Origin of the sequence: Microbacterium sp. LWH13-1.2 (assembly GCF_038397735.1) — a bacterium.
Classification (GTDB): Bacteria; Actinomycetota; Actinomycetes; order Actinomycetales; family Microbacteriaceae; genus Microbacterium.
Map to the genome: position 1 here is coordinate 2,365,541 of NZ_CP151635.1, position 56,557 is coordinate 2,422,097.

The following is a 56,557-nucleotide window of genomic DNA, read 5'->3' on the forward strand; positions in this document are numbered from 1 at the left end:
CGCACACGGACGGTGCGCTTGACGCCGTCCTTGGTCTGCTCCTCGACCCGGTGGCCGACCTTGGTCGGCTTCTTGGTCGAGGGGTCGACGACTGCGACGTTCGAGATGTGGATGGAGGCCTCGACAGTCTCGAGGCCGCCCGTCTTGGTGCCACGCTGCGTCTGACCGACGCGCGTGTGCTTGGTGACGTAGTTCACGCCTTCGACGATGATGCGGTTCTTGTCGGCCAGGATCTCGAGGACCTTGCCCTGCTTGCCGCGATCTCCGCCACGCTCCTGCGTCGCTCCGGTGATGACCTGAACCAGGTCACCCTTCTTGATCTTCGCCATGACTTAAATAACCTCCGGCGCCAGCGAGACGATCTTCATGAACTTCTTGTCACGAAGCTCGCGACCGACCGGCCCGAAGATACGGGTGCCGCGGGGCTCCCCGTCGTTCTTCAGGATCACGGCGGCGTTCTCGTCGAACTTGATGTACGAGCCGTCGGGACGGCGCGTGGACTTGACCGTGCGGACGATGACGGCCTTGACCACATCGCCCTTCTTGACGTTTCCGCCCGGGATCGCGTCCTTGACGGTCGCGACGATCGTGTCACCGAGACCGGCGTAACGACGACGCGAGCCGCCGAGAACACGGATGGTGAGCAGTTCCTTCGCGCCGGTGTTGTCGGCGACCTTGAGGCGGGATTCCTGCTGGATCACTTGGCCTTCTCCAGAATCTCCACCAGACGCCAGCGCTTCGTGGCGCTGAGCGGGCGGGTCTCGTTGATCAGGACGAGGTCGCCGATGCCGGCGGAGTTCGCCTCATCGTGCGCCTTGACCTTCGAGGTGCGGCGGATGACCTTGCCGTAAAGCGGGTGCTTCACGCGGTCCTCGACCTCGACCACGATGGTCTTGTCCATCTTGTCGCTGATGACGTAGCCACGACGCGACTTGCGGTACCCACGGGCATCCGCATCGCGGACATCGTGTGCGGCGTGCTCAGCCTCGACGGCGGCTTCCTTCTTGGTGGCCATCACTCAGCCTCTTCCTTCACGGCGTCGTCGGCGGAATCCGCCTTCTTCGCCTTCGACTTGGTCGCCTTCTTGGCCGGAGCCTCGACGGGAGCGGGCGTCGCACGGATGCCCAGCTCACGCTCGCGGATCACGGTGTACAGGCGCGCGATGTCGCGCTTGACGGCGCGGATGCGGCCGTGGCTCTCCAGCTGGCCGGTGGCCGACTGGAAACGGAGGTTGAACAGCTCCTCCTTGGCCTTACGCAGCTCCTCAACGAGGCGCTGGTCTTCGAACGTGTCGAGCTCTGCCGGAGCGAGCTCCTTGGTGCCGATCGCCATTACGCGTCGCCCTCCTCGCGCTTGATGATGCGTGCCTTGAGAGGCAGCTTGTGAATTGCTCTGGTCAGTGCCTCGCGAGCGAGCTCCTCGCTCACGCCGGAGACCTCGAAGAGGACGCGACCCGGCTTGACGTTGGCGACCCACCACTCGGGCGAACCCTTACCGGAACCCATGCGGGTCTCAGCAGGCTTCTTCGTCAGCGGACGGTCGGGGTAGATGTTGATCCACACCTTTCCGCCACGCTTGATGTGACGCGTGACCGCGATACGAGCGGACTCGATCTGGCGGTTGGTGACATATGCAGGCGTGAGTGCCTGGATGCCGTACTCGCCGAAGGAGACCTTCGTGCCACCGGTCGCCTGGCCGCTACGACCGGGGTGGTGCTGCTTGCGGAACTTGACTTTGCGGGGAATAAGCATCAGGCAGACGCTCCTTCTGCGACGGGTGCCTCGTTGCGCGGTGCACGACGACGGTCGCCACCACGGTCATCACGACGAGCCTTGGGGGCGTTGGCCTGCTCGCGAGCGAGCTCCTTCGCCGTCAGGTCGCCCTTGTAGATCCAGACCTTCACACCGATGCGGCCGAAGGTGGTCTTCGCCTCGTAGAAGCCGTAGTCGATGTTCGCGCGCAGCGTGTGCAGCGGCACACGACCCTCACGGTAGAACTCCGAACGGCTCATCTCGGCGCCGCCGAGGCGGCCGGAGACCTGGATGCGGATGCCCTTGGCGCCAGCGCGCTGCGCGCCCTGGAGACCCTTGCGCATCGCACGACGGAACGCCACACGAGCAGAGAGCTGCTCGGCGATGCCCTGTGCGACGAGCTGAGCGTCGGCCTCGGGGTTCTTGACCTCGAGGATGTTCAGCTGGATCTGCTTGCCCGAGAGCTTCTCGAGGTCGCCGCGGATGCGCTCGGCCTCGGCTCCACGACGACCGATCACGATGCCCGGACGGGCGGTGTGGATGTCGACGCGGACGCGGTCACGGGTGCGCTCGATCTCGATGTTCGAGACACCGGCGCGGTCGAGCTGCGTCTTCAGCAGGTTGCGGATCTTGATGTCCTCGGCGACGTAGTCGGCGTAACGCTGACCCGGCTTCGTCGAGTCCGAGAACCAACGCGACACATGGTCAGTCGTGATGCCGAGGCGGAAGCCGTACGGGTTTACTTTCTGTCCCATTACTTGCTCGCCTTCTTGTTGCTGTCGCTTGCCGCAGCCGGAGCTGCCTCAGGCGTCGAGAGCACGACCGTGATGTGGCTCGTGCGCTTCTTGATCTGGAAAGCGCGACCCTGTGCACGGGGCTGGAAACGCTTGAGCGTCGTGCCCTCGTCTACGTAGGCGTTAGCCACGTACAGGTCCTGCTCGTCGAGGTACTCGCCGTCACGATCCGCCTTGACCTGCGCGTTGGCCATGGCCGACGCGACAAGCTTGTAGATCGGCTCACTGGCGCTCTGCTGTGCGAACTTCAGGATCGCCAGAGCCTCCTGGGCCTGCTTGCCCTTGATGAGCGCGACGACACGACGAGCCTTCTGAGGGGTCACGCGGATGTGTCGCACGCGTGCGATGGACTCCACCATTTCTCTCTCCTCTATCGCCACCGCGTCAGCGGCGGCGGCCCTTCTTGTCGTCCTTCTCGTGGCCGCGGAAGGTGCGGGTGGGCGCGAACTCGCCCAGTTTGTGGCCGACCATGGTCTCGGACACAAACACGGGGATGTGCTTGCGACCGTCGTGGACCGCGATCGTGTGACCCAGCATGGCCGGGATGATCATGGACCGGCGAGACCAGGTCTTGATGACGTTCTTGGTGCCGGCTTCGTTCTGCACGACCACCTTGCGAAGCAGGTGATCGTCGACGAAGGGGCCCTTCTTAAGACTGCGAGGCATCTTCTCTTACTCCTACTTACGCTTCTTGCCGGCGTTACGACGACGCACGATGTACTTGTCGCTTTCCTTGTTGGCGTGACGGGTGCGACCCTCAGCCTGGCCCCACGGGGAGACGGGGTGACGTCCACCGGACGTCTTGCCCTCACCACCACCGTGCGGGTGGTCGACCGGGTTCATCGCGACACCACGGACGGTCGGGCGGACGCCCTTCCAGCGCATGCGGCCGGCCTTACCCCAGTTGATGTTCGACTGCTCGGCGTTTCCGACCTCGCCGATGGTCGCGCGGCAGCGCGCATCGACGTTGCGGATCTCGCCCGAGGGCAGACGCAGCTGAGCGAAGTTGCCATCCTTGGCGACGAGACGGACGGATGCACCGGCCGAACGTGCCATCTTCGCGCCGCCACCGGGACGGAGCTCGATCGCGTGGATGACGGTACCCGTCGGGATGTTCTTCAGCGGGAGGTTGTTGCCCGGCTTGATGTCGGCACCTGCACCCGACTCGATGACGTCGCCCTGCTTGAGCTTCGCCGGCGCGAGGATGTAGCGCTTCTCGCCGTCGAAGTAGTGCAGCAGCGCGATGCGTGCCGTGCGGTTGGGGTCGTACTCGATGTGAGCGACCTTGGCGTCCACGCCGTCCTTGTCATTGCGACGGAAGTCGATGACGCGGTACTGGCGCTTGTGGCCACCACCGATGTGACGGGTCGTGATACGGCCCTGGTTGTTGCGACCACCGGTCTTCGAGAGCGGGCGCAGCAGCGACTTCTCCGGCGTCGATCGGGTGATCTCGGCGAAGTCAGCCACCGACGAGCCGCGACGGCCCGGGGTCGTGGGCTTGTACTTGCGAATAGCCATGATTGTCCTTATCCCCCGGATCAGCCGATTGCCGTGAAGATGTCGATGGTGCCCGACTTCAGGGTCACGATGGCGCGCTTGGTGTCCTTGCGCTTGCCCGTGCCGAAGCGGGTGCGACGAGCCTTGCCGACGCGGTTGAGGGTGTTGACCCCAGCGACCTTGACGCCGAAGATCTTCTCGATGGCGAGCTTGATCTCGGTCTTCGAAGCGCGCGGGTCCACGAGGAAGGTGTACTTACCCTCGTCGATGAGACCGTAGCTCTTCTCGGACACGACCGGCTTCAGGATGATGTCGCGCGGGTCCTTGTTCAGGGCCGTCTGGAGAACAGATGCCTGCTCGCTCATGCGGGGACCTCCTGGTTGGCGCCGGACTTGGAGGCGATGAAGCCCTCGAGCGCGGCCTGGGTGAAGACGATGTCGTCGGAGACGAGCACGTCGTATGCGTTGAGCTGGTCGAACGTCAGCACGTGCAGGTTCGACAGGTTGCGGATGCTCTTCAGCGTCACGTCGTCGTTGCGCTCGATGACGACGAGCACGTTCTTCGACGAGACGACGTTGGTGAGGAAGTTCACCGCGGTCTTGGTCGAAGGCGTGCCGTCAATGCCGAACGACTCGATGGCGTGGATGCGGTCACCGCGGAAGCGGTCGCTCAGTGCACCACGGAGGGCAGCGGCGATCATCTTCTTGGGGGTGCGCTGCGAGTAGTCGCGCGGCTTGGGGCCGTGCACGATTCCACCACCGGTCATGTGCGGCGCGCGGATCGAGCCCTGACGGGCGTTACCCGTGCCCTTCTGCTTGAAGGGCTTGCGGCCGGCACCCGAGACCTCACCGCGACGCTTGGTCGAGTGGGTTCCCTGGCGAGCCGCCGCGAGCTGCGCGACGACGACCTGGTGGATGAGCGGGATGTTCGTCTTGGCGTCGAACAGTTCGGCGGGAAGCTCGATCGAGCCAGCCTTCTTGCCGTCTGCCTTGAGGACGTCAAGCGCGAGAGTGGAGTCAGCCATGATCAGGCACCCTTCACTGCGTTGCGGACGTAGACGATGCGGCCACGAGCACCGGGGACGGCGCCCTTGACGAGCAGCAGGCCCTTCTCGATGTCGACGGCGTGCACCGTGAGGTTGAGGACGGTCACGCGCTCGCCACCCATACGGCCGGCCATGCGCATGCCCTTGAAGACGCGGCTCGGGGTCGACGATGCGCCGATCGAGCCGGGCTTGCGGTGGTTGCGGTGCGAACCGTGCGAAGCCGAGACGCCCTTGAAGTTGTGACGCTTCATGACACCGGCGAAGCCCTTGCCCTTGCTCGTGCCGACGACGTCGACGAGCTGGCCTGCTTCGAAGGTGCCGTCGACCGTGAGCTCCTGGCCCAGCGAGTAGTCGCCGGCATCCGCGGTGCGGATCTCGGTGACGTGACGACGCGGCGTGACGCCTGCAGCCTCGAAGTGAGCGGTCAGCGGCTTGTTCACCTTGCGCGGGTCGATCTGGCCGTACGCGATCTGCACGGCGTTGTAGCCGTCCTTCTCGGGGGTACGGATCTGCGTGACCACGTTCGAGGCGAGCTCGATGACGGTGACGGGAACGAGCTTGCCGCTCTCGTTCCAGACCTGGGTCATACCGAGCTTCGTGCCCAGCATGCCCTTGGAAATCTTGGAGTTGATGTCAACCATGTCCGACCTCAGAGCTTGATCTCGATGTTGACATCGGCAGGAAGGTCGAGACGCATCAGCGAGTCGACAGCCTTGGGCGTCGGGTCGACGATGTCGATCAGACGCTTGTGGGTGCGCATCTCGAAGTGCTCGCGGCTGTCCTTGTACTTGTGCGGCGACCGGATGACGCACACGACGTTCTTCTCGGTCGGAAGGGGCACGGGGCCGACGACCGTGGCGCCCGCGCGGGTCACCGTGTCGACGATCTTGCGTGCGGACGTGTCGATGACCTCGTGGTCATACGACTTCAGGCGAATGCGGATCTTCTGTCCCGCCATTGTCTGCTCTCTCTCTTTAAGCGTCTTACCGACCTGGGCCGGGTGACCCAGGGGCATTGGACGCACGTCGGCGCTGTTCGCGCCTCGGCACTCGAACGGCTCTCGCGAGTCGATCTGCTGCACCACTGTTCTGCTGTCATCCCGCACGCCTCACGACGAGCGGATGTCCGACCTCCGCCGCGCACGGCGGAGCCCTCGTGATGAAGATGTCGGGATCGTTCTGCCACCCGCGGCCTAGGTCCCTGCGCGCCTGCGCCGCCTATGCACTGCCGTGATGGTGATCCGGTCGCGCTGAGCACGCCGGAATGTCGAACCTGTCTATTCTGCCACGGGCGATTTCACTTGCGCAAACCCGGGCGTGTCGCGCCGGCTGTGCATCTCCTGAGGGCGCGCCCCAGCCGTCGGATCGGCGCCTCTGATCGACGCCGCCGACGACCCCTCAGCGCGCTGAGGAGAGCGGGGCGAGGCATCCCCATGCCTCGCCCCGCTTGGGGAGGGCGTTCAGTGCGAGGGGGCACACCGAACGCGAGGAGACCGGCGTGAAGGGACGCCGGGATCCTCGACCGAGGGCGCGGCGAAGCGACCGCCGCGCGGGCGGGAAGACGTCAGAGCGCACAGAGTGCGCGCGTCGCACGATGATCCCCAAAATCGTATTCCCCAGTTTGACGCGGCGAACCGCGTGAATTCGGGAGGTCGAACCCCTTCGACATCCCTGATCGCAAGTTCCCCAGGCGATCGAGATCCATCCTACGGGAACAGGCCACTGAAACGCGATACCGCCACCCGGAATACTTGGTTCCGGACGCAGAAGAGCGGCGACTCCCGTGAAGGAGCCGCCGCTCTCGGTCTCAGTGGCGAGCTGTCACTCGTTGCCGACGGCCTTGTCGGCGCTGTCGCGGATCTCGTCGATCTTGTCCGCGGCACCCGGAGCGAGCTTCTTCGCGAAGTCTGCGACGCCGTCGAGGACCTTGTCGCTGATGTCCTCGGCCTGCTCGCTCTTGACGGCCTCGGCGATCTTGTCCTTGTTCTGCTCGTACAGGTCCTTGCCCTTGTTGACGGTGTCCTCGATACCCATGCGGGCCCCCTTGTATGCGATCGGATGCGGCGGATCCCCGACGCACGTTCATTCTGCCCGGATCGACGCCTGGGCGGAAGAGACGCGAGAGGGGCGGTCATACAGACCGCCCCTCCCTGCCGCGACTACTCGGCGGCGACGGCAACCCGTCGACGGCGGTACGCGAGGAACAGCCCTCCGGAGACGAGCATCAGCAGTGCCATCGCGATCAGGCTCCAGGCCGTCTCCGCTCCGGTCGTCGCGAGAGGGTCGGCCGCCTTCACGTCGGCTGTCGCGTCGTCGACGAGCTGCGCCTCATCGGTCTGCTCGGTCGGCGAATCCACCACGACGGCATTGGTCACCGACGGGTACGCCTGCTCGCCGATGCGCACGCGCAGCGTGAGAGTGATCTCCTCGTCGAGGGCGAGACCGTCCTCGAGCGTCCACGTCACGACACGGCCGTCCACCCGCACACCCTGATCGGGCGAGCTGTCGAACTCGAGCCCCGCGGGCAGGGCATCAGTGATCGTGACGGGCCCGAGGTCGGCGGTCGGGCCGTCGTTGCGCACGACGATCTCGTAGACGCCGACCTTGCCGACCTGGAAGCCGCCGACGGCCGTCTTGGTGACCACGAGCGCGGCGAGGCCGGGCACTGTCACCACGTCGGACGCGCGGTTGTCGTCGGGAGTGCGGTCGGGGTGCTCGTCGGTGATCTCCGTCGCTGTGACATCCGCGACGTTGACGACCTCGGAGTACGCCGAGACCAGCACCCGCGTGGTCACGACGAGCGGTGCCGCGGTCTCGCCCGGCGCGAGCGGCAGCGCGTAGCGCGCGGTCACCAGGGTTCCGGCGAGGGGGTCCTCGGCGTCGACCGGCGCGATCGCGTCGATCGTCCAGTCGCCTCCCACCTCGTCGCCCACGACAGTGGTGACCTCGAGACCCGCGGGCACGAGATCCGTCACCACGACACCGGTCGCCTCGGACGGACCGCTGTTGCGCACCTCGAGGGTGAACGGCAGCAGGTCGCCGATGCGCACGGCATCCGCATCATGCGTCTTGGCGATGGCGAGGTCGACCTCCCGATCCACCGTCACGGCGGCGGTGTCGATGTCGTTGCCGGGGTTCGAGTCCGGCGTGCCGGACGATACCGTGGCCGTGTTCGTGAGCGTCGACCCGTGCACCACGGTCGGGTCGATCAGCGCATCGAACTCTATCGCAGGCGTCGCAGCACCCTCGACGAGCCCCGCGTCACCGGGCGCAAGCGTGAACGTCACGCTCTGCGGGTCCGCCTCGTCGACTGCGGCCGTCCACGCCGCCGCAGCGTCGCCGGCGAGTGCCGTGAAGCTCATGCCTGCGGGAAGACGGTCGACGACCGTGACGGGACCGACCGCGTCGCTGGCACCGAGGTTGGCGACCTCCACCCGGTAGCGGATGCTCTCGCCCGCCACCGCGGAGGAGACCTGCGCGCCCTCGCTGTCGATCGCCGTCTTGATCAGCTGCAGATCGGCGTCGGTCGTGACGTCGATCACGGCCGTGTCGGTGTCCTCGTGCGGCGAGTCCGACCTGCTGTCCGACCACGACAGGGTCGCCGTGTTCGTCAGGGCCGTGCCCGTCGGGACGTTCGACGCGACGAGAGCGACCACGGTGATGGTGCTGTCGCCCAGCGGGTGGCCCGCCTGGAAGCAGCTCTCGCTCACGTCGTCGCACGTCCAGCCCTCACCGGCGATCGAGATCGCGCTGAGACCCTCCGGGAGCACGTCGGTGACGAACGCGTCGGCGACCGAAGGACCGTCGTTGCGGACCGTCAGCGTGTATTCGACCTCGGTACCCGCGATCCACGGGCCGTCTGCGACGGTCTTCGTGATCGAGAGCTCGGCGAGCGTGACGATCTCGACCGCCGCCTCGCTGTGGTTGTTCGTCGGATCGAAGTCCTCCGGGCCCGTCACGTCGGCGGCGTTCACGAGTCGCTGCGGACGCACGTCCGCGGCGACCGCTGCGGTGACCTCGATCACCACGGTCGCCCCCGATGCCAGGGTCTCCCCCTCGGCCAGCGCCGACCAGGCGATCGAGCGGCCGTCGTCGGTCACGGTCGCATCGGCCGCGACCGGGCCGGACCCGGCGACGTCGATGGTCGACGAGACGTACGTCATCCCGGCAGGGAGCCGGTCGGCGATGTCGATCGGCGCGCTCGAGATGCTCGGGCCGTCGTTCGTGACGGTCAGCAGGAAGCGCGTCTGCGTCCCCGCGGTCACCTCGGGAGCATCCGCTCCGACAGGAGCGCCGTCCGCGTCGAGCGCCGCCTTCACGATCGAGAGGTCGGCCACCCGGTCGGATGCGGTGGTGTCGCCGTCGCGCGGGGTGTTCGTCGAGTTGGTCGCCTCGGCCTGCACCCAGTTCTCCACCTCGGAGCCCGGAGCGAGTGCCGAGTCCACCGCGTACGTCACGATGAACGACCGCGTGTTCGTCCCCGACGCTGCAGGCACCGTACCCGCCACCGCGAACGTGTCGTTCGCGGCCGGCCCCGCCGTGCGGGTCCAGGTGCCGTTCTCGTCCTGCACCTGGGAGTAGGAGAGCATCGACGGGACCTCGTCGACGATGCGCACGTCGCGAGCATCCGCCGGTCCGTTGTTCGTCACGACGACCCGGTAGCTGACGGTCTCGCCGGCGACGACGTCCGGCAGGGCGGCCCCGAGCTGGGAGGCGTCCTTCCATGTGCCGTCGTCGAGTATGACGCGCGTCTTGGTGACCGCGAGCGTCGTGTCATCGCCAGGGGTGACCGTGACCTCACCGGTGTTGTTGCCGGGGACCGGGTCGGTCGTCGCTCCGGGGGCGACGGATGCCGCGTTGCGGATCGCTCCCCCGGTCCACGACGAGTCGACGGTTCCGGTGAGCGACAGGTCCTGCGCGGGACCCACCGGCATCTGCTCTCCGACGAAGGTCCAGGTGATCGTGTCGCCCGCGGCGGCCGGCCACCCGTCCGATGCCGTGACCGTCCAGGCCGTCAGGCCTGCGGACGGATCCCGCACATCGCCGATCCCCGCGGGGATCGTGTCGGTCACCGTGATCGGATCGGCGTCGGTGGAGACCGCGACCGACGGACCGTTGTTGCGGACCTTGATGCTCCAGGTGAGCGAGCGACCCGCGGTGACCTCGGCGGTGTTCACCGACTTCGTGACGGCGAGGTCCGCCGCGCTCGAGATCGGCTGGGAGGCCGTTGCGGTGTTGTCCTTCGTGATGTCCGCCGGGCGCTCGAACGTGCGGCCGGTGACGCCGGCCGTGTTCGTCGCGGTGCCCGTGGCCGGCGCCTGGATCGACACGTCCGCCACGAGGACGATGCGGTCGGTGCCTGCCGCGGCGAGGGTGCGCGTGCGGTCTCCCACCACGAACGGGTCGGATGCGGTTCCGGCACCGGTCAGCGCGAGGGCTGTGCCGGTGGTGTCGGATGCCGTGGAGTAGTACCGCGCGGTGAATGCCCCGGTCGTGACGCCTGCCGGGAGAACGGTCTCATCCGTGACGACGAACGGTCCGCTCGCCGCATCCGGTCCCTGGTTCGTGACCGTGATGCGCCACTGCGGCTGCGTGTATCCGGAGCGCGCGGCGTCGCCGGCGGTCCACGCGCCTTCGGCGTCTCCGCCGATCGCCGCCTTGACGACCTTCAGGTCGGCGCGCGCGATGTGCGCGTCAGCCGTGGCATCCGCTCCGACGTATGCGCCGCCCGCGTTGCGCGTGGCTCCGGTCGCGTCGGTCGCGACACCGGTCACGGTGTTGCGGTGGTCGATTGAGAGCCCTGCGCCCGGATCGGTCACGGCACCGGGGTGCGGTGTGGCCGAGAAGGTCACGAGCAGGGTGCGCTGAGCATCCGTCGCTCCCGACGCCGTGCCGGACAGGAGCGCCTGGCCGGTCGCGGATCCGATCGTCCAGGTCACGGTCTCGCGACCGTCCTTGGCACCGATGACGGGAGCCGCGAGGTCGACCGCTGCCTGCGTGCCGACGGTCAGGCGCGGCACGACGGTCGCGTCGTACTGCCAGTTCGCCGGGAGCGTGTCGGTGAGCGTCAGCGTCTGAGCCGATCCCGTGCCCGTGTTCCGAGCCTGCAGCGTCCACGAGAAGGTCTCGCCGACGAATGCCTCGGAGCCTGCGGTGACGCGCTTGCTCAGCGCGACCTGCGGGAAGCGCGGTGTGATGGCAGCGGCACCCGTGGTGTTGGTGGTGACGTTCGCGCCTCCACCGGGACGCGTTCCGGTGCCCGGGGTGTAGACCCAGCCGTCCGACGTGGCCGACTCGAATCGGGTGACGGCGACCTGGTTGCCCAGCGCGCCCGCGCCGAGGGCCGCGGCCTCCACGAACGTTCCCCGGTAGACGAGGTCGAGCGTGTTCGAACCGGCGATGTTGCTCAGCGGACCGACGAGGGTCCAGGTGATCGTTCCGCCCTTGCCGGCGCGCAGCGCGTCCGCGTCCGAGAACGTCGCGCCGTCGAACACCGTCTGAGTGGTGTCGATGCGGATGCCTGCTCCCACCGTGTCGGTCACCACGACGCCGTACGCGGGCGACGTGCCCGCGCCCGTCGCGTTGGAGACGCGCACGCGGTACGTGAACGACTGGTCCGGCCCGCCCGCAGAGGCCGCACCGTAGGTGCCGTCCGCCGCGCCGGTCGTCTTGACCGCCTTGGCGATCGTGACGTTCGGGTTCAGGATGCTGACGGTCGCGGTGTCGCTCTGCGAGGTGCGATCCGTGGTGGAGCCGTTGACCCGGCTCCATGTGAACGTGGCGTTGTTGACGAGCGAGGCAGCGGTCACCGCCTTCGTGATGCGCGCCTGATAGGTGACCGTGATGGTGCGGGTCTGGTCCCAGGCGATGATGTCGTCCTGAGTGACCTTCCACGACAGCACGCGACCGTTCAGCGTCGGCTGTCCGATCTCGGGAGCATCCGGTGCTCCGGCCCACTGAGCGGTCTCGGTGTGCGTGCCCGTCGCCACGAAGTCGACGCCTGCGGGAAGCGTGTCGGTCAGGGTCACGTCGTAGAAGTTGGTGCTCGTCGGAAGCGTGGTCTTCACGGTGTAGGTGACGATGTCGCCGACCGGGGCCGACGCCGTGCTGACCGACTTGTCGACCGAGGCATCCGGCATCCGCACGGTGGCGTTCGCCGTGGCGGTGTAGGTGCCACTGCGGTCGGACGTGTCGCTGTCGGCGCCCACCGCGAGCGGCAGGGTGCGCCCCGACAGCTCGGCGCGGTTGGTGAACTGCGATCCGCCGCCGGCCAGCGCCTCGACGGTGCCGAGGTACGTGAGGGTAGGGGCTGTACCCTCACCGCGGAGGGCGGGGATGGTCCACTCGATGAGCGTGCCGGTGCCCGATCCGCGCTGGATGGCGTCACCCGTGCCGATCGCGCACGTGTCGGCGAGGACGCGGGCGGTGCCGACCGAAGGCGCCAGGGCGCTCGGTGTGATCTCGGCCGGCACGCAGTCGAGGATCACGACGTCGTAGAGGGCCGGGCTGTTCGCCGCGTTGCTCGCCGTGAGTGTGTACGTCACCGTGCCGCTGGCGGAGACGGTCGTTGACGATGCCTTCTTCGTCAGCGTCGGAACGGGCTCGACGAACTGCACCTCCGCGGTGGCCGTGCGCGTGAGGCGCGACGCGCCCTGCGTGTTCGGGTCGAGGAAGCTCAGGCTCGCGGTGTTCTTCATCGCTCCTGGGAGCACGTTCACGACGCCGCTGTTCGCGGCGGAGGCATCCCGGTCCTTCACCCACAGCGTGATCTGCACGCGGAACGTCTGCGCCGTTGCGGTGCCGTTCGTGTAGGTGTCGGGGAAGGTCAGCACGCCGTGTGCCGCACCCGCGGTCTCGGTCGCGCGGAAGTCCCCCGCACCGGTGCCGATCACGAGCTGAGAGCCCGTGGGTCCGAGGTACTTCGCGCTGCCGTCGACGTACTGGTAGGTCACGCTGCCGTTCTGCAGGGCGAGTGCGCCGCCGTCGGACAGCACGGCACCCTTGACGGTGGTGTGCGCCGGGATCGTCGCCGAGTACTCGAAGGTCGCGTACTCGCCCTGGACGATCTGCGAGGCCGAGTTGCGTGTGCCGTCGCCGAGGTCGGTGACCCCGGCCGCCGCGTCTGCGACGGGTGCGACCTCGGTCGAGACGAGCCTCTTCGCGATCGCGACGTCGGGCAGGTGCACCTCGGCGGTGCCGACGGTGTCGACATCGGATGCCGAGACCTCCCCCTCGCCCGGGGCGCGCGTGGTCAGCTGCTGACCTCCCGCGTCGCTCTGCGGCACCACGGTCGTGATCTTCGACCCGGTGTTCTCGATGCCGTAGCTGACGATCCCGGCCGAGTTGGTGTAGCTCTGGGTCGGCTGCGCGGCATCGCCGCCACCGGGGACGCCTGCGGGAACCGTGAGCGTGTATCCGAGCGTGAGGCCGCGGACGACCTCGGGCGCGGCATCCGTCGCGGCGGTGGAGCCGGCGATCGAGGCCCCGACCTTCCAGACCACCACGGAGCGCCCGGTGAAGGCGCTGCTGAGCGAGATGCCGTCGGGCAGAGTCTCACCGGCGTCGTAGACGGACACATCGAGGTCGGTCGGGGTGATCGCCGTCTCGGTGCCGCCGTCGTAGAGCGCGGAGGTGAACGATGCCACATCGGCCTTCTTCACCCCTGCGGGAAGGACGTCCCACACGGCGTAGTCGGTGGTGCCGTTCTGCGGTGCCTGCACGTCGATGCGGTACTCGACCTCGTCGTTCTGCACGACCTGACGGGTGGGCACGCGAGAGCCGAAGTCCGCGCCGATCACCTCGTCGTTCACCGAGCGGATGCCCTTGGTCAGCGTCGAGCCCCAGTCGAGGTCGATGGTCGCCTCCCTGCGGAGGAAGGAGAGCACGCCGTCGACGTTGACCTGCTGGTACTTCGCCTGGTTCGCGGGACTGTCGACCTCGTCGCGCGATGCGGACTGGGACTGCACCTCGCCGCGCACGTAGACGGTCATGGTGCTGCCGGCGGGCACGAACCGGTCGCTGCTGGTGCCGCGGTTCCGCGCTCCGAACTCCCAGGTGAGGGACGTGCCGGTCGGCGCCGTGTTCGGGATGTACGCCGTCGGGAAGGAGCCGGTGCCGTAGGCGACCGGGTCGGTCACGTCGGTGAAGCCGGTGATGCCCTGGTAGCCGTAGAGGATCTCCCGCACCGCGACACCCTCGGGCAGGTAGTCGGTGAGAATCGGGTTGCGCGTGTCGATGCCGTCGGCGAAGGGCACGATCAGGCGGTACCAGACGTCGTCGCCGGGAGAGAAGGGCTGGGTCGCCGCCGTCACCCAGTCTGCGTCGGTCGCGTCGTCGAACGACTGACCGCGCTCGAGCACGGTCTTGCTGAGGTCGGTGAAGTTCGACGTGATGAGAGCGGACGAGTCGTCCTTCACATAGCGGGTGCCGCCGACGCGGTCGCTGAGCGCGGGGTCGTTCGCGATCGCCGCGATCGGCTCGGTCTGAGCGGTCACCGTCACGTGGTTGAGGAAGCTGTCGCCCGAGCTCGTGCCACCGGCCGCGCCGGTGTAGTTCGGACGCTGCATCACGGAGTACTGAGCCGTGAACGATTCGCCCGCGGCGAGGTCGTCGACCGCGAAGACGACGGTGAAGGTACCGTCGGTCGGCGTGTAGCGGATGGATGCGAGGTGCAGCTCAGGCGAGAGCACCGCGCCGCTCGCCTCGGTCGGGAAGTTGCAGGCGTCGCCGGGGACCTCGGAGTTCCACGTCTGCTGTGAGACCTCGAGGTCGCCGATCATGAGCGAGACGCCGTCCGGCGAGCCGGGGAACGCGGGGCAGAGACCGTTCGCGATGACGTCCGTGAGCACGATCCCGCGCGCGTCGACGTACTCGCTGACGTCGACCTGCACCGAGTAGGTGGCGAGGGATCCGGTGGTGAAGGCCTTGCCGTCGTCCACGCCCTTCAGGACGCGGACGTCGACCGCCTCGATGATCTCGTCATCGTCGTCGTGCGCGGCGCGAAGCGTGTCATCGTCGTTCAGCACCGGCCCCTGGTAGGTGCCTGCGACCGTGGCGACGTTGCGGAACGTCTGCGCGTCGGTGGGTTCGGCGGTCCCGCCGTGGCGCGTGGAGGCGCCGGTGTTGTTGTCGAGGTTCGCGGCCTGCGCACCACCGGCAGGAGACGGCGCCGTGCCCTCGGGCCACAGCGCGTTCGCGAACAGCGGGACGGCGGCGTGATACCGGATCTGCGTCCTCGCGCCCGCGGAGAGATCGCCGAGAGACCAGGTGATCTTCGTGTAGACGCCCGCACTGGGAAGACCGCGGGCTGCGGCTTCGGATGCGGAGAACGACACGGTGTCGACGATCTCGCCGGCCGTCACGCCGCCGGTGAGAAGACCGGAACCGTCATACTCGACGTCGGCGGAGTTGTCTCCGGTCGCGAGGCCCAGGTACTCGAGCCCTGCGGGCAGGTAGTCGGTGACGGTGACACCCGTCGTCGCACCTCTGGTCGTGTTCTCGACGTCGAGCGTGTAGGTCGTGATGTTGCTGTGCGCGCCGCGCAGAAGCTCGGTCTCGGCACTCGGCTCGGTCTTGACGATGCGCAGCGCGCGCACCGGAACGTCATCGGTCGCAAGGGCGGCTCCCGACGTGTGCGCGGTGGTGCGCGAGACACTGGTCGACCCGTCGAAGGTGGGGATACGCGCCGGATCGTTGCTCGTATAGGCGCGGATCGAGAAGCCGACCTCACCGCCGACGGGGTACTCGTCGCCGTTCGGGGCGATCGTGACCCGCGAAGAGACCGTGCCACCCTGCGGGAGGTCGTTGACGTTGGACCACACCCAGACCTGCTGGCCGGCGGGGACAGCGCACAGAAGCGACTGGCCCGGCGCGCTCACGAGGCCGAGCGACTCGCACGAGGCGTCGGTTGCGGTGCGCGAGCGGTTCGGCAGGACGTCCCCTTCCGCGTACACCGTCGGCGCTCCGAAGCTGCCGCCCGAGACCAGGGTGACCGACGCGGGAACCGCTGCGACGAGGCTCAGGTTGAACTGCGCTCCCCCGCCGCTGTTGGTGACGTCGACGTCGAATCCGACGTTCTCCCCGGCGAGGACGAAGTCCTTTCCGGCAGAGGCCGGATCGACGTTCTGCGCCGAGATCGTGGGCGCCCACAGAGCGGCGGATGCCGTCTGCGCCGTGACCCCGAGGGCGAGCGCCCCGGCGATCAGAGAGACGACGGCGGTGATCGCCGTCAGTCTCCGGGCGCGCTGAATGTTCTTTCGACGCAGGGTCGAACGCATGCTGAAACTCCCCTTAACCCTGCACGCCACTCCCCGGTGTGCAGGCACTCCCCTATCCGCATGCGCCGCTGGACGCGCTCAGGAGGGCGTGGGGCCTCTCCGAGCTTCAGCGGTGTCGTGACCGACCTTGACCTCGGGCACGGGCGTGCGTACTGCGCGGAACGCAGCACTCACAACGATATATGACACTTCGCGTTATATTCAAGGACATAAACACCGGAGAGTCGTGGGGGACGACAAAAGGGGCCGGACCCGAAGGTCCGACCCCTGTTGTCAGGAAGCAGATGCTTACTTGATGATCTTCGTGACCGTACCGGCGCCGACGGTGCGTCCACCCTCACGGATGGCGAAGCCGAGGCCCTCCTCCATGGCGATCGGCTGGATCAGCTCGACCGTCACGTCGGTGGTGTCGCCGGGCATGACCATCTCGGTGCCCTCGGGCAGCGTGATGACGCCGGTGACGTCGGTGGTGCGGAAGTAGAACTGCGGGCGGTAGTTCGTGTAGAAGGGGTTGTGACGCCCACCCTCATCCTTGGACAGGATGTACGCGGTGCCCGCGAAGTCGGTGTGCGGCGTGACCGAACCCGGCTTGACGATGACCTGACCGCGCTCGACGTCCTCACGCTTCGTGCCACGGAGCAGGAGACCGCAGTTCTCGCCGGCCCATGCCTCGTCGAGCTGCTTGTGGAACATCTCGATACCCGTGACCGTGGTCTTGACGGTCGGACGCAGTCCGACGATCTCGACCTCGGAGTTGATGGCCAGCGTGCCACGCTCGGCGCGGCCGGTGACGACGGTTCCACGACCGGTGATCGTGAAGACGTCCTCGACGGGCATCAGGAACGGCTTGTCCTTGTCGCGCACGGGGTCGGGGACGTTGTTGTCGACGGCCTCCATGAGGTCGAGGATGGACTGGGTCCACTTCTCGTCGCCCTCGAGTGCCTTCAGAGCGGAGACGCGGACGACAGGAGCGTCCTCGGCGAAGCCCTGCGAGGCGAGCAGCTCGGAGACCTCGAGCTCGACGAGCTCCAGGATCTCCTCGTCGTCGACCATGTCGCTCTTGTTCAGCGCGACCAGCAGGTACGGCACGCCGACCTGCTTGGCGAGCAGCACGTGCTCACGCGTCTGAGCCATCGGGCCGTCGGTGGCGGCGACCACGAGGATCGCGCCGTCCATCTGAGCAGCACCGGTGATCATGTTCTTGACGTAGTCGGCGTGGCCGGGTGCGTCGACGTGCGCGTAGTGGCGCTTCGGGGTCTCGTACTCGATGTGCGAGATGTTGATGGTGATTCCACGCTGGCGCTCTTCCGGCGCCGAGTCGATGGAAGCGAAGTCGCGCTGCACGTTCGTGTCGGAGGGGTACTTGTCAGCAAGCACCTTCGAGATCGCTGCGGAGAGCGTGGTCTTGCCGTGGTCGACGTGACCGATCGTTCCGATGTTGACGTGCGGCTTGGTCCGCTCGAACTTGGCCTTAGCCACTTGGTCCTCCTCAGGACGTCGTGTAGAGGTCACCGGGCACTGGATTGCGACCGGATCTCTACGGGTTAGGTTCTCAGTTTAGTAGAGAGGGAATGTGAAGTTGTAGGAGACCTGGGAGCCGGGCCGGAACCCGGCTCCCAGGAAGTTGTTACTCGCCGCCCTGGTGCTTCTGGACGATCTCGTCCGCCACAGCGCGGGGAACCTCAGCGTAGCTGTTGAACTCCATCGAGTAGACGGCGCGACCCGAGGTCTTCGAGCGCAGGTCGCCGATGTATCCGAACATCTCGGACAGCGGGACGTGTGCACGGACGACCTTGACGCCTGCGGCGTCCTCCATCGACTGGATCTGGCCGCGACGCGAGTTCAGGTCACCGATGACGTCGCCCATGTACTCCTCGGGAGTACGCACCTCGACCGCCATGAGCGGCTCGAGGAGTGCCGGGCTCGCCCGACGAAGGGCTTCCTTCATACCCATCGATCCTGCGATCTTGAACGCCATCTCCGAGGAGTCGACGTCGTGGGCCGCACCATCGACGATCGTCGCCTTGACGCCGACGATCGGGTAGCCGGCGAGCACGCCGACGTTCATCGCGTCCTGGAAGCCGGCATCGATCGAGCCGATGTACTCACGCGGGATGCGACCACCGGTGACCGCGTTGACGAACTCGTACGTCTTCTCGTCGTCGAGGTCGAGCGGCTCGATGTTGAACTGGATCTTCGCGAACTGACCCGATCCACCCGTCTGCTTCTTGTGCGTGTAGTCGTACTTCTCGACGCCCTTGCGGATCGTCTCGCGGTACGCCACCTGGGGCTTGCCGACGTTCGCCTCGACGTTGAACTCGCGCTTCATGCGGTCCACGAGGATGTCGAGGTGCAGCTCGCCCATGCCCTTGATGGTCGTCTGACCGGTCTCGGGGTTGAGCTCCGTGCGGAAGGTCGGGTCCTCCTCGGCGAGCTTCTGGATGGCGACACCCAGCTTCTCCTGGTCGGCCTTGGTCTTTGGCTCGATCGCGACCTCGATGACGGGCTCGGGGAACGTCATCGACTCGAGGACGACCGGCGAGGCCGGGTCGGTCAGGGTGTCACCGGTGGTGGTGTCCTTCAGACCGATGACCGCGTAGATGTTGCCCGCGGTGACCGAGGGAACAGGGATCTCCTTGTTTGCGTGCATCTGGAAGATCTTCCCGATGCGCTCCTTCTTGCCCTTGGTCGAGTTGACGACCGCGGCGCCGGAGTCGAGCTGACCCGAGTAGACGCGCACGTAGGTGAGGCGACCGAAGAACGGGTGCACTGCGACCTTGAAGGCGAGAGCCGCGAACGGGTCCTTGGCGTCGGGGTGACGCTCGATGATCGTGTCGTAGTCCTTGGGGTCGTGCGCCTCGATCGAGCCCACGTCGAGCGGGTTCGGGAGGTAGTCGACGACTGCGTCGAGCATCGGCTGGACGCCACGGTTCTTGAACGCGGAACCGCAGAGGACCGGGTAGATCTCGGAAGCCACGGTGAGCTTGCGGATCGCGCCCTTGATCTCGGCGACGGTCAGCTCTTCGCCACCGAAGAACTTCTCGAGCAGAGCGTCGTCGGTCTCGGCGACGGTCTCGAGGAGCTGCTGACGGTACTCGTCCGCCTTCTCCTTGAGGTCGGCCGGGATCTCCTGGATCTCGTAGGAGGCGCCCATGGTGACGTCACCCTTGGAGTCACCCGCCCAGACGAGCGCACGCATCTCGACGAGGTCGATGACGCCGATGAAGTCGTTCTCCGCACCGATGGGCAGCTGGATGACCAGCGGCTTGGCGCCGAGGCGGTTGATGATGGTGTCGACGGTGAAGTAGAAGTCCGCGCCGAGCTTGTCCATCTTGTTGACGAAGCAGATGCGGGGGACGTTGTACTTGTCGGCCTGACGCCACACGGTCTCGGACTGGGGCTCGACGCCCTCCTTGCCGTCGAACACGGCGACGGCACCGTCGAGGACGCGGAGCGAACGCTCCACCTCGACCGTGAAGTCCACGTGACCGGGGGTGTCGATGATGTTGATCTGGTTCTTGTTCCAGTAGCAGGTCACGGCGGCAGACGTGATCGTGATGCCGCGCTCCTTCTCCTGCTCCATCCAGTCGGTGGTCGATGCACCGTCGTGGGTCTCGCCGAGCTTGTGGTTGACGCCCGTGTAGAACAGGATGCGCTCGGTCGTGGTGGTCTTGCCAGCATCGATGTGAGCCATGATGCCGATGTTCCGAACCTTGCTCAGGTCGGTGAGCACGTCTTGTGCCACAGGAGTGTCCTTATCTTTCGTGCAGTCGTACTGCGAAGAGGGGGGTGCCCGCCCCCGACGTGTGGTCGGGGGCGGGCGAAGCTGTTTACCAGCGGTAGTGAGCGAACGCGCGGTTCGACTCGGCCATCTTGTGCGTGTCCTCGCGGCGCTTGACCGCTGCGCCGAGACCGTTCGACGCGTCGAGGATCTCGTTCTGGAGACGCTCGGTCATCGTCTTCTCACGACGACCCTTGGCGTAGCTGACGAGCCAGCGCAGCGCGAGGGTGTTCGCGCGGTGCGGCTTGACCTCGACCGGAACCTGGTAGGTCGAGCCACCGACGCGGCGGCTCTTGACCTCGAGAGTCGGGCGCACGTTGTCGAGCGCCTTCTTCAGAGTGGCGACGGCGTCCTGGCCGTTCTTCGCCTCGACGCCCTTGAGGGCGTTGTAGACGATCGACTCGGCGAGCGACTTCTTGCCGTCGACCAGGATCTTGTTGACCAGCTGGCTGACGATCGGAGCGCCGTATACCGGGTCGTTGACGACGGGACGCTTGGGGGCGGGACCCTTACGAGGCATTGGACTCAGCCCTTCTTCGCGCCGTAGCGGCTGCGAGCCTGCTTACGGTTCTTGACGGCCTGGGTGTCCAGGGCGCCACGGACGATCTTGTAACGAACACCGGGGAGGTCCTTGACACGACCACCACGGACGAGCACGAGCGAGTGCTCCTGAAGGTTGTGACCCTCGCCCGGGATGTACGCGGTGACCTCGGTGCCGTTGCGGAGCTTCACACGAGCGACCTTGCGCATCGCCGAGTTCGGCTTCTTCGGGGTGGTGGTGTAGACGCGGGTGCAGACCCCGGCCTGCTGCGGGTTCGACTTGAGTGCGGGCGCCTTGGTCTTCGAGACCTTGGGCGAGCGACCCTTGCGAACCAACTGCTGAATGGTTGGCACGTTCTCTCCTCATAATGCTGCACGGTGACAGCGTGATGGGTTTCACATCATGACCCACCGGCACGCCGGAACCGGCGAACTTTTGTGGTGGTGGGTATGCCGTGGGGGCGGACCGGCATGGTGCCGACGCCCAGCGCGCACGTCGAGACGTGCACACACCTGATCAAGTGTAATGCCACGTAACGTGACGGTCAAATGAGCGTCGGCCTTCGCACCGTGCGGTCAGCGCAGATCCCTCATCCGCGCCGCGACTCCACCGCCCTCGCCCGTCCGGCGCTCCGCGGTCACCGCGATGATGAGGAGCACCGCTCCCATCACCGCGAGCGTGATCCACCACGGCATCGACTCGACACCGCGGCCGATCTGCACCGAGAAGACGAAGACGTTCTCGATCGGCAGCACGATGAGTCCGAGCAGGAACGGGGCGGCGAGGCGGTTGCGCGAGCCGATGAGGATCGCGGCCAGAGCGAGCACCATCACCAGGATCGCCCGCCAGGTGAGCGGATCCGTGAAGGTCGAGACGATCGACGCGATCATCATCGTGACGATCCCCGGCGCGAGCAGCGCCCACGAGCCGCTCCACCGGGCGGGCCAGCTGTTCAGCGTGCCGCGCTCTCGCGCACTCTCGCCGTCGGTCCGTCGCATGGCGAGCGCACCGGCGACCAGCAGGAAGGCGCCCAGCGGCAGCGAGAACCACTCGACTCGCAGATCACGCGGGCTCCATGCCACGACGGCGGTGACGAAGGCGATGGCGAAGAGGAACCAGACGGGCGGTGCGGTCGTCACCCGCACGCTCACGCTGCGTGCGGTCACGACGGTCGCGACCAGATAGCCGAGCATGAGCATCCACATCGGCCAGATCGAGAACCAGTCCCGCTCGATCGCGGTCCAGGTGCCGGCTGCGAGCGCGAGTGCTGCGGGAGCCCCCAGCCATCGCGTGGTCCGCAGCGCGGATTCGACGCGGGCCGAGGCGCGGAGGGACCTGGCGGCGAACGCGAGCACCACGGCGCCCACCGCGCTCACGCCGAGGCAGGCCACGAAGAGGCCCAGCCCCTGCAGCTGCGCGAAGTCCCAGCCGAGTCCGATGCGGATGCCCTGGAGGGGTCCCACGACTGCCGCGAGACCCGCAGCGATCAGGGTCGGGATGCGCAGCGCACGAAGCCTGTGCAACCGGGATCCGGGCCGGGTGCGGCGCACCAGAGCCTCGAGCGCGAGCAGCACCCCGGAGCCGGCGAGGAGTCCTCCGACTCGCCACGAGACACCCGTCTGGCCGCCGGCATCGGGTTCGATGAGCGCGACGAGCGCGAGGATCGGCCCGATCGCGATGAGCAGCCCTGCGCCATACAGGGCGGTCGCCCGACCGCCGCGGACGGTGACGAGCACGGCCACGAACGCGGCGCCCAGGGAGGGCGGCAGCAGATACGCCTCGAGGAGGTCGACGCCCGTGATCCCCCAGACGCACCACAGCGCCCCGGTGAACGATGCGCCCGCGACACCCCAGGCGTATCGGCGACGCGCGAACAGCGCGGCGGCGACGCCGCCGATCCCGATCACGAGGAGCACGATCAGCGCGGTGCCGAGGCCCGCCGCCTCACGACCGACCGCGAGGCCCGTGGCGATGAGTCCGGTGAGCACTGCCGAGCATTCGATCGCGACTCGCGCCGCATCGGCCGTCGCCGCCGCGTGCCCCCTCGCGATGAGCGCGTCGCGGATGGAGGACGACGCCGCGAGGGCGAGGGCGACGAGCACCGCGACGATCGGGAGAGCGACCGGGGACCCGCTCGAGGCGAGCAGTTGGGCACCGAGACAGACCACGACGACCGCGAGGGTCGGCACGAGCATTCCCGCTGCGGCTGTGCGCACGAGGCGCGTGAGCCCGGGGCGGCGCGTGAGAAGCAGCGTCAGGGCGAGGACGAACATCAGACCGGTGGAGAGGGCGGTCCAGCCGCTGCGTTCTTCGACTACCTGCAGGACGCCGATTCCGAAGGGCACCGCGGCGACGACGAGGATCGCCTGCCACGACCGCGCACCGATGCGCGCGATGTACGTCGCCGCGATGGCGACGAGCAGTCCCGCTGATGCCGTCAGGCAGAGCTGCGCGATGCTGCCGACCCCGCCTTCGGCCAGCGCCGTCGCGACGAGGATCAGCCCGTAGGCGAAGCCCGCGCCGACCGAGAGGAAGCGTCGGCGGGCCGGACGCACGGCCGCGAGGGAGCCCAGCGCGATCAGCGTCGCGAGGCCCGCGAGGGGGACTGTGGATGCATCGCGCCAGGCGACGATCACCGAGGCGACGAGAGCGAGATGGGCGCCGATGAGCAGGAGGGGCATGATGCCTCTGCCCGCGGTGCGCTCCGGCATGCGCGCCATCACCACGGCGACCGCGACGACAGCACCCGCGAGGACGGCGACAGCGGCGGGCACCACCAGCAGTCCGCTGCAGCCGAGGACGAGAACTGCGAGCACACCGGATGCGAGGGAGATCCGCGCGGCGGGCACGGAGAGCGTGCGGATGCCGTCCCGCTCGCGGGCGAGGCCGCCGAAGACGGCGAGACCGACGCAGACGGCCGCGAGACCGAGCGGGGTGCCTGCACCGGCGAACCCGAAGGTGTCGACGCCGTCGGTCCGCCGGAGGAAGCCGGTGACAGTGGTGCCGCCGGTGATCACGGCGTCGGCGAGCAGGGCGAGGGTCGGCACGGCGAGCACCGACAGTGCTCCCCCGGCGACCTGTCCGCGCGGCACCCGCGCAGGAAGAGGCGCCACCGCGCCGATCAGCACGAGCGCGATGGCGGCCACCGTGGGGATGATCGCGAAGTACCACGAGAACGAGAGCTCACGGATGACAGGGACGGCGTACACAAGCGGAACGATCGCCGCCGAACCCGTCGCTCCCGCGACGTAGGCCCAGAGGGGACCGAGCATCCGCCGAGCCGCGATCACGGCATGCACCGCGATCAGCGCGAGCATCCCGCTCACGGCGAGCAGCGACGCGGTCTCGCTCCCGAGATCGATCCGCCAGACGAGCACGAGTGCGCTCGCAACCGCGATCAGCTGCACGGCGACGAGGGTGACGCGCTCGACGATCGGCGGCCGGAGCAACTCGACGATGGCCGCTCCGGCGAAGGCGACGCCGATCGCGCCCGCCACGCCCGAGATCGAGGTCGCTCCCGCCGCGCCCAGCATTGCGGGGACGAGCGCCAGCGTGACGACGGCCGTCCACTGCCAGACCCTGATGCCGCGCTGCGTGCCCGCGCCGAGCATCACGATCGAGGCGACGGCGGAGACGACCGCGGCCGTGAGCCAGGGATCGACCGCCGGCGCGGCGAGCTGGGTGACGGCGTGCACGTCGAGCCCGGCGAACACCAGCCCGAGACCGCCGACCGCCTCAGCGGAGAACCGCAGGCCGCGCCGGGAGAGCATCCAGGCTCCCCCGAGGAACAGAAGAGTGATGAGCCCGACGATCACGCTGCGCAGGGCGCGGTCGGCGAGGTCGGGGTTGAAGTACGTGAACACGATCGCGGCCACGGCGAACAGGCCGGCACCGGCGGTCGCGAGGACCGACTGGAGCGTCGCACTGCCCTGCGGCGATGCCGGGTTCTTCTCACCGCTGCCTGCGCCCGGAGGAGGAGGCGGCTGCGACTCGGACGTTGCCGCGGCATGCGCCGTCTGCGGCACGGCGACGGACGCGGGGACGGCCGCCGAGGCATCTCTCGAGGCAGCTGCCGCGGGGAGGTGGGTGATGAGCGGGACGCGGGTGAGCGTCTCGTCGCGAGTGCGGATCGCCGCGGCGGCCGCGAGCGACGCCTCCCACACCTCGGTGCCGATCGGGCCGCGAAGGTCCGCGCCGCATCGCGCGCAGCATCCCCCGTACAGCATCCCGCGACAGAGGGGGCAGCTCGTGTGGTCGAGGATCTGCAGGGCGAGGACCTCGCCCCAGGTCTTCGACGGCGAGCTCGGGGTGGACGCGGTCACGGACGTGGTGGTCATCACCGCTCCTCGGTGTCGGGGACCCAGCGCAGGATGTCGCCCGGCTGGCATTCGAGCACGCGGCAGATCGCCTCGAGCGTGGTGAAGCGCACCGCCTTGGCTCTGCCGTTCTTGAGCACGGCGACGTTCGCGGGCGTGATCCCGATGGCATCCGCGAAGTCCTGCACGCTCATCTTCTTGATGGCGAGCTGCACGTCGAGGTCGATGACGATCGGCATCAGACGACCTCCGACATGTCCTGCTCGAGCTCGAGCGCCTTGCGCAGGAGGCCCCGCAGCACCACGACGAGCAGCGCGAGGGCGGCGCTCACGACGATCCCGAGCACGGCCAGGAGCGACAGCGACAGCGACACCGCGCGACTGGCGACGATCACGATGTAGGAGACGAGGATGATCGCGCCTGCGGCGATCAGGGCGCCGAGGATGACGTCGACATAGCGGAACGCCTCGACCCGGAAGATGCGCCCTTCCTGCACGAGAGACAGCAGGAACCAGATGCACACCAGCGTCACCTCGATGAGCGCGATGAACACCACGGCGCCGATGATCCCGGGGACCTCGAGCTGCGCGACGTCGGGGTTGCGGATCGCGGTGACACGCGCGACCTCGGGGATGACCAGGGTCTGACTGGCCAGCAGGAGCGCGAGCAGGAGGATGATCAGCGCCTTGAGGACGCGCGAGACACGAGGATGCATGGAAGGGCCTATCGATCGCCAATGGGTATCTATCGAAAAACGATACCCATGACCACGCGGCGTCGCCACTCCCCCGTCGACCTCCCAGCGGATATGCAGGCAACGGGGCGGCCTCGCCCACGGTGAAGCGGGCTCGCCTAGGGCAGGTCGGGATCGAACGGCGAGTCGAGCGAGTCGGTCAGCTCCGCCAGCAGCGCCTCGATCTGGGGCTCGACATGCTGCGAGATCGCCGCCTGGATGTAGATGCGGTGTCGGAGCAGGATGCTGCAGATCTCGCGCCCCACCATGTTGGCGTACTCGTCGGCGAGAGCGACCTCTTGCCGCAGCGCCGCCTTCGCCTCATCGCTCAGCGGCGGGAGGGGAGGAAGGTCCGCCGTCGCGTCGTCGGCCATGCCGGCGATCGTGAACAGGAACGGCGCCCCGGGAATCGGCTCCGGGTCCAGCGGCAGACCGTCGAACTCGGGGTCGAGCCCGTCGGCAGGCCGGTAGCTGCGTGCCCGGTTGCGTGCGGCCTGCTGGTCGAGCTCGCGCTGCAGCATCGGCAGGTTCCGGGCGGTGTACTCCGCGACGGCATGGTCGACGATGGTCTTGATCCTGGTCGAGAGTCCGTGCTGCACGCCGTGCGGCGTGTTCGAGCCGATGCCCGCCGCCGACAGGATAGGCGAGCCGAGACAGCGCCGACAGGGCGCGACTCTTCCTCGATGGGTGGCCGGCTCCCACCGAGGCACCCAGCGCAGCCAGGCCTCGACGGCCTGGTCGACCTGCGTCTCCAACGAGCGCTCCACACCTAGAGCGTACGGCGCACCCGGGGTGCACACCGCGATTTCCGCATGACGGCGGGGCGTCACTCCTCGTCTTCGCGCTCCCAGGGCCACTGCGGATGCTGGGCGCGCGTGCGCCGGAGCGCGACGCCGCCCCAGGCAGCGATCGCGGCGGCGAGGACGAGCACCGCACTCGGCCCCCCTGTCACGAGGTCGCCGGCGACGGCCGTCGCGATGATGAGATCACCTCGCGCCGTCGCCACACCGATCCATACGGCGACCAGGTGCGCCAGCGCCGTTGCGATCGCGATGCCGGGAACGGCGAGGAAAGACGGGTGCGATCGCCGCAGGGTGAACCAGAGGGCCAGAGCGAAGACGACCACGGCGACCAGCATGCCCGCTGCCCCGGGAACCTGACCGAGACCGCGGACCGAGATGATGTCGCTGTCGGTCGCCACGCTCACCGCACCGAGTCCGAAGACGGCGAGGGCGAAGAAGCTGATCGCCGCGAGCACCAGCGCCAAGACGGCCGAAACCCCCGCGGACTCGGGTCCACGGGGGTTCGACGACGACATGTTCGTGACTACCTCGACAGCGTCGGGCCGGCCTCGAGCGTGCGCTCGTACTCGCGCTGCGCCTCGGCGTTCAGCTCGGTCTTGCGGGCTCCGCTGCGGGCGACCCAGGCACCGAACCAGATCGTCAGCTCGCGAGCGAACACGAACGCGGCGATCGCGAGGGGGTGGAAGAGCTGTGCGCCGACGAGGTCATCGCCCTCGCTCGCACTGAGCAGCCAGAACGGCGCCTCGAAGAGAGCCCCGAGGATGTGACCGCCGTAGGCGATCAGGCCGACGATGATGCCGAAGACGACCCAGAGTCCCCAGCGACCGCGGTTGATGAACGCGCCGAGCAGCCAGAAGCCGAGGAAGAACACCACGACGGGAACCCAGAAGCCCCAGGTGGTGAGCGGTGCGAGCGCTGCCTCGGCGATGTTCTCGCCCGTGACGTCGCCGGCGAAGGCGCCGAGTCCGAGCGTGGCGCCGAGATACAGGATCGCGAAGGCGACGGTGGCCAGCAGGCCGATGGCGCCCGCCGTGCCGCGGTTGCCGCGCTCGCGGGGCGGCTCGGGAGCCTGCACGAAGATCGGCTGCTGCTGCAGGGGCGGAGCGACGACGGGCTCGGCCACCGCGGGCTCGGACGGGACGATGCGCGTCTCGGTGTCATCGACCGACGAGTACGCGGCGCCGGCCAGGGCCGACTGCTCGTGCGCCACAGGAGGCGTGTACGCCGCGGTGGCGTCGGCATCCGTGTTCCACGACGCCGTCTTGACGTCCTGCTCGTCATCCAGGTACTTGGGGTCGTTCAGCTCCGGCGTCGCGAAGGTGCCGGGGTGGTCGTTCTCGGCCGCTTCGAACGCGGCGAGGTCGGGGTCGACGGCGGGTGTCGTCGTCGCGGCCGACTTCTGGTCAGCAGGGTCGGTGGTGTCGGCGGGCGTGCCGGAGACACCTGCACCCGCTGCGGCGGCGGCGTCGAGTCCAGCGTTCGCGCTGTCGACGACGTCGTTGACGTCCTTCGGCCGCTCGGGCTGTGGAACCTCGGGGTCACTCATGGGGTGCGCCTCTCATCGGAAGTGTGCTCTGCGAGGTTACCGCCGCCCCCGCGCCCGCTGACGGAGGCGTGCCGACGTGTCGCCCAGCCCGTCTCCGCGCGGATCTCTCGCACCGTGGCGCGTCAGCGGGTCAAGGCAGGGTCGATCGAAGAGCGTCTCCGACGAAGGAGGCCATCGCGGGCATGATCGGAATGGCGAACCAGATCAGAGCGCCCACGACACCGGTGCACAGCACACCGGCGATCCAGCTGATCGCCACGTTGCGCCCTGCGACCCGTGCCATGCCTCCACGCTACGACCGGTGGATGAAACCACCGTGTCGCAACGCCGAGGATCTCGCGTGGATCAGCCCTTCGTGGCGCCGGCGGTGAGCCCGCCCACGATGTAGCGCTGCAGGAACAGGAAGAGGATCATCACCGGGATGGCGGCCATGACCGCGCCGGCCGAGAACGCCGACCAGTCCGCGTAGCGCGGGTTGGCCACGAGCTTGGTGAGGCCGACGACCAGCGTCTGCTGCTCGACGTCGACGAGCATGACGCTCGCGATCACGTATTCGTTGACCGTGCCGATGAACGACAGCAGCGCGACGACTGCGAGGATCGGCGCCACCAGCGGCAGGATCATCGTGAAGAAGATGCGTGCGTGACCCGCGCCGTCGATGCGCGCGGCCTCGTCGAGCTCCATGGGCAGCGTGTTGAAGAAGCCGTACATCAGGTAGGTGTTCACACCGAGCGCGCCGCCGAGGTAGACGAGGATCAGGCCCGTGTGCGTGTTGAGCCCGATCGCGGGGAACCAGTCCCCCAGCGTCGACATGAGCAGGAAGATGGCGACCACGGCGAGCAGCTGCGGGAACATCTGCACGACCACGATCGTGACGAGCCCGATGCGACGGCCGGCGAAACGCATACGCGAGAAGGCATATGCGGCGAGAGCCCCGATGAATACTGTCACGCCGCCGGTGACCACCGCGATCACCAGGGTGTTCAGGAACCACAGTCCGTAGGGGTTCTGCGGATCGCTGAGGATTCGCACGTAGCTGTCGATGCCGATGGCCGAGAACAGCTGGTTCGATCCCGTCAGCGTTCCGCGCGGGTTCAGCGATGCCGACACGACGTACAGCAGCGGGAACAGCGCGAACGCGCTGACGATGATCGCGACGACGTGGCGCCATCCGGTGTCGGCGAACCAGGCGCCGATCGAGCGACGACGGGGGCCGAGATTCCGCTCGACCGTGACGGGGGCGGCGGCGCGGGTGTCCGTGGTGCTCATGTCAGTTCAGCTCCTCGAGGGCCTTGGTCTTGCGGAAGCTGATGATCGAGATCGTCGCGACCACGATGAAGATCAGGATCGTGAACGCGGAGGCCAGGCCGTAGTCGCGGGATTGCCCCGTGAAGGCCACCTTGTAGACCATCGAGATCAGGATGTCGGTGTGTCCGACCGGGATGCTCACGTCGTCGAACCGGGGCCCGCCCTTGGTGAGCATGTAGATCAGGTTGAAGTTGTTGAAGTTGAACGCGAACGACGAGATCAGAAGCGGAGCCACGGTCACCAGCAGCAGGGGCAGCTTGATGCGGCGGAAGACCTGCCACGGGTTCGCGCCGTCCATCACCGCCGCCTCGTTCACGTCTTCCGGGATCCCCTGCAGGGCCCCCATGCAGACGAGGAACATGTATGGGAACCCGAGCCAGAGGTTGACCAGGAGCACCGACACCTTCGCGAGGGTCGGGTCGGTGAGCCACGGGATGTCCGCTCCCCCGAAGATCACCTGGTTGATGAATCCGAAGCTCTCGTTCATCATGCCTGCCCAGACGAGGGCGGAGAGGAACGCCGGGAAGGCGTACGGGAGGATCAGGATGATCCGATAGCCGTTGCGGAACCGCATCCGCGTGTTGTTGAAGACGAGGGCGAGCAGCAACCCGAGGAAGAACGTGGTCGCGACCGACAGCAGTGCGAACACGAAGGTCCAGATCGTCACCGAGATCAACGGTCCGCGGATGGACTCGTCGGCGACCGCGCGCACGAAGTTGTCGAACCCGACCGTCGTCTGCCAGCCGGGCAGCAGCGCCTCGCCGTCCTCGGCGGTGAAGGCTCCCTCGCCGGTATCGGTGTAGATGGCGCCGGTCGCCGTGTCGGTGATGGTGTCGGCATCGGCGTCGTACTCGAGGGTCGAGACGTACAGATAGCCCTTCTGCCCGTCGGGGGCGCGCAGGCTGCCGTCGTTCGGGTCGTCGCTGAACGGCACCGAGAGCTTCTCGAGCTGCTCGGACAGCGTGAAGACCTTCGCGAGCGGGAGGGTCGTCCACCCGTCGACCGCCACAGCCTGTCCGCCCTCGAAATCGGCGTCGACCTCCTGCAGCGGCTGCTCGGCCGTGCCGAGCAGCGCGTCGCCGGAATCAGGATCGGTCACGAGCAGGCCGTAGGTGCCGAACTGCTCGACGACCGTGACGGGGTAGGTGGCGGAATCCTCGACCCGCTCCTGGGCGGAGGCGAGGAGCGAGGAGATCGCCTGATCCTTCGTGCCGTTGTGCCCGGTGCCGTAGTTCGTGAAGCCGATGTACCCCGTGTAGAGGAGCGTGAACACCTGGAAGACGATCAGGAAGATGATCCCGGGCGTCAGGTACTTCGCTGGCACCCGCTTGCGCGAGAAGTAGATGTAGTTGACCAGCACGGTGACGGCGACGACGAGGCCGAGCACCAGCCACTCCTGCTGGCCGAAGAGCACGAATGCCGCATAGAGGGCGATCGCGTCGACGACCGCCAGCAGCAGGATCTTGAGCAGCATCCAGCCGATGGGCCCGGATGCGGCCTCGGCGATCTTCGCCGCCTGGCGCTGGCGTCTGTTCAGTGGAGCCGTGGGCTCAGCGAGTTCTGTCATCTCGTCCCCGTCGTCGAGCTGCCGGGGCGGACGATGTCCGCCCCGGCAGGGATGGTGCTGGGTGTCTTACTTGATCGCCGTGGTGACGTCGTCGACGAGCTTCTGCCACGTCGACGCCGGGTCGGAGCCGTTGATGATCGCAGCCTCCGCGACGCCCCAGAACTCCCACACGGCGCCCATCGCCGGGATGGCGGGCATCGGCACGGCGTCGGCGCCGACGGCCTGGAAGCCGGCGATGATCGGGTCGGATGCCGCGGAATCGGCCGCTGCCGTCAGCGCGGGGAGGATGTTGCCGGCCTTGAACAGCTCGAGCTGGACCTCTTCGGTGCCGATGTAGTTGACGAGGAAGTCGTTCGCGGCGACCTTGTTCTTCGACTCGGAGCTGACGAAGAAGCCCTTCACTCCGGCGAACGGCGATGCCGTCTCACCCGTGGGGCTCGGGACCGGGTCGATCGCGACATTGATGCCCGCTTCGGTGGCTGCGCCGACGTTCCACGGACCGGTCAGCCAGAAGGCCGCGGTGCCGTCGAGGAACTGCTGCTTGGCGATCTCGCCGTCGATGTCGGTGTTCAGCGTGCCTGCCGCACCTTGCGCTGCGAGCCAGTCGGCGAACGCCGTGCCCCCCGCGCTGCCGAGCTGCAGGTCTGCGGAGTCGTAGCTGCCGGAGTCGTCGGTGCCGAAGACCGGAGCACCGAATGCCGTCTGGAACGGGTACAGGTGGTACGGGTTGCCCTCGGCGCCCTGCTCGACGACGAATGCGCCCTTCGAGACCATGTCGTCGAAGCTGGTCGCGGCCTCGGGAACCATGTCGGCGTTGCGCAGCACGGCGATGTTCTCGACGGCGTAGGGAAGCATGTAGACGGTGCCGTCGTACGTCGCCGCCTGGAGGGCGACGGGAAGGTAGTCGGCCGACGAGTCGCCGAGCTCGAGGGGCGCCACGACGCCGTTGGTCGACAGCTCGCCCAGCCAGTCATGCGCGCCCATGACCACATCAGGGCCCTTGCCGGTCGGCACCTGCTGGATGAAGTCGTCCTTCATGTCGTCGACGGACTTGCCGACGAGCTCGACCTTGACCCCTGTCTTCTCCTCGTAGGAATCGGCCGCACTCTGCAGTGCATCGACGCGCTCCGCGTCGACCCAGACGGTCAGGGTCCCGCTGCTCTCGCCGTCGGACGACGAGTCGCCGCCGTCGGTGCCGGTCGAGCAACCGGCAAGGGTAAGAGTCGAAACGAGCGCGATGGCTCCGGCGGCAACGATGCCCCTCTTGTTCACCTTCATTGGTGTGTGCCTCTCTGAATGCTGTGACCTGCAGGACTGCAAGCGCTTACAGTATGCATCGAGATCGATGCGATTCGCAACGAAGGAGCGCGTCGATACCAAGCTGTGACCGGACCAGTGTGATTTCGGCGCGGTGGAAACGCTTCCAAACACGCGGGAAAACAGCGGTGTCGATACACTTTGGGTATGGCTGACAGTTCCTTTGACATCGTCTCGAAAGTGGATCACCAGGAGGCCGAGAACGCCCTCAACCAGGCGCGCAAGGAGATCGAGCAGCGCTACGACTTCAAGGGCACCGGCTCCTCCATCGCCTGGAGTGGCGAGCAGATCCTGATCATCGCCGGCACAGAGGAGCGGGCGAAGGCCGTTCTCGACGTCTTCCAGTCGAAGCTCATCAAGCGGGGCATCTCGCTCAAGAGCCTCGAGTCCGGCGAGCCGTTCGCGAGCGGCAAGGAGTTCCGCATCGTCTCGACCCTCAAGGACGGCATCTCCTCGGAGAACGCGAAGAAGATCAACAAGCTCATCCGCGACGAGGGCCCCAAGGGCGTGAAGAGCCAGATCCAGGGTGACGAACTGCGCGTGCAGTCCAAGAGCCGTGACGATCTGCAGTCGGTGATCGCGTTGCTCAAGGGCGCCGACCTCGACCTCGATCTGCAGTTCATCAACTACCGCTGACCCCGTGGAGCGAAGGGGACGGATGCTCGGCATCCGTCCCCTTCGCTCTGCCCGCCGATCGCATTCCGATATATGGGCGCGAGTGCCCGAGACTGGTCTGAGTCGCGTCCCGATGCGACAGACGATGCGGCGATGCATGACGCGCTGCCGAACCACGGTTCCGCGCTTCGCGGATCGCGGTTCCCGCCTTGTGGGGACTGGGCGCAGTCAGCTCCGTGCACGCCATCGTCTGTGGCCGGCGAGTGTTCTGAACACTCGCCGGCCGCAGAATTTCACCTGTACCAATCCCGGATCACGCACCGCCGGCGAGCGCCCACTCGCTCTCCGAAAAATGCGCCTGTGGATTGTTGGCATCGCGATCTACTTCGTGATGTAGTGGCCGTCCGGGCACATCATGGGGGGCCCGGATCTGGAAAGCAACTGGGGGCGGTCCATGAACAGCAACAACTCGATGACGAGTATCCGAGAGAGCAAGCAGCTTCTGGCAGAGGAGGTGTTCCAGCACATCGGCGCGCAGATCGTGGAAGGCGTGTTGGAACCGGGGCATCGCATCCGCGACGTCGATGTGGCCGAAGAACTGCATGTGTCGCGGACTCCGGTGCGAGAGGCGTTACAGCGCCTCGAGCGCCTCGGTCTCGTGACGATGTACCCGAGCAGATACACCGAGGTCACCGCGGTCACACCCGAGACCGTGGAGCAGACGCTCGAGTTCGCCGGATACCAGGCGGGGATGGCGGCGCGTATGGGCGTCGCCAGAATGACTCAACAGGAGCGGGAGAGCCTCGCGGCACTCGTCGAGGAGATGTACATCGGGCTCGATGACGACGTGCACATCTCGAACACGCGGTGGGCGGTGTTCTCGTTTCTCAGCGAGCGCACTCGCAACCTCCAGCACCAGGTGCTGATCAACGACGCGAGTCTGGCGCTGTTCCGCAATCTTCGGGGCTGGATCGTCCCCGAGGGCGATCGAGAGCGGATGCTCCAGATCTACCGGGACTTCCGGGGCACTGTGCTGCGCGGTGACGCCGACGAGGCCGAGCGCCTCGCCCGGCAGATGCACTACGTCTGATCGGGCGACGAGACGCTGAGTGCGATGACGGTCAGCGCGCTGCCGACCACCCTCTGACCCACGCGTCGAGACGGCGATACGCTTCCTCTCTCGCCTCATGGCGAGAGAGGAAGACGTCGTGCAGCGCACCGTCGATGCGTTCGACGGTGACCGACGGTCCGAGCTTGAGGGCCGCACGCGCGATGTCGTCGACGACGAGGACGGAGTCTGCTCGGGTGAGGTCTTCGGACCACCGCGTGGGGGGCGCGAAGCGCGCAGAGAGCAGCACGCAGACGGGTGCATCGATCGACAGGCCGGCTGCGACCGCGGCGTGCCCCGAGAGCACGGCGTGGAACCACCCGGCGTGCACGGCCATCGTCTGCGCGGGGCGCCATCGCAGGTCCACCTCGACGGGGTCGTCGGGATCCGCGACCTCCTGCTGCGCGCGCGTGTAGAAGCCGAGATCGACCTGCGGGGCGACCTCACGCGGAGCCCAGCGCGCCTGCAGCTCCGCCACCGGCGCGATGAGCGGCCGTGCCGATGCGACCTGGAACTCCAACCACGGGCTGTTCAGGATCACGGCGTCGGCGGTGTCCGGGTGTCGCGACGCCCACAGGCTCAGCGTGAGCCCTCCGGTGGAGTGCCCCAGCAGCACGAGACGACGAGCGGATGCCGTGCCTTCAGCGCCTCGCCCCATCTCCTCGAGAGCCGCGGCGATGTCCTCGTCGTAGGTCGCGAGATCGGTGATGTAGCCGGGCGTCTGACCGTCTCGCAGGCTGCGACCGTACTTGCGCAGGTCGAGTGCGTAGAAGCGTGCGCCCCGCGCTGTCCAGAACCGCGCGAGCCGCTTCTGGAAGAAGTAGTCCGACCACCCGTGCACATACAGCACGTCGACATCCTCGAGCAGACGGCGACTGCCTCGCAGGCGGTCCCACCATCCCTGTTCGCTCGGCAGAGCCCGCACGAGAGTGGCCACGACAGGCCCCTCGTCGTCGTCCGCGAGCTCGAGCGTCAGCTGCTCGAACTCGTCGCCGAGGACGTCCGCTATCCACTCAGGCATGCGGCCAGGCTAGCCGACCCCTGACCGACTACTGCGGAGCGGTGTGTCCGACCGTGAGGTTGCGTACTGCCGCCGCTGCCAGCGGAGCGGGATCCGCCGCACCCGCCCCGTTGTCGTAGGTCACGAATCGGAGCCAGTCGATGCCCACCCGCACGTCGAGGATGTTCTCGCCGTGTTCACCGGCACTCGATTTCGCCGCATCCGCCCCCTCGACGTCGACCGGTGTGCCCTCGAGCTTCTCGAACGCCCACGCCCCTGCCGGGAGCGTGGTGAGCATCAGGTACGCCGCCCCTTCATATTCGCTCGCCGAGGTTCGGAAGTAGCAGATCCGTGACCCGTTCACGTACTCGTACACCTCTGCGGGGATGCCCCATCCCCCGAACTCGGTGATGAGCCGCGCATCTGACACGCCGAACAGCGTGTTCACCTCCTGCTCGGTGATGAACCGATCGCACGGGGCGCCGACGATCTCGCTGTCGATGTACTCCACCTCCCGGAGAGAGGATGCAGCTGAGGCCGCGAGACGACGCATCGCCTCTTCCAACCGCTCGGTGTCCGCGTCGCCGAGGCCGGGTTCGGTCACCGTGGCGGTGAGCAGCACCTCGCCGTCGGGGAATTCGAAGTAGCACCCGCCGTCTTCGCAGCGCGCCTGCTCGCCCCAGTATCCCTGCCGCTCGGTCGCACCGGCGATCACGGCAGCTGCACCCGGAACGAGCACGACCTCCCAGTTGCGATCGAACGTCGCCCCCGCAGAGCAGGCGATCCCGCCGGCTCGCTGGAACAGGTGCTGCCCTGGGCCCGGGATCCAGCTCATCGTCGACACCACCGACAGCACGGGTCGCACGGGCGTCTCAGGCTCGCCCACGAGCGCGCGCATCTCGGCGGCGACGTCGTCGCACGTCACATCGAACGCCGACTCCGGGTCGACGATCGGCTCGGGTGTGGGCGTCGGGGCCACGGAAGCCGACGGGGATGCCGTCGGCTTCGGGGTCGGGGCCGGCTCAGGAGTGCATCCCGAGACCAGCAGCAGGGCGGCCGTGCCGAGCACGACGAGAGATCGCAGTCGCATGCGCCCAGCCTAGGGACGGCGACACTCCGACACGCGAGGCGCCGACAACGATCGGATGACGGTCACTCGCCGCGGGAGACGCGCACCATCTCGTCACGGGGAACGACCTTGACGCGGGCGCGTTCGTGCGGGGCGCCGAGGGCGACCTCGTGCTCGTCGAGACGGTGCCAGCCGTCGAGGTCGGTCCAGCGAACGCCGCGCTCCTGCAGCAGCGCGGGGATCGCCTCTTCCGAGGGGTCTTCCGGTCGCCACCACGAGCCCTGGTCGTTGATGATGTGGCGCACGGTCTCCATGGCGTCGGACTTCGTGTGACCGATCAGGCCCACCGGCCCGCGCTTGATCCAGCCGGTCGCGTAGATGCCGGTCATCTGCTGGTTCGAGTCCTTCGCGAGCACCTGGCCCTCGCGGTTCGGGATCACGCCGTGCTTCTTGTCGAAGGGCACACCGGGAAGCGGAGAGCCGAAGTAGCCGATCGCACGGTAGAGCGACTGCATCGGCACCTCGCGCATCTCGCCGGTGCCCACCGCGCCGCCCTGCCCGTCGGGCTTCGTGCGCTCGTAGACGAGGGCGGCGACACGGCCGGCCTCGTCCTTGCGCACCTCGACCGGGCGGGCCCAGAAGTGCAGGTGCAGACGACGGGATGCGGTGCCGCCGGCGTTGTTCTCATCGCCTCTGGCGTCATTGACCGACGGGCGCTTGCGCCACGACTGCAGGATGCGGTCGATGACCATGACCTGCTTGTTGCTCGCCACGGCGTCCTTCGAGGCCTCGTCGTAGTCGAAGTCCTCGTCGTAGACGACCATGTCGACGTCGCGCAGCTCGCCGAGCTCACGCAGCTCGAGAGGGGTGAACTTCACCTGCGCGGGGCCGCGGCGGCCGAACACGTGGACGTCGGTGACCTCGCTCGCCTTGAGTCCTTCGTAGACGTTGTCGGGAACCTCGGTGACCAGCAGATCCTCGGCGTGCTTCGCCAGCATGCGCGCGACGTCGAGGGCGACGTTGCCGTTGCCCAGCACGCCGACGGATGCGGCATCCAGCGGCCACTCGCGCGGCACGTCGGGGTGACCGTCGAACCAGCTGACGTAGTCCGCTGCGCCGTACGAGGCCACGGCGTCGATGCCGGGGATGTCGAGAGTCGTGTCGCGGATCGCGCCGGTCGCGAAGATCACCGCGTTGTAGTGCTTCTTCAGGTCGTCGAGGGTGATGTCCTCGCCGAAGCGCACGTTGCCGAACAGCCGGATGTCGCCGCGGTCGAGAACGTCGCGGAGTGCGTTGATGATGCCCTTGATACGCGGGTGGTCGGGTGCGACGCCGTAGCGGACCAAACCGTAAGGCGCGGGGAGCTGCTCGAAGAGGTCGATCGAGACGTCGAACTTGCGCTCGGCCTTCAGCAGGATGTCGGCGGCATAGATGCCGGCGGGGCCCGCTCCGACGATGGCCAGTCTGAGCTTGGTCATAAGGGGTCCTTTCGTATGCCGTCACGCCCGATGCACGCGGCCTGCGGCCGCCGTGCGATCAGCTGGAGCGTTCGACGAGGGTCTCGGCGAAACGGGTGAGCGCTTCGCGAACGGTGCCTCGCGGAAGCGGGGCGAGCGCGTCGATCGCATCCTGGGTCCAGGAATGCGCGAGCGCGAGAGTCTTCTGGGTGCCGACGTGGTCGCGGAGCTCGGTGAGCGGTCCGTCGAGGATCGCGGGATCCGCTCCCTCGGCGATGCGGGTGACCCCGTCGTCGATGCGAGCAGCGAGGTCGATCGATGCCTCGTCGGACTCGGCCTTCAGCAGCAGGTAGGGCATGGTCGGGACGCCGGCACGCAGATCGGTGCCCGGCACCTTGCCGGTGTCCTCGGGCTTGGCCGACAGATCGATCACGTCGTCGAGCAGCTGGAAGGCGACGCCGATCTTCTCGCCGTACACGCGCAGCGGCTCTTCGTACTCCGACGGGGCGTTCGAGAAGATCACGCCGCCCTGGGTCGCCGCGGCGATCAAGGATCCCGTCTTGTCCGCGAGCACCTGGATGTAGAACTCGATGGGGTCGTCGTCGGGCTGGGCGCCGATCGTCTCGTGCATCTGGCCCAGGACGAGCCGCTCGAACGTGTCGGCCTGTAGGCGGATGGCCCGCTCCCCCAGACGCGACATCAGCTGGCTCGCACGCGAGAACAGGATGTCGCCCGTGAGGATGGCGATGTTGTTGCCCCACACGGTCTGCGCCGCGGGCACGCCCCGACGGCGGTCGGCGCCGTCCATGACGTCGTCGTGGTACAGCGAGCCGAGGTGGGTGATCTCGAGCGCCTTGGCGACGTCGATCACCTTCTCGGTGTTGCCGTCGCCGAGCTGGGCGGCGAGCAGCGTGAGCACGGGGCGGATGCGCTTGCCCCCGGCCTCGTAGAGGTACCGGCTCGCAGCGTCCGCCAGAGGATCGGCGACGCGCACGTCGTCTGCGAGTCCCGTCTCGACGAGCTCGAGGCCGTCTTCGATCGCCCGAGCGATGCGTCGCCCGGCGGTGCCGATGAAGACACGGTCGCTGAAACCGAGACGGCTCGCCAGTCGCGAACCCGGGGCTACGCGGCTCGAAGTCACGTGTTCAGCCTACCTTCGTCAGACGTACGGGTTCGCGCGCGGTGTTCACGCGGGCTTGAACGCCCGGTGGAGCGCGACGATGCCGAACGACAGGTTTCGGTACTCGACCTCGGCCCAGCCGGCTTCGCGGATCCACGCCGCGAGCTTCTTCTGATCGGGCCAGTCGCGGATCGACTCGTTCAGGTAGTCGTACGCGTCGCCGTTCGTGCCGGCGACTCGGGCCACCCTGGGCAGCACCTGCGAGTTGTAGAAGCGGTAGGCGGCGCGGAACACGGACCCGGGAGGGGTGGAGAACTCGTTGATCACGAGGCGACCGCCGGGCTTGGTCACGCGCAGCAGCTCGCGCAGCGCCTTCTTCGGGTCGTTCACGTTGCGCAGCGCATACGACATCGTGACGGCGTCGAACTCCCCGTCGGCGAACGGCAGGTCAGTCGCATCCGCCTGCACGAACGAGAGATTGCGGATGCCGCCGTGACGGCGCTGCCCCTCGGCGAGCATGCCGGGCGAGAAGTCGGCGGCGACGACCTGGGCTCCGCTGCGGGCGAGGGACGCCGACGACGACGCGGTGCCCGCGCCGAGGTCGAGGATCTTCTCGCCGGGCTTCGGGGCGACGGCGCGGGTTGTGGCCGCGCGCCACAGCGCGTCGTTGCCGACCGTCATCGCCGTGTTCGTGCGGTCGTAGCCCGCGGCGACCTGGTCGAACATGCCGCTGACGCGGGCGGGGTCCTTGCCGAGATCGGCGCGGTTTGCTTCGTTCGAGGTCACGAGTCCAGTCTAGGCGCGAGGTGCAGGGCTTCGAGGCGGTCGAGCCAGAGATCTCCCGTCGCATCGTCGAACGGTGCGGTCCGGTGGCGCACGCGCTGCTCGAGGTCGAGCGCCAGCGCTTCGAGCCTCGTCATGACGTCTGCCGGATACCCGTACTGCGCGCTGTGCTCCTCCCATTCGTCGCGGTCGTCGACCCAGATCCCGCGGTCGCCGTCGACCCGGACGACGTCGAGATCCATGTCGATGCCCACAGCCAGCAGCGGGTCGTCCGACCAGCGCACGTCCCAGCCGATGTCGATGTAGATGCGCATGGCCTTGGGGTGGTCTCGATTGACCGTCAGCGCGTAGTCGGTCTGCCGCGGGACCAGGGTGACGTTCGGACCGGAAGTCACGAAGGATGCCCCCGGGCGCGCGCTGTGCCAGCCGGCGGGCTGCCCGAGCCAGTCGCCCCACTCGTCGGCGCCGAGGTACACGCACTCGTGCCGCCAGTGCGGGGATCCGTCCCACTTTCGCCACTGGAAGATCATCTCGGTGCCGGGGGCGGGGCGGGCGTCGCTCATGCACTCAGCGTAGGCGGGGTCACTCACATCCCGGTCGACGAGCGACGAACTAGGCTGGAGGGGTGAGCAGCAGGCTGGTCGTGGAGACCCGTGAGATCGATCCGGTCGAGGATCTCCTGGCGTTCGCCGACCCGGCGCGGCCCCTCGCGTGGCTGCGCCGCGGAGACGGGATCGTCGCCGTGGGCGACGGAGTCGTCGAGACCATCCGTGTGCCGGCGGGCACGGCACCGCTGCGCTCTGCGGCGATCGCCGACGCCTGGCGAGAGCTCGCGCAGGATGCCGAGGTCGACGACGGACTCGGACTCCCCGGATCGGGCCTCGTCGCCTTCGGGGCGCTGACGTTCGACGAGGACTCCGCCGCCGACAGCGTGCTGATCGTCCCGTCGCTCGTGATCGGGCGCCACAGCGGCCGCACCTGGCTCACCCGCATCCGCTTCTCCTCTTCCGCCGGCGCCGCGGATCACGCCGCGACGCGCGAGTACGGCCCGCACTGGGCGGGCACGGTGGGCCCTGGCGCCCAGAGCCCGCAGGGCTATCAGGAATCCGTGCGGCAGGCCCTGGGTCGCATCGCTGACGGCGAGCTCAGCAAGGTCGTGCTCGCGCGCGACCTCACGGGCAGCATCCCGGCAGGTTCCGACCTCCGTCGCCTCGTGAGGGCACTGTCGACCGGATACCCCGACACGTGGGCCTTCGCCGTCGACGGACTGATCGGCGCGAGTCCCGAGACCCTCGTCACCGTGCAGCAGCGCACCGTGACGGCACGAGTGCTGGCAGGAACCATCGGCCGTGGAGCCGATGCGGACGCCGACACCGCGGCATCCGCTCACCTCGCCTCCAGCACGAAGGACCTCGACGAGCACGAGTACGCCGTCCAGAGCGTGCTCGCCTCTCTTCGTCCGCACACCAGGGTCCTCGCCGCGAGCGAGCAGCCGTTCCTGCTGAAGCTGCCGAACCTCTTCCACCTGGCGACCGACGTCGAGGGTGAGCTCGCCGACGGCGGCTCGTCGCTCGACCTCGTCGGTGCACTGCATCCGACCGCCGCCGTCGCAGGCACCCCGACCTCTGCGGCGATCGCGGCGATCCGCGAACTCGAGCCGTTCGACCGAGGCCGCTATGCGGGTCCGGTCGGATGGGTGGATGCCGCGGGCAACGGCGAGTGGGCGATCGCTCTGCGCTGCGCGCAGTTCTCTCCCGCCGCGACCGAGATCACGGTCACGGCCTATGCCGGCGCGGGGATCGTCGCGGGTTCGGACCCCGAGTCCGAGATGCTCGAGACGCGGGTCAAGTTCCGTCCCCTGGTCGACGCCCTCGCCTGATTCTCGGCATCGCCGCGTTCATGATTCAGCATGGATGGCGGGAGCCGAGCTCCGATGGCGCCCTGTCGTCGGACGGACGCCGCTCATGCTGAATCGTGAATGCGGGCGCCGCCATCAGCTCGCGGCGAGGCGCTTCTTCTCGGCCTCGACGTCGAAGGTCGCCTCCGGCCACTGCGGGTCGATGCCCTGCAGCGCGTCGAGCAGCAGCTCCTGCACCGCGAGGCGGGCGAACCACTTGCGGTTGGCCGGGATGACGTGCCACGGCGCTGCGCTCGTCGAGGTGCGGTCGAAGACGGTCTGATAGGCGGCCATGTAGTCGTCCCACAGCAGCCGCTCGTCGACATCGCCCGGGTTGTACTTCCAGTACTTGTCCGGTCGCTCGAGTCGTTCCATGAGGCGCGCCTTCTGCTCGTCGGGCGAGATGTGCAGCATGACCTTGATGATGCGGATGCCGGATGCCGCGGCGTCGGCCTCGAACGCGTTGATCGCGTCATAGCGACGCTCGATCTCGTCCGCGGGTGCGAGCGAGCGCACCCGTCCGATCAGCACGTCCTCGTAGTGCGAGCGGTCGAAGACGCCGATGAACCCGGGTTCGGGCAGTCGCGGCGTGACGCGCCAGAGGAAGTCGTGGGCGAGCTCTTCGTCGGTCGGCGCCTTGAACGCCGAGAGCGCCACGCCCTGCGGGTCGACACCGCCGACGACGTGACGCACGATGCCTCCCTTGCCTGCCGAGTCCATGGCCTGCAGGATCAGCAGCACCGAGTCCTTCGCGACGCCCACCCGGCTCTCGGCGAACAGTCGCTCCTGCAGCTGATTGAGTTCGTGCAGGCCCGCCGCGAGATCGCGCGCACCGTCGGCCTTGGCCCCGTGATACCCGGGAGTGCTCTCGGGGTCGACGTCCGCGAGACGGAATCCGTCGCCGACCTGCAGGGTCTTGGCCCACTCATGCGCTGTCATGCGTTCATCCTGCCACTGCTCGCTCGCGCCGCGAGGAGAACGGGTCAGCGGGTGAGCGGAACCTCGATCAGCTGGCGTCCGCCGGCGGGGGTGGTGAGCACCTGGTCGAGAGCCGTGCGCGTGGTCACGCGCTGGTACTCCCAGCCGTAGGCGAGGGCGAGCTTCTCGAGACGCACGGTGTGCGGTGTGTAGAACGCCCGGTCGAGGTCGGCCCGATCAGCGGTCGAGGCCACCTCGAGCCCGTCGAAGATCGTTCCGCCGCCGTCATTGCCGACGACGACCTGCAGGCGTGGCTCGTCCTCGTCGGGCGGCAGCAGCAGCGCGCCGACATCGTGGAGGAACGCGAGGTCGCCCAGCAGCACCCGGGTGACTCCGGGAGCCCCGCCCGCTTGACTGGCCAGGGCGATACCCGTCGCGGTGGCGATGGTGCCGTCGATCCCCGCGAGTCCGCGGTTGGCATGCACCGGCACCTTCTTGCCGCCGAGCACCGCATCGGCGACCCGGACCAGCCGAGACGAGCCGAACACGAGGCGGTCATGCGGCCAGGTCGCCCGCCAGACGGCATCGGCGAGCAGCGCGCGGTCGAGAGGTCGGCGCACGGCCTCGAGCTCGGCCTTCACGGCATCGCGACGAGCGGTGAAGTCGCTCGAGGCGAGTCCGTCCTGGTCGGGCGCGCGCTCGCTGAGGTCGACGGTGTGAGCTGCGGATGCCGTGAGCCAGGCCCCGAGCCATTCGCGATCTCCGGCTCCGGGCACCACTGAGACGGATGCCGCGGAGGTCGTGCGTCCGTTGAGGTTCAGCGCCTCGCCGCCGCGGCGGACGGCGATCACGTCGACATCGGCGCGCGACAGCAGCTGGGCCACCTCACGACTGAGCGTCGGGTGCCCGAGCACGACCGCCCGCTCGATGCGCCCGCCGAGGTGGTCGTCGCCCAGCAGCGCGCGGTAGCCGTGCACGATCTGACGACCGAAGCGGGCGCCGCTGACGATCTCGGCGATCAGCGGCCAGGATCCTGCGTGAGCGATCTCCTCGGCATCCGCTCCGGCGTCCGCGCCGGCGATCACGACGGTGCGTGGCCCGCGATCGAGCACGAACGGCTCGGGGACACGAGCCTTCGGTGCGTCGCCGGGGGCGATCTCGAGAGCGGGGATCTCGCCCGAGAGCGGTTCGCGAGAGGGCAGGTTCAGGTGCACGGGGCCGGCGACTCCGGGGAGGCCGCGCGCGGCATCCGCCCCCAGCGCCACCGCGACGGCGCGCTCGGCGAGACCCGACCAGTCGCCGTCGCCGGGCACGGGGGCATCGATCTGCTCGCGCACCCAGGCGCCGAACAGGCCGGGCTGGATGGTCGCCTGGTTCGCACCGACGCCACGGAGCTCGGGCGGCCGGTCGGCGGTCAGCAGCAGCAGCGGCACCCCGGAATGGAAGGCCTCCATCGCGGCGGGCAGCAGATTCGCCGCGGCCGTGCCCGAGGTGCAGAGGACTGCCGTCGGGACTCCGGTCTCACGCGAGAGACCGAGGGCGGTGAATCCTGCGACGCGCTCGTCGATGCGCACGTGCACCCGCAGGTGCCCCTGGTTCGCGGCATGCACCGCGGCGAGCGCGAGCGCCTGAGAGCGGGAGCCCGGTGAGAGCACGAGATCGCGCACTCCGTGGGCGATGAGGTCGGCGATCAGGGATGCCGCGGCATCCATCGCCGGCGATGCCGTCACGGACGAGTGTCCGGCGCTGTGCCGTCGGGTGCAGGGCCGTCGGGTGCCGCGCCGTCGTCGGTCTCGTCCTCGAGCTTCGCAAGCTCCTCTTCGAGGCGGCGGATGCGGGCATCCTGCTCGCTCTTGCTGATGCTGCGGAGGAACTGGGGGTCGTCGTCGGGGGCGACGATCCTGATCGCTCCGCCGTTGTCGTTCGCGCGGCGGCGCCCGATCGTGAACCAGAGGATCCCGCCGATGACCGGGATGAGGATCACGATGGCTATCCAGACGGCCTTGCGCACTCCGCGGTGCCGCGTCGGCGGCTGGACGGCGCAGTCGACGATGCTGTACACCCAGAAGATGGCTGCCAGGAACCCGCCTACGATCAACAGTCTCGCCACCCCTCCAGTGTAGGCGGGTGAACGGGAGGTGGATCGGCCACGGCGGCGTGACGAGCGCTCCGAGCCCGTTCCGACACCCGATTGTTAGACTGCGCGGATCATGTCCACCCCGTCGATGCGCCTGCGACAGCACGGCCCCGAGCGGGTGCTGATCCTGCGGATCGCTCTCGCGCTCGGCCTCGCTCTGCTGCTGGTCATCGGCGCGTGGTCGACGTCGCACGGCAAAGCCGATGCGCATGCCACGCTGTGCCTTGCGCCCGGGGTCTCCGCGGCCTCGGCCTCCTCCCATCACGACGGCGCCGTCACGGTCGTCGACGCGGTGTCGTCGGACACCGGCACAGCCGTCGCCGCGCTGTGCTGCATCCTTCTCGTGTTCGTGCTTCTGCTCCTGCGCTTCGGTCACGCCGCGCGCCTCGTCGTGAGGAGCCGCGGGCTCCTGACCGCCGCTTCGGCTCGCGCCGGCCCTCGCCTGCACGTCCCCGCGCTCACCCTCACGCAGCTCTCGCTCTCCCGCACCTGAATCAGGCACGCCGTCGTTCGGCGACCCCGGCCGCGTCGCGGCATCCTCATCCGTGCCTGATATCACCCGTTGGAGAACCCCATGAAGACCCCTGTCAAGGCGACCCTGATCGCCATCGCCGCAGCCATCGTCCTCGCGATCGTCGGCATCGTCTTCGCGATGTCGCAGCGCGCCTCGGAGCCGGCTCCGCCCGAGGGCGAGAAGCTGCAGACCGTCCGCACCGACTCGCACGTTCTCGACCAGGGTGGAGCGGACGCCGTGACCGTCGTCGAGTTCCTCGACTTCGAGTGCGAGGCGTGCGCCGCGTTCTACCCGATCGTCGAAGACCTGCGCGAGCGGTATGACGGCGAGATCACCTACGTCGTGCGGTATTTCCCGCTGCCGGGGCACATCAACTCGACGCAGGCCGCTCTCGCTGCCGAGGCCGCGGCGCAGCAGGACCGGTTCGAGGACATGTACCACCGGCTGTTCGAGACGCAGTCGCAGTGGGGCGAGCAGACTCAGGAGACTCCCGAGATGTTCCGCGGATTCGCCGCAGATCTCGGACTCGACATGGCGGCGTACGACGCGGCCGTCGCCGATCCGGCGACGCTCGAACGCGTGCAGGCCGACAAGAGCGACGGCGAGCAGCTCGGAGTGCGCAGCACGCCCAGCTTCTTCATCGACGGCGAACCCGTCGTGCTGGAGGCGTGGGACGACCTCGAGACGGCGATCGAGGAGGCGGTGAACGGCTGAGTCAGAGAAGGCCGCGGGCGACCAGGGCCTCCTGATACCCCGCGGCCTTGTCGTGGATCACCTGTCGACAGGCGATCAGCGACTCGATCTGCGCATCGAGTGAGCGTTCGTGTGCACGCAGCAGGGCAAGTCGCTCGGCCTCATTGCCGCTGCCCGCTCGCACGAGGGCGGCGTATTCGCGCAGCAGCGCGATCGGCGCTCCGGACTCGCGGAGCCGCCCCAGCAGGGCGAGCCATGCGAGCGAATCGTGGGCGTACACGCGCCGCCCGCCGGAGGTGCGGGGCACATCACGAGGGAACAGCCCCTCGGCCTCGTACCAGCGCAGGGTGTGCACGCTCACGCCCGCCAGGCGCGCGAGTTCGCCGATGCTGAACGTGCGCGTCGTGTCGACCACATCAACCACGAGGACTCCTCCTTGACTTCGAGTGCACTCTAGATCGTACGGTCGGATCATGACAGCTCCTCTCGACATGATCGCCCGCCAGCAGCCTCTCTCGTCGGAGTTCGGCTACCGCTCCACCGCGGCCGAGGTGATCGCGGGCACAGACCTCGCCGGCAAGACCGCGATCGTCACCGGCGGCTATTCCGGACTGGGACTCGAGACGGTGCGCGCGCTGGCGGATGCCGGTGTGCGCGTGATCGTTCCGGCACGGCGTATGGATGCGGCGCAGCAGGCGCTCGACGGGATCGCGGAGGCGGAGGTACGGGGTGCCGATCTCGGCGACCTCGACTCCGTCGCGGCGTTCACGGAATCGGTGCGCCGCGACGGTGAGCCGATCGACCTCGTGCTGAACGTCGCCGGCATCATGGCCACCCCGTTCGGTCACACGGCGCAGGGCTTCGAGTCGCAGTTCGGCACCAACCACCTGGGTCACTTCGCCCTGGTCGGCGGGGTGGCCGACCTGCTGTCGGACCACGCCCGCGTCATCTCGTACTCATCCGGAGGGCACTTCCGCTCCCCCGTGCGGTTCGACGACATCGACTTCGCGACGACGCCCTACGACCCCTGGGTCGCCTATGGGCAGTCGAAGACGGCGAACGCTCTGTTCGCGGTGGGCCTTGCGCGACGCGGCGCCGAGCGCGGCATCCTCGCCTTCTCGGTGCATCCCGGCGGGATCATGACCGAGCTGCAGCGGCACGTTCCCCGTGAGGAGCTGCTCTCTCGCGGCTGGATCGATGAGGACGGCACCCCGAACCCGCGTTTCAAGACACCGGCTGAAGGCGCGTCGACAGGGCTCTGGGCAGCGACCGCCACGGAGCTGGTCGAGCGCAGCGGTGCGTACTGCGAGGACTGCTCGATCAAGGGGATCGTCGCGCCCGACCACAGCGACATGACCACCGGCGGGGTGAAGGAGTGGGCGATCGACCCCGAGGCCGCCGAGCGACTCTGGGCGCTGTCAGTCTCCGCGACAGGCGTCGACGCCTTCGCCGGAGTCTGACGGCCGCGGCCCGATCAGTCGAGAGCGAGCCGGAGGATGCGGTCGTCTCCGTCCGACGGATCACCGCGTCCGTCGGTGTTGTTCGTGAGGACCCAGAGCTTGTCGTCCGGACCGACCACGATGTCACGCAGGCGTCCGAACTCGCCGACGAACTGTTCGGTGCCGGCCGTCAGATCGTCGAGCGGCACCGTGCGCAGGCGCTCGCCCCGGAGGTTCGCGATCACGATGCTCGAGCTCGTCACGGCGATGCCGCTCGGGCTCGCCGCATCCGGCCGCCACTGCTGCACGGGGTCGATGTAGTCGCCGTCGTCGGCGATTCCCTCGACCTCGGGCCAGCCGTAGTTGCCGCCGGGCTCGATGACGTTGAGTTCATCCCAGGTGTCCTGCCCGAACTCGCTCGCGTACATTCCGCCTTCCGCATCCCAGGCGATGCCCTGCGGATTGCGGTGCCCGTAGCTGTAGACGGGCGAGTCGTCGAAGGGGTTGTCTGCGGGAACCTCTCCTTCGGGTGTGAGCCGCAGGATCTTGCCCGACAGCACGTCGAGGTCCTGAGCGCTGTCACGATCACCCGCGTCGCCCGTCGTGACGTACAGCATCCCGTCGGGCCCGAACGCGATGCGCCCGCCGTTGTGGTTGCCGGCTGCGGGAATGCCGTCGATCACCACGGTCGCGGGCCCCAGCGACAGTCCTCCTGCGTCCCCGACGATCGTCCGCCGCTCGACGCGATTCTCGCCCTGCGCCGTGAAGTACGTGAAGAGCTCGCCGTCGCTCACGGCGAGCCCGAGCAGTCCGCCCTCACCACCGGGTTCCACGCCGTCGATGACAGCGACCTGGTGCACCTCGCCGGTCTCGCCGACCTCGAGCACGCGGGCGCTGTCGCGCTCGCTGACCAGAGCGGCGTCGCCGTGGAAGGCTATCGACCAGGGTGCTTCGAGATCGTCGACGAACGACTCGGGTGCCGGCGCGGACACCGGGTTCGGTGCGGAGGCGCAGGACGCCAGCAGGAGAACTGCACTGACGGATGCAGCGGCGAGCGCGCTCGAGGTGCGCGGCCGGGTCGGCGACGGGCGCGGCATCCGATTCGCAGGCATGAGTCCATCCAACGCGTTCTCGGCGCGGAGCGACAGGGACGATCCAGGCGTCGTCGCGTGGGCCGCGTCGGTCGGGGTCATCGCGGGCGTGCTTCTCGCCGCGGGGTTCATGACGTTCGGCGGCGTCGGATTCCGATGGGCATGGAGTCACTACGCCCCCCGGCGTCTTACTCCGGAAGATGCGTCGCCCTCGCTACGCTGAGCGCATGACCGAGGCGCGAACCCCCACATCGCATCCTGTTCTCGCCGTCCTGCGACGCATGCCGGCCACCATCACGATGGTCTCGGTGATCCTCGTCGTCGGCGTGGTGTGGCAGGGACTGTGGAGCCCGTTCGAGAAGACTGACCTGTTCGGCACCGTCGCGTACGGTCTGCCCAACCTCGCGCAGGGCATGTGGTGGACGCCGTTCACCGGCACGTTCTTCGTCAACGCACCTTGGGTGTACGTGTTCACCATCTCGGGCTTCTGGGGCATGGCTTACCTCGAGTACCGCCGCGGCACCAGGGTCGCGCTCGCCTATTACTGGGTCGGGCAGCTCTTCGCGATCCTGGCCACCGCACTCGTGCTCTTCTTCGCCTCGCAGCTGCCGTGGGCCTGGGCTCAGGAGCAGGCTCAGGCGCTCGATGTCGGCGCCTCGGGCGGAACCATGGCCTGCATCGCCGCGGCGATCGGACTGTTCCGGCCGCCGTGGCGGGTGCGCGGTTGGCTCGTGCTGCTCGGATTCGTGTTCATCGCGATGCTGTTCTGGGGTGCGGTCGCGGATCTCGAGCATCTGCTCGCCGTGCTGCTGATCCTGGTCGTCGACCGCACCCTGCGTGTGCAGCGGACCACCGTGCGCGAACAGCGCCTGATCGCCGTGATCTCCCTGCTGGTGCTGGGAGCGGTCGAGATCATCACGACCCTGGTGGCGACCGACGGCCCGTTCGGTCCGACGGAGCCCGTGTCGGGAGGATTCATCGACCTGGCGATCGACCTCGTGGTCATCGCCGTGCTCGTGAACGGACTGCTGCGAGGCCGCCGCTGGTCGTGGGTGCTCGTGATCCTGCTCGGAGTCTTCAACATCCTGATCGCGGCGCTCGTGCTGATCCTGATCACCGTGTTCTCGCAGGCTCAGGTCGACTTGCGCTGGGATGGGGACACCGAGCTCGCCCTCGCCAACGGCTTCCTCTGGGTGATCCTGCTCGTCTACCTGGTCGCGGTGCGTCGGGCGTTCCGGGCGAAGCGCAAGTCACCGCTCGGAATCCAACCCGCCCCGACCGTCGACGACGTCAAGACCGAGTTGCGCGCACACGGCGGCGGGACGCTGTCCTGGATGACGACGTGGGAGGGCAACAGCTACGCCCGCAGCGCCTCAGGGATCGTCGCGTACCAGCGCCGGGCCGGGGTCGCGCTCGCGCTGGCCGACCCGATCGGACCCTCGGCGTCGCGTGCAGACGCCGTCGCGGAGTTCATCCGCACCGCCGAGCTCGCGGGCCTCGTGCCGTGTTTCTTCAGCGCCGACGATGCGACGCGGGATTCCGTGCCGGCGGGCTGGCGCAGCCTCGTGGTCGCGGATGACACGATCGTCGACCTGCCGGGCCTGGAGTTCACCGGCAAGCGCTGGAACTCCGTGCGCAGTTCGCTCAATCGAGCGGGGCGCGAGGACATGACCTTCCGGCTGACCCGACTCGGCGACGAGTCGTGGGGGGTGCGGCAGCAGCTGCGGGCGATCTCGGAGGCCTGGGTCGGCGACAAGGACCTCCCCGAGATGCGGTTCACTCTCGGCACGCTCGACGAGGCCGAGGATCCCGAGGTGCGACTGGCTCTGGCGCTGGCCCCGAACGGCGACGTCGACGGATTCCTGTCGTGGCTGCCGGTCTACGGCGAGGGCGGCTCCGTGCGCGGATGGACGCTCGATCTGATGCGGCGCCGGGATGGCGGCTTCGGGCCCGTCATGGAGTACCTGATCGGATCGTCTGCGAAGCAGTTCTCGGAGGAAGGCGCCCAGATCATGTCGCTCTCGGGGGCTCCGCTCGCCCACGACTATCCGCCGGATGCCGGCATGATCGCGGTGCTCAGCGACCGCCTCGCCGAAGCACTCGAACCCGTCTACGGCTTCGCGTCGCTGCATCGCTTCAAGCAGAAGTTCCATCCGCGCTACGAGACGATGTACCTGCTGTTCCGCGACGAGGCGGATCTCGCAGCCATCGGCACGGCCCTCACACGAGCATTCCTGCCGGATGCCACGCTGCGGCAGTTCGCCGGCGCCGGTCTCGAACTGGTGCGCGGCAGCAAGGACTGAGGCCGCGCGACTCAGTCGCGCGGTGGCTTGCGCATCTTCTTGACGTCGGTGCGCCGCTTCTTGGCGGTCAGCCGCCGCTCCTTCGACCCGCGGCTGGGCTTCGTCGCCCGACGCTGAGGCGCCGGCGGACGCAGCGCCTCGCCGACGAGTGCCACCAGCCGCTCCCGCGCCGCGTCACGGTTGCGCAGCTGCGCGCGGTGCTCGGAGGCGGCGATCGTCAGCACCCCGTTCACCAGACGGCCGCTCAGTCGGTCGAGCAGACGCTCGCGCTGGTGTGACGAGAGCACTGCGCTGCCGGCAGCATCCCAGACCAGCTCCACCCGGGAATCCGCGGTGTTCACACCCTGCCCGCCAGGGCCGGACGACCGGGAGAAGCGCCACGACAGCTCGGCCTCGGGGATCGTGAGACCCGCCGAGACCCGCAGGCCGGGGCGATGAGGGGTGGGCATGCATCCATCATCCCCCCGGCGCGGGGTGCGCGCGTCAGCCGAGGTTGTCGACGGCCTCGAGCGGGACACCGCTCGCTGTGCCCGCTGATGGCTGCTCTCCTGCATCCCTCTTCGCGGTGTTCGCGATGTGCGCCCGGCCGACCACGATCGCAGCGACGACCATGAGCGCGGCTCCCAACCAGTACGGCGCCGCGTGGCTGACGGTGACGTAGAGCGCGCCCGCGATCAGCGGCGCCGCGGTGTTCATCGCGGCGTTGAGCGATTGGGTCGCCCCTCCGAGCCAGCCCTGCTCGTCATCGCCGACCGCGTTCGACATGGCACCGTCCAGCGCTGCCGTGGCGGCTCCCTGTCCTGCGGCGAGCATCAACGCACCGACGATGAACACCCACGGCTGCGCGAAGACCGAGGCGACGACCGCAAGGCCGACGAGTCCGATCGTCTGCGCGACGATGCCGCTGATGATCACACCGCGCTCGCCTATGCGAGGCAGCAGGATGCCGAGCAGCACGCCCTGGATGAGGATGTCGATGATGCCGACGCCCGCGGTGAGGAGACCGATCTGGGTCGGCCCCCAGCTGATCGAGTCGAGCGCCAGCACACTGAAGTTGTTGACGAAGAAGCCGAACGGCAGCGCGAGCAGACCGAATCCGATCATCAGCCCCCGCAGCTCCTTGCGTCCGAACGCCTCCGTGAAGACGCCGAACGGCTGGATCTCACGGATCGAGATGCGCTCGATGCGGTTCTCGGGCTTCAGGCTCTCGGGCAGCAGGAAGATGCTGAGGATCGCGATCGTGAGAGCGACGACCGCGGTGAGGAAGACCGGCAGCTGCAGGCTCACTGCCGCGAGGAGTCCGCCGATGGCGGGGCCGATCATCATGCCGATCCCCGAGAGAGCGCCGAGCAGGCCGAACCGCTGCGCACGTTTCTCGGGCGGGGTGATGTCTGCGAGGTAGGCGAAGAGCGCCGGCAGGTCACCGGCGGTCACCCCCTGGATCACGCGAGCGAGCACCAGGACCCAGATCGCACCGCCGATGCCGAAGAGGGTCATCGCGAACGCCGCTCCGAACGCGGCGGCGATGATCACCGGGCGTCGACCGAAGCGGTCGGAGAGGCGACCGAGGAAGGGGGCGACCAGGAAGGCGCACAGGCCGTTGACGGCTTCGAGCACACCGACCCAGATCGCGAGATCGCCTTCGTGCGAGACGTATTGCAGCACGACGAAAGGCAGGACGGGGAGCACGACGGTCATCCCGATGACGGTGAGCATCGTCAGCACGATGAGCATGATCCAGGCGCGCTTGTCGCTGCGCGCGAGCGGGTTATTTAGTGAAGTCACTCCGAAACTGTATCAATACCAGTTTTGGTGTCAAGCCAGTTTTGGATCGCATGCGCGATACGGTGGAGGCATGACGAATACCGAGCCACTCGGACGCCGCGAACGCAAGAAGGCGGCGACGCGCAAGAACATCTCCGACGTGGCGACGATGTTGTTCCTCGAGCGAGGCTTCGACAACGTCAGCATCCGCGAGGTCGCCGACGCCGCCGACGTCTCGCCCACGACGGTGTTCGCGCACTTCCCCCAGAAGGAGGCGCTCGTGTTCGATGAGGACGACGAGCAGCGCGATCGACTCGTCTCCGCCGTACGCGACCGCGCCGACGGCGTCACGATCAATCAGGCGATCCGCGACTTCTACGTGGTCGAGGTCGGCGCCAACATCGATGAGCACGGCAACGACGTGGCGCGGATCTTCCTCACCTTCCTCAATGAGACCCCCGCGCTGCGCGAGTACGCCGCGAAGATGTGGCTCCGCCACGAGGATGCCCTGTCGGACGCGATCGCCGACGAGCTCGGACTCCCCGAGCCGACGGCGGAGATCCGCGTCTACGCGCGATTCGTGCTGCAGATGCAGCTGCTCGTCAACGAGCACGAAGACCAGCTCGAAATCCTCGACGCCGGCTTCGCCGTGCTCGAGAGCGGATGGGCCCCGGTCGAGGCCCGGATCGTCGAGAGCAACGGCCGATAGGGCCAGCACCCGGAGCACAGCGTGAACTCCTACCGCCAGGACGACTGGGACGCGAGCCCCGTGCATCCGTCGACGATCCGCGAGCCCTACCTGATGGGCACCGGCGTCGTCACCGGCGAGGACACCGACACCCATCCGCTCGCACCGCCGCACTCGCACCCCGATGCCATGCTCGCGTGGTGCTACCGCGGGACGGTCTGGGTCCAGCTGCAGGAGTCGATGTGGCGCCTCGCTCCCGGCCAGGGGGTGTGGATCCCCGCGCACACTCCGCACACCGCGCGCCACGAACGCGACTCGACAGGGTGCTACACCTACATCGCGGACACGTCGCTCGTCGCTCCGATCGACGAGGTCACCCAGGTGCTGGTACCGCGCGCCGTGCAGGAGATGCTGCTGCACCTCGGCATCAACGACATGCCGACCGAGCTTCGAGTGCGCATCCAGGCCGTGCTCATCGAGATGCTGCAGCATCCGTCCGCCGAGGCCGCGGACGGGTGGGGCGAGGTGCCGTTGCCGGCTGACGAGCGCGTCCGCTCACTCGTGCAGGCCGTGCTCGCCGACCCCGGCGACGCGCGCAGCGCGCGACAGCTGTTCCTCGCGCACGGGCTGCATGAGCGCACGGTGCTGCGCATCTTCCAGAACGACGTCGGCATGACCTTCGCCCGATGGCGCACCGGGGTGCGGATGACGCTCGCAGCCCGGCTGATCGTCGACGGCACCCCCATCGGCGCCGCCGCCCACCGGTGCGGATACTCCACGACGAGCGCGTTCTCGGCAGCGTTCAAAGAGCGCTTCGGCCTCACCCCCAGACAACACGTGGCACGCGTGCGAGCCGACTCCGCGCACCAGCTCTACTGGCGGTGACGCTCCCGGGATGACGGCATCATGTCGATTCATCGACACAAGTCGTCCGCCTGACGACACTTACGCCGTCATCCGCGTTCTAGCATCGATCTGTTAGGACATGCTTACCTAACCTCGCGCCGCGTTGACGCGGCACACCCTCCCCTCTCTCTGAAGGAGAATCATGACGCACGCTTCTGCGCGCCCGAAGATCCGCCGTAATGCCGCGCTCGTCGCGGCGGCACTGGCCGCCGCCCTCACGCTCGCGGGGTGCTCGGCATCCGGCGAGTCCACCGACTCGGCCTCGACCGCAGCCTCGGCCGACAGCGTGGTCATCGAGCACGCCCATGGCGAGACGGTCATTCCCGAGAAGCCGCAGCGCATCGTCACCCTCGGCTGGATGACGCCCGACATCGTCGCCGCGCTCGGCACGAACCCGGTGGGCATGGAGGAGGTCTGGGGTGCGGACGAGAGCGGATACCAGCCCTGGTTCGAGGACTTCGTCACCGAGGAGTACGGCGAGACTCCCGAGATCATCCCGTTCACGGACGACGGTCCCAACTACGAGGCGATCAAGGCACTCAAGCCCGACCTCATCCTGAGTCTCTACTCGGGGATCACCGATGTCGAGTACGAGCGTCTGACCGAGATCGCCCCGACCGTGCCCTACATCGAGCGCGCGTGGGACCCGAGCACCTGGGAGGACATGACCCGCACGATCGGCAAGGCGATGTCCGAGGACGAGAAGGCCGAAGAGCTGATCACCGAGACCGAGGAGATGATCACCTCGCTCGCCGACGAGCACCCCGAATTCGACGGCAAGACGTTCGTCTGGGGCCTGACCCTGAACGAGGGCGGCACCGACCTCGGCGTCTACCTCGAATACGACCCGCGCGTGCGCATCACCGAGGCGCTCGGGTTCACCTCGACCTCGGCCATGGACAGCTTCCTGGCAAGCGCGGAGGGCGACAACTGGTACACCGGAGTCAGCCTCGAGAAGCTCTACGACGTGCAGGCCGACCTGTTCGCGGCCTGGGGCAGCAGCGTCGACGAGGGCGAGTACACCGTCGAGAACAAGGTCGTCTCCCGCTGGGAGCCGATCGAGGCGGGCTCGTACGTGATCTACGCCGACGACGCCCAGGCCTCCGCGATCAGTGCTCCGACCGTGCTCTCGTTGAAGTACATCCTGCCGACCTACGTCGACGACCTCGCAGCCGCATTGCAGGGCGAGCCGACGATCGCCGGCGAGTGATCCGAGAGATGTCCCTGGCGACGGAAGACGGCACGGACGTCTCGATCACGGGCGCGGGGAGTCGTGCAGACGACTCCCCGCGTCGCAACGGGACGTTGGTGGCTGGGCTGGTCGCAGCGGCCATCGTGCTGGCCGCCGCCGCCATCGCCTCGCTCGCGATCGGCAATCGCGCGATCGACCCGGTGACGGTTCTGCACGCGGTCTTCGCCTACGACGACGAGAACCCGCTGCACCTGATGGTGATGGAGCTGCGCGTCCCGCGCACGCTGCTCGGCATCGTCGTGGGCGCGGCGCTCGCCGTCTGCGGCGGACTGATCCAGGCGTTCACCCGCAACCCCCTGGCCGACCCCGGCATCCTGGGCGTGAACGCCGGGGCGTCGTTCGCCGTGACCTTCGCGGTGGGGATCCTCGGCGTGACCACCCCCGGTGCCTACGTGCCCTTCGCGCTGCTCGGCGCCTTCGTCCTCACCGTCCTCGTCTACGTGCTCGGCTCGTTCGGACGCTCGGGCGCGACGCCGATGAAGCTGACCCTCGCCGGCGTCGCGCTCGGGGCGGCGTTCACCGGCTTCACCACCGCGATCGTGCTGCGCGACCTCGGCACACTGCAGGTCATGCGCTTCTGGGGAGTCGGATCCATCGGCGGACGCACGCTCGACCAGCTCGCCTGGGCCGCACCGCTCATCGTGATCGGCCTCATCATCGCGCTGCTGTGCGCACGCTCTCTCAACGCCCTCGCCCTCGGCGATGACCTGGCGCAGGCACTCGGTGCTCGCGTGCGCGTGACCCGAGTGCTGGTCATCATCGCCGTCACCATCCTCGCCGGCACGAGCGTCGCCGCGGCCGGCCCCATCGCCTTCGTCGGCCTGATGATCCCGCACGTCGTGCGCTGGTTCACCGGGCCCGATCAACGCTGGGTGCTCACCTACTCGATGATCGTCGGGCCGGCCTTCCTGCTGCTCGCCGATATCCTCGGTCGCATCGTGCTGCCCAGCGGCGAACTCCGCGTCGGCATCGTCACGGCGCTGCTCGGAGCACCGATCCTGATCGTCCTCGTCCGTCGCAAGCGGGTGAGCGGACTGTGAGCGTCGACCAGCACCCCTTCGACCAGCTGGCCGCGGCCGAGCGAGACCCCGACTTCACCCCCGTCGATCACGGTCGACGCCTCTTCCGCATCGAGACCGCCCGCGTCGCCGCGCTCATCCCCGTGCGCTCGGTGGTGGTGTGCGCGGTGCTCGTCGTCGTGATCATCGCGGCCGGTCTCGCGTCGATGACGATCGGCGCCTACGAGGTCGACTTCGCGTCTGTGCTCCGTGCGATCTTCGACCCGTCATCCGACCCCGACATCCGTCAGGTGGTGTTCGAATGGCGACTGCCTCGCGTGCTGTTCGCCGTGCTGTGCGGTGCGGCGTTGGCCCTCGCCGGCGGCATCTTCCAATCGCTCACCCGCAACCCGCTCGGCTCCCCCGACATCATCGGCTTCGGAGTGGGCGCGCAGTTCGGCGTGACGCTGATGATGGTCGTTCTCGAGCTGAACACGTACATGTTCAAGGCGGTCGGCGCGCTCGTCGGCG

Annotated in this window: 54 protein-coding genes (2 of these 54 cut by a window edge); 12 read left to right on the forward strand and 42 right to left on the reverse strand. The window is 68.1% G+C overall.

The features are described from left to right. The 29 genes from rplX to MRBLWH13_RS11510 form a co-directional block, all read right to left on the reverse strand. Positions 1-329, reverse strand: the 5' portion of a protein-coding gene (gene rplX, locus MRBLWH13_RS11370; protein WP_056514171.1) for a 50S ribosomal protein L24. Its footprint begins 31 nt before the window's first position; 329 of the gene's 360 nt are visible here — the first part of the coding sequence; the start codon lies at positions 327-329; its stop codon lies off the left edge, out of view. A gap of 3 nt (positions 330-332) precedes the next feature. Continuing rightward, complete coding sequence (gene rplN / locus MRBLWH13_RS11375) at positions 333-701, reverse strand: 50S ribosomal protein L14 (RefSeq protein WP_053097479.1); 369 nt, start codon at positions 699-701, stop codon at positions 333-335. Continuing rightward, positions 698-1,015 (reverse strand): 30S ribosomal protein S17, encoded by a 318-nt coding sequence (gene rpsQ, locus MRBLWH13_RS11380; RefSeq protein WP_042538763.1) that lies wholly within the window; start codon positions 1,013-1,015, stop codon positions 698-700. Before rpsQ ends, rplN begins: the two co-directional genes overlap by 4 nt. Further along, the gene (gene rpmC / locus MRBLWH13_RS11385; protein ID WP_017829202.1) at positions 1,015-1,332 is read right to left on the reverse strand and encodes a 50S ribosomal protein L29; all 318 of its coding nucleotides are present in this window, start codon (positions 1,330-1,332) and stop codon (positions 1,015-1,017) included. The genes rpsQ and rpmC overlap by 1 nt, the downstream gene beginning before the upstream one ends. Beyond that, positions 1,332-1,751, reverse strand: coding sequence for a 50S ribosomal protein L16 (gene rplP / locus MRBLWH13_RS11390; protein WP_056312870.1), 420 nt, complete (start codon positions 1,749-1,751; stop codon positions 1,332-1,334). The genes rpmC and rplP overlap by 1 nt, the downstream gene beginning before the upstream one ends. After that, positions 1,751-2,506, reverse strand: coding sequence for a 30S ribosomal protein S3 (gene rpsC / locus MRBLWH13_RS11395; RefSeq protein ID WP_017201587.1), 756 nt, complete (start codon positions 2,504-2,506; stop codon positions 1,751-1,753). Before rpsC ends, rplP begins: the two co-directional genes overlap by 1 nt. Then, positions 2,506-2,904, reverse strand: coding sequence for a 50S ribosomal protein L22 (rplV, locus tag MRBLWH13_RS11400; RefSeq protein ID WP_053097482.1), 399 nt, complete (start codon positions 2,902-2,904; stop codon positions 2,506-2,508). Before rplV ends, rpsC begins: the two co-directional genes overlap by 1 nt. Positions 2,905-2,929: 25 nt before the next feature. Next, entirely contained in the window at positions 2,930-3,211 is a 282-nt protein-coding gene (gene rpsS / locus MRBLWH13_RS11405) for a 30S ribosomal protein S19 (protein WP_017829205.1), read from the reverse strand. Positions 3,212-3,223: 12 nt separating this feature from the next. Beyond that, a complete protein-coding gene (rplB, locus tag MRBLWH13_RS11410) occupies positions 3,224-4,063 on the reverse strand; it encodes a 50S ribosomal protein L2 (protein ID WP_045253842.1) in 840 nt (279 codons plus the stop codon). 20 nt (positions 4,064-4,083) lie between these two features. Continuing rightward, complete coding sequence (rplW, locus tag MRBLWH13_RS11415) at positions 4,084-4,407, reverse strand: 50S ribosomal protein L23 (protein ID WP_017829206.1); 324 nt, start codon at positions 4,405-4,407, stop codon at positions 4,084-4,086. Beyond that, on the reverse strand, positions 4,404-5,066 hold the full coding sequence (rplD, locus tag MRBLWH13_RS11420) for a 50S ribosomal protein L4 (RefSeq protein ID WP_341955140.1): 663 nt from the start codon (positions 5,064-5,066) through the stop codon (positions 4,404-4,406). Before rplD ends, rplW begins: the two co-directional genes overlap by 4 nt. A 2-nt stretch (positions 5,067-5,068) precedes the next feature. Next, positions 5,069-5,728 (reverse strand): 50S ribosomal protein L3, encoded by a 660-nt coding sequence (rplC, locus tag MRBLWH13_RS11425; protein ID WP_056312872.1) that lies wholly within the window; start codon positions 5,726-5,728, stop codon positions 5,069-5,071. Between the two features lie 8 nt (positions 5,729-5,736). Then, entirely contained in the window at positions 5,737-6,045 is a 309-nt protein-coding gene (rpsJ, locus tag MRBLWH13_RS11430; protein ID WP_017201594.1) for a 30S ribosomal protein S10, read from the reverse strand. 862 nt (positions 6,046-6,907) lie between these two features. Then, a complete protein-coding gene (locus MRBLWH13_RS11435) occupies positions 6,908-7,120 on the reverse strand; it encodes a hypothetical protein (RefSeq protein ID WP_056312873.1) in 213 nt (70 codons plus the stop codon). Between the two features lie 125 nt (positions 7,121-7,245). Then, complete coding sequence (locus tag MRBLWH13_RS11440; RefSeq protein WP_341955141.1) at positions 7,246-16,362, reverse strand: isopeptide-forming domain-containing fimbrial protein; 9,117 nt, start codon at positions 16,360-16,362, stop codon at positions 7,246-7,248. A 288-nt stretch (positions 16,363-16,650) separates the two neighbouring features. Further along, positions 16,651-17,841 carry an elongation factor Tu gene (gene tuf / locus MRBLWH13_RS11445; protein WP_056514176.1) on the reverse strand — a complete coding sequence of 397 codons (1,191 nt, stop codon included), beginning with the start codon at positions 17,839-17,841 and terminating at the stop codon, positions 16,651-16,653. Between the two features lie 148 nt (positions 17,842-17,989). Continuing rightward, positions 17,990-20,107, reverse strand: coding sequence for an elongation factor G (gene fusA, locus MRBLWH13_RS11450; RefSeq protein WP_341955142.1), 2,118 nt, complete (start codon positions 20,105-20,107; stop codon positions 17,990-17,992). Positions 20,108-20,192: 85 nt separating this feature from the next. Continuing rightward, entirely contained in the window at positions 20,193-20,663 is a 471-nt protein-coding gene (gene rpsG, locus MRBLWH13_RS11455; protein ID WP_042538706.1) for a 30S ribosomal protein S7, read from the reverse strand. A gap of 5 nt (positions 20,664-20,668) precedes the next feature. Further along, complete coding sequence (gene rpsL / locus MRBLWH13_RS11460) at positions 20,669-21,037, reverse strand: 30S ribosomal protein S12 (RefSeq protein WP_013584051.1); 369 nt, start codon at positions 21,035-21,037, stop codon at positions 20,669-20,671. A 222-nt stretch (positions 21,038-21,259) separates the two neighbouring features. Continuing rightward, positions 21,260-25,021, reverse strand: a complete 3,762-nt coding sequence (locus tag MRBLWH13_RS11465; RefSeq protein ID WP_341955143.1) for a hypothetical protein — start codon at positions 25,019-25,021, stop codon at positions 21,260-21,262. Next, positions 25,021-25,239: a helix-turn-helix transcriptional regulator gene (locus tag MRBLWH13_RS11470; RefSeq protein WP_056514185.1), complete on the reverse strand. Its 219-nt coding sequence runs from the start codon at positions 25,237-25,239 to the stop codon at positions 25,021-25,023. The genes MRBLWH13_RS11465 and MRBLWH13_RS11470 overlap by 1 nt, the downstream gene beginning before the upstream one ends. Further along, the gene (locus MRBLWH13_RS11475; RefSeq protein WP_341955144.1) at positions 25,239-25,715 is read right to left on the reverse strand and encodes a DUF2975 domain-containing protein; all 477 of its coding nucleotides are present in this window, start codon (positions 25,713-25,715) and stop codon (positions 25,239-25,241) included. The genes MRBLWH13_RS11470 and MRBLWH13_RS11475 overlap by 1 nt, the downstream gene beginning before the upstream one ends. Before the next feature lie 137 nt (positions 25,716-25,852). Continuing rightward, positions 25,853-26,500 (reverse strand): spermidine/putrescine ABC transporter substrate-binding protein, encoded by a 648-nt coding sequence (locus tag MRBLWH13_RS11480; protein WP_341955145.1) that lies wholly within the window; start codon positions 26,498-26,500, stop codon positions 25,853-25,855. 59 nt (positions 26,501-26,559) lie between these two features. Beyond that, the gene (locus MRBLWH13_RS11485; protein ID WP_341955146.1) at positions 26,560-27,051 is read right to left on the reverse strand and encodes a hypothetical protein; all 492 of its coding nucleotides are present in this window, start codon (positions 27,049-27,051) and stop codon (positions 26,560-26,562) included. Between the two features lie 8 nt (positions 27,052-27,059). Then, positions 27,060-28,082: an ABC transporter gene (locus MRBLWH13_RS11490; protein WP_341955147.1), complete on the reverse strand. Its 1,023-nt coding sequence runs from the start codon at positions 28,080-28,082 to the stop codon at positions 27,060-27,062. Between the two features lie 130 nt (positions 28,083-28,212). Further along, positions 28,213-28,365 (reverse strand): hypothetical protein, encoded by a 153-nt coding sequence (locus MRBLWH13_RS11495; RefSeq protein WP_341955148.1) that lies wholly within the window; start codon positions 28,363-28,365, stop codon positions 28,213-28,215. A gap of 62 nt (positions 28,366-28,427) precedes the next feature. Then, a complete protein-coding gene (locus tag MRBLWH13_RS11500) occupies positions 28,428-29,351 on the reverse strand; it encodes a sugar ABC transporter permease (protein ID WP_341955149.1) in 924 nt (307 codons plus the stop codon). A 1-nt stretch (position 29,352) separates the two neighbouring features. Then, positions 29,353-30,957 (reverse strand): ABC transporter permease subunit, encoded by a 1,605-nt coding sequence (locus tag MRBLWH13_RS11505; protein ID WP_341955150.1) that lies wholly within the window; start codon positions 30,955-30,957, stop codon positions 29,353-29,355. A gap of 66 nt (positions 30,958-31,023) precedes the next feature. Further along, positions 31,024-32,235 carry a maltose ABC transporter substrate-binding protein gene (locus MRBLWH13_RS11510; protein WP_341955151.1) on the reverse strand — a complete coding sequence of 404 codons (1,212 nt, stop codon included), beginning with the start codon at positions 32,233-32,235 and terminating at the stop codon, positions 31,024-31,026. A gap of 186 nt (positions 32,236-32,421) precedes the next feature. On the opposite strand from MRBLWH13_RS11510, the gene MRBLWH13_RS11515 reads away from it, so the two are divergent. Together MRBLWH13_RS11515 and MRBLWH13_RS11520 are read left to right on the forward strand one after the other, a co-directional pair. After that, positions 32,422-32,910, forward strand: coding sequence for a YajQ family cyclic di-GMP-binding protein (locus MRBLWH13_RS11515; protein WP_056514207.1), 489 nt, complete (start codon positions 32,422-32,424; stop codon positions 32,908-32,910). Positions 32,911-33,343: 433 nt separating this feature from the next. Next, positions 33,344-33,979, forward strand: coding sequence for a GntR family transcriptional regulator (locus tag MRBLWH13_RS11520; RefSeq protein ID WP_341955152.1), 636 nt, complete (start codon positions 33,344-33,346; stop codon positions 33,977-33,979). Between the two features lie 31 nt (positions 33,980-34,010). Here the strand turns inward: MRBLWH13_RS11520 and MRBLWH13_RS11525 are convergent, their stop codons facing one another. The 6 genes from MRBLWH13_RS11525 to MRBLWH13_RS11550 form a co-directional block, all read right to left on the reverse strand. After that, on the reverse strand, positions 34,011-35,018 hold the full coding sequence (locus MRBLWH13_RS11525; protein WP_341955153.1) for an alpha/beta hydrolase: 1,008 nt from the start codon (positions 35,016-35,018) through the stop codon (positions 34,011-34,013). A 28-nt stretch (positions 35,019-35,046) separates the two neighbouring features. Beyond that, the gene (locus MRBLWH13_RS11530) at positions 35,047-36,087 is read right to left on the reverse strand and encodes a hypothetical protein (RefSeq protein WP_341955154.1); all 1,041 of its coding nucleotides are present in this window, start codon (positions 36,085-36,087) and stop codon (positions 35,047-35,049) included. Between the two features lie 62 nt (positions 36,088-36,149). Further along, positions 36,150-37,544, reverse strand: coding sequence for an FAD-dependent oxidoreductase (locus MRBLWH13_RS11535; protein WP_341955155.1), 1,395 nt, complete (start codon positions 37,542-37,544; stop codon positions 36,150-36,152). A 58-nt stretch (positions 37,545-37,602) separates the two neighbouring features. Beyond that, a complete protein-coding gene (locus tag MRBLWH13_RS11540; protein WP_341955156.1) occupies positions 37,603-38,664 on the reverse strand; it encodes a polyprenyl synthetase family protein in 1,062 nt (353 codons plus the stop codon). Positions 38,665-38,709: 45 nt separating this feature from the next. Then, positions 38,710-39,369 (reverse strand): ubiquinone/menaquinone biosynthesis methyltransferase, encoded by a 660-nt coding sequence (locus MRBLWH13_RS11545; protein WP_341958293.1) that lies wholly within the window; start codon positions 39,367-39,369, stop codon positions 38,710-38,712. Positions 39,370-39,425: 56 nt separating this feature from the next. Then, entirely contained in the window at positions 39,426-39,989 is a 564-nt protein-coding gene (locus tag MRBLWH13_RS11550; RefSeq protein WP_056514270.1) for a hypothetical protein, read from the reverse strand. Positions 39,990-40,051: 62 nt separating this feature from the next. Between MRBLWH13_RS11550 and MRBLWH13_RS11555 the strand changes: the two genes are divergently transcribed. Further along, complete coding sequence (locus MRBLWH13_RS11555) at positions 40,052-41,305, forward strand: isochorismate synthase (protein ID WP_341955157.1); 1,254 nt, start codon at positions 40,052-40,054, stop codon at positions 41,303-41,305. A 114-nt stretch (positions 41,306-41,419) separates the two neighbouring features. Here MRBLWH13_RS11555 and MRBLWH13_RS11560 read toward each other — a convergent pair whose 3' ends face one another. The 3 genes from MRBLWH13_RS11560 to MRBLWH13_RS11570 are packed head-to-tail and all read right to left on the reverse strand — an operon-like array spanning position 41,420 to position 44,351. Continuing rightward, positions 41,420-42,262: a polyphosphate kinase 2 family protein gene (locus MRBLWH13_RS11560; protein WP_341955158.1), complete on the reverse strand. Its 843-nt coding sequence runs from the start codon at positions 42,260-42,262 to the stop codon at positions 41,420-41,422. A gap of 44 nt (positions 42,263-42,306) precedes the next feature. Then, positions 42,307-43,953, reverse strand: a complete 1,647-nt coding sequence (gene menD, locus MRBLWH13_RS11565; RefSeq protein WP_341958294.1) for a 2-succinyl-5-enolpyruvyl-6-hydroxy-3-cyclohexene-1-carboxylic-acid synthase — start codon at positions 43,951-43,953, stop codon at positions 42,307-42,309. Between the two features lie 14 nt (positions 43,954-43,967). Then, a complete protein-coding gene (locus MRBLWH13_RS11570; RefSeq protein WP_341955159.1) occupies positions 43,968-44,351 on the reverse strand; it encodes a PLDc N-terminal domain-containing protein in 384 nt (127 codons plus the stop codon). Between the two features lie 100 nt (positions 44,352-44,451). On the opposite strand from MRBLWH13_RS11570, the gene MRBLWH13_RS11575 reads away from it, so the two are divergent. Both MRBLWH13_RS11575 and MRBLWH13_RS11580 read left to right on the forward strand, forming a co-directional pair. After that, the gene (locus MRBLWH13_RS11575) at positions 44,452-44,871 is read left to right on the forward strand and encodes a hypothetical protein (RefSeq protein ID WP_341955160.1); all 420 of its coding nucleotides are present in this window, start codon (positions 44,452-44,454) and stop codon (positions 44,869-44,871) included. A gap of 81 nt (positions 44,872-44,952) precedes the next feature. Next, entirely contained in the window at positions 44,953-45,606 is a 654-nt protein-coding gene (locus MRBLWH13_RS11580) for a thioredoxin domain-containing protein (RefSeq protein WP_341955161.1), read from the forward strand. A gap of 1 nt (position 45,607) precedes the next feature. Here MRBLWH13_RS11580 and MRBLWH13_RS11585 read toward each other — a convergent pair whose 3' ends face one another. After that, on the reverse strand, positions 45,608-46,009 hold the full coding sequence (locus MRBLWH13_RS11585) for a MerR family transcriptional regulator (protein ID WP_042538666.1): 402 nt from the start codon (positions 46,007-46,009) through the stop codon (positions 45,608-45,610). Positions 46,010-46,058: 49 nt separating this feature from the next. On the opposite strand from MRBLWH13_RS11585, the gene MRBLWH13_RS11590 reads away from it, so the two are divergent. Continuing rightward, complete coding sequence (locus MRBLWH13_RS11590; protein ID WP_341955162.1) at positions 46,059-47,045, forward strand: oxidoreductase; 987 nt, start codon at positions 46,059-46,061, stop codon at positions 47,043-47,045. A 14-nt stretch (positions 47,046-47,059) separates the two neighbouring features. On the opposite strand, the gene MRBLWH13_RS11595 is transcribed toward MRBLWH13_RS11590, so the two are convergent. After that, on the reverse strand, positions 47,060-48,121 hold the full coding sequence (locus MRBLWH13_RS11595) for a PQQ-dependent sugar dehydrogenase (RefSeq protein ID WP_341958296.1): 1,062 nt from the start codon (positions 48,119-48,121) through the stop codon (positions 47,060-47,062). A 221-nt stretch (positions 48,122-48,342) separates the two neighbouring features. Between MRBLWH13_RS11595 and MRBLWH13_RS11600 the strand changes: the two genes are divergently transcribed. Further along, positions 48,343-50,418, forward strand: a complete 2,076-nt coding sequence (locus MRBLWH13_RS11600) for a DUF2156 domain-containing protein (protein WP_341955163.1) — start codon at positions 48,343-48,345, stop codon at positions 50,416-50,418. A gap of 11 nt (positions 50,419-50,429) precedes the next feature. Here MRBLWH13_RS11600 and arfB read toward each other — a convergent pair whose 3' ends face one another. Next, the gene (gene arfB / locus MRBLWH13_RS11605) at positions 50,430-50,867 is read right to left on the reverse strand and encodes an alternative ribosome rescue aminoacyl-tRNA hydrolase ArfB (protein ID WP_341955164.1); all 438 of its coding nucleotides are present in this window, start codon (positions 50,865-50,867) and stop codon (positions 50,430-50,432) included. A 34-nt stretch (positions 50,868-50,901) separates the two neighbouring features. Further along, positions 50,902-52,203: an MFS transporter gene (locus tag MRBLWH13_RS11610; protein ID WP_341955165.1), complete on the reverse strand. Its 1,302-nt coding sequence runs from the start codon at positions 52,201-52,203 to the stop codon at positions 50,902-50,904. Positions 52,204-52,273: 70 nt separating this feature from the next. Between MRBLWH13_RS11610 and MRBLWH13_RS11615 the strand changes: the two genes are divergently transcribed. The 5 genes from MRBLWH13_RS11615 to MRBLWH13_RS11635 form a co-directional block, all read left to right on the forward strand. After that, the gene (locus MRBLWH13_RS11615) at positions 52,274-52,891 is read left to right on the forward strand and encodes a TetR/AcrR family transcriptional regulator (protein WP_341955166.1); all 618 of its coding nucleotides are present in this window, start codon (positions 52,274-52,276) and stop codon (positions 52,889-52,891) included. Positions 52,892-52,912: 21 nt separating this feature from the next. Then, on the forward strand, positions 52,913-53,755 hold the full coding sequence (locus MRBLWH13_RS11620; protein WP_341955167.1) for an AraC family transcriptional regulator: 843 nt from the start codon (positions 52,913-52,915) through the stop codon (positions 53,753-53,755). Positions 53,756-53,918: 163 nt separating this feature from the next. Next, positions 53,919-54,986: an ABC transporter substrate-binding protein gene (locus tag MRBLWH13_RS11625; RefSeq protein WP_341955168.1), complete on the forward strand. Its 1,068-nt coding sequence runs from the start codon at positions 53,919-53,921 to the stop codon at positions 54,984-54,986. Positions 54,987-54,994: 8 nt separating this feature from the next. After that, a complete protein-coding gene (locus MRBLWH13_RS11630) occupies positions 54,995-56,068 on the forward strand; it encodes an iron chelate uptake ABC transporter family permease subunit (protein ID WP_341955169.1) in 1,074 nt (357 codons plus the stop codon). Beyond that, positions 56,065-56,557, forward strand: partial view of an iron chelate uptake ABC transporter family permease subunit gene (locus MRBLWH13_RS11635; protein WP_341955170.1) — the start only. Its footprint extends 611 nt past the window's final position; the window shows 493 of its 1,104 coding nt (coding positions 1-493); the start codon lies at positions 56,065-56,067; its stop codon lies beyond the right edge, outside the window. Before MRBLWH13_RS11630 ends, MRBLWH13_RS11635 begins: the two co-directional genes overlap by 4 nt.

Coding starts and splice junctions, on each gene's coding strand:
- MRBLWH13_RS11545 (WP_341958293.1), bottom strand. CDS start 39,369: ATGTTCGACCAGGTCGCCGCGGGCTACGACCGCACGAACACGGCGATG.
- rpsG (WP_042538706.1), bottom strand. CDS start 20,663: ATGCCTCGTAAGGGTCCCGCCCCCAAGCGTCCCGTCGTCAACGACCCG.
- MRBLWH13_RS11590 (WP_341955162.1), top strand. CDS start 46,059: ATGACAGCTCCTCTCGACATGATCGCCCGCCAGCAGCCTCTCTCGTCG.
- MRBLWH13_RS11630 (WP_341955169.1), top strand. CDS start 54,995: ATGTCCCTGGCGACGGAAGACGGCACGGACGTCTCGATCACGGGCGCG.
- MRBLWH13_RS11595 (WP_341958296.1), bottom strand. CDS start 48,121: ATGCCGCGCCCGTCGCCGACCCGGCCGCGCACCTCGAGCGCGCTCGCC.
- MRBLWH13_RS11465 (WP_341955143.1), bottom strand. CDS start 25,021: ATGACCACCACGTCCGTGACCGCGTCCACCCCGAGCTCGCCGTCGAAG.
- rpmC (WP_017829202.1), bottom strand. CDS start 1,332: ATGGCGATCGGCACCAAGGAGCTCGCTCCGGCAGAGCTCGACACGTTC.
- rplP (WP_056312870.1), bottom strand. CDS start 1,751: ATGCTTATTCCCCGCAAAGTCAAGTTCCGCAAGCAGCACCACCCCGGT.
- MRBLWH13_RS11520 (WP_341955152.1), top strand. CDS start 33,344: ATGAACAGCAACAACTCGATGACGAGTATCCGAGAGAGCAAGCAGCTT.
- rpsQ (WP_042538763.1), bottom strand. CDS start 1,015: ATGGCCACCAAGAAGGAAGCCGCCGTCGAGGCTGAGCACGCCGCACAC.
- rpsS (WP_017829205.1), bottom strand. CDS start 3,211: ATGCCTCGCAGTCTTAAGAAGGGCCCCTTCGTCGACGATCACCTGCTT.
- MRBLWH13_RS11490 (WP_341955147.1), bottom strand. CDS start 28,082: ATGAGTGACCCCGAGGTTCCACAGCCCGAGCGGCCGAAGGACGTCAAC.
- MRBLWH13_RS11500 (WP_341955149.1), bottom strand. CDS start 29,351: ATGAGCACCACGGACACCCGCGCCGCCGCCCCCGTCACGGTCGAGCGG.
- MRBLWH13_RS11510 (WP_341955151.1), bottom strand. CDS start 32,235: ATGAAGGTGAACAAGAGGGGCATCGTTGCCGCCGGAGCCATCGCGCTC.
- MRBLWH13_RS11550 (WP_056514270.1), bottom strand. CDS start 39,989: ATGAGCGACGCCCGCCCCGCCCCCGGCACCGAGATGATCTTCCAGTGG.
- MRBLWH13_RS11625 (WP_341955168.1), top strand. CDS start 53,919: ATGACGCACGCTTCTGCGCGCCCGAAGATCCGCCGTAATGCCGCGCTC.
- MRBLWH13_RS11475 (WP_341955144.1), bottom strand. CDS start 25,715: ATGCATCCTCGTGTCTCGCGCGTCCTCAAGGCGCTGATCATCCTCCTG.
- MRBLWH13_RS11580 (WP_341955161.1), top strand. CDS start 44,953: ATGAAGACCCCTGTCAAGGCGACCCTGATCGCCATCGCCGCAGCCATC.
- MRBLWH13_RS11495 (WP_341955148.1), bottom strand. CDS start 28,365: ATGGCACGGGTCGCAGGGCGCAACGTGGCGATCAGCTGGATCGCCGGT.
- rpsC (WP_017201587.1), bottom strand. CDS start 2,506: ATGGGACAGAAAGTAAACCCGTACGGCTTCCGCCTCGGCATCACGACT.
- MRBLWH13_RS11615 (WP_341955166.1), top strand. CDS start 52,274: ATGACGAATACCGAGCCACTCGGACGCCGCGAACGCAAGAAGGCGGCG.
- MRBLWH13_RS11600 (WP_341955163.1), top strand. CDS start 48,343: ATGACCGAGGCGCGAACCCCCACATCGCATCCTGTTCTCGCCGTCCTG.
- rplC (WP_056312872.1), bottom strand. CDS start 5,728: ATGGTTGACATCAACTCCAAGATTTCCAAGGGCATGCTGGGCACGAAG.
- arfB (WP_341955164.1), bottom strand. CDS start 50,867: ATGCCCACCCCTCATCGCCCCGGCCTGCGGGTCTCGGCGGGTCTCACG.
- MRBLWH13_RS11515 (WP_056514207.1), top strand. CDS start 32,422: ATGGCTGACAGTTCCTTTGACATCGTCTCGAAAGTGGATCACCAGGAG.
- MRBLWH13_RS11470 (WP_056514185.1), bottom strand. CDS start 25,239: ATGCCGATCGTCATCGACCTCGACGTGCAGCTCGCCATCAAGAAGATG.
- MRBLWH13_RS11575 (WP_341955160.1), top strand. CDS start 44,452: ATGTCCACCCCGTCGATGCGCCTGCGACAGCACGGCCCCGAGCGGGTG.
- rpsJ (WP_017201594.1), bottom strand. CDS start 6,045: ATGGCGGGACAGAAGATCCGCATTCGCCTGAAGTCGTATGACCACGAG.
- rplD (WP_341955140.1), bottom strand. CDS start 5,066: ATGGCTGACTCCACTCTCGCGCTTGACGTCCTCAAGGCAGACGGCAAG.
- MRBLWH13_RS11560 (WP_341955158.1), bottom strand. CDS start 42,262: ATGACAGCGCATGAGTGGGCCAAGACCCTGCAGGTCGGCGACGGATTC.
- MRBLWH13_RS11505 (WP_341955150.1), bottom strand. CDS start 30,957: ATGACAGAACTCGCTGAGCCCACGGCTCCACTGAACAGACGCCAGCGC.
- MRBLWH13_RS11485 (WP_341955146.1), bottom strand. CDS start 27,051: ATGTCGTCGTCGAACCCCCGTGGACCCGAGTCCGCGGGGGTTTCGGCC.
- MRBLWH13_RS11440 (WP_341955141.1), bottom strand. CDS start 16,362: ATGCGTTCGACCCTGCGTCGAAAGAACATTCAGCGCGCCCGGAGACTG.
- rplW (WP_017829206.1), bottom strand. CDS start 4,407: ATGAGCGAGCAGGCATCTGTTCTCCAGACGGCCCTGAACAAGGACCCG.
- rplV (WP_053097482.1), bottom strand. CDS start 2,904: ATGGTGGAGTCCATCGCACGCGTGCGACACATCCGCGTGACCCCTCAG.
- rplB (WP_045253842.1), bottom strand. CDS start 4,063: ATGGCTATTCGCAAGTACAAGCCCACGACCCCGGGCCGTCGCGGCTCG.
- MRBLWH13_RS11535 (WP_341955155.1), bottom strand. CDS start 37,544: ATGACCAAGCTCAGACTGGCCATCGTCGGAGCGGGCCCCGCCGGCATC.
- MRBLWH13_RS11435 (WP_056312873.1), bottom strand. CDS start 7,120: ATGGGTATCGAGGACACCGTCAACAAGGGCAAGGACCTGTACGAGCAG.
- MRBLWH13_RS11525 (WP_341955153.1), bottom strand. CDS start 35,018: ATGCCTGAGTGGATAGCGGACGTCCTCGGCGACGAGTTCGAGCAGCTG.
- menD (WP_341958294.1), bottom strand. CDS start 43,953: ATGGATGCCGCGGCATCCCTGATCGCCGACCTCATCGCCCACGGAGTG.
- MRBLWH13_RS11530 (WP_341955154.1), bottom strand. CDS start 36,087: ATGCGACTGCGATCTCTCGTCGTGCTCGGCACGGCCGCCCTGCTGCTG.